This window comes from Haloferax prahovense (genome assembly GCF_000723845.1).
Taxonomy (GTDB): Archaea; Halobacteriota; Halobacteria; order Halobacteriales; family Haloferacaceae; genus Haloferax; species Haloferax prahovense.
In genome coordinates this window covers 222,852-277,744 of sequence record NZ_LK053000.1, presented here as the reverse complement: position 1 = coordinate 277,744, position 54,893 = coordinate 222,852, and the positions used below count along the sequence as shown (strand labels likewise).

Below are 54,893 nucleotides of genomic sequence, written 5' to 3'. Positions count from 1 at the left end.
GCATGAATCAGAATCTCTGGTACGCCGGCGTCCTCATCGTGGTGCTCGGCGTCACCCTCGCCGCGGTTCCGACGGGCAGTTTTAGTTCGGTCTCCGGACAGCGGCCGGTCGACGTCTCGGTCGTCGACGACGACCGAGCCCTCGTCGCGCTCGAACCGACCGGCGAGGTCGTGACGAGCCCCGGCCGCGGCAACGCCGTGGCGGTCGGGTCAATCGTGAACAACCTCGGCACCGACGTGACCGTCGACTACACCGCCAGATTCGACGTGAACGCGCTTTCGCTCGCGCAGTCGGGCGGCTCTCCGACGCTCAGCCGGAGCGGCGAGCACCAGGTGACGGCCTACTGCCGGCGACCGAACGCGGGGAGCGGCGTGGCGACACTCGTCGTCGAAGTCGATTCCGCGCAGGCGGACGGTGTCTCTATCTCCGGTGCGACGCTCGAAGCGCGAGTCGAGTACGATTGCACGAGCGGGAACAGCGGCGGGAACCCCGGGAACGGCGACGACGACCCCGGGAACGGCGGCGGCAACGACGACGGAGATAGCGGCGACGGGAGCGATGGCGGCGAAGGCACCCCACCGGGGCCGTCGAACGGCGTCGCCTACGTCGACAGTGACGAGGACATCGCCTACGACGACGGCGAACGCGTCCTGACCGAACAGGAGGTCGCGACGTTCAACGACGACGACGCGGTGCTCGTCGTCGGGACCGATAACGGCACCATCGACAACAGTTGGCGCTCCATCGACATCTCGGCCAAGCGCGTCGTCGTCACGCACACGACGTTCACGAGCGGTGATTCGGTCGACATCGAGGCGGAGACGAGCATCGAGTTCACCGACGTGACGGTCAACTCCGACTGGGGCCAGGTCACGCTCTCGGGCGAGTCGATAACGCTCCGTCGGTCGACGATAGACGCGAAAAATGGGAAGATAGAACTCGCGGCCGACAGCGGGACGCTCGACGTGCGCGAGAGCGCGGTCCGGGGGAAGAACGACAAGGTCGAACTGACTGGAGAGACGATTGAGGCCGGTGGCGCGACCATCCGGAACACGAACGACGAAATCGAACTGGCGGCCGACGACGGTCCCGTGAACGTCACGGGAGCGACGCTCGACAACCGGAACGGCAAGGTCACCGTCTCGGGCGAGTCGGTTCAGGCTCGCGGCGCGAGCATCAGCGCGCGAAACGGGAAAATCGACCTCGCGGCCGACGACGGTCCCGTGGACATCCGCGACGCGAGCCTCCAGAACCGGAACCGCGACATCGAGGTGGGCGGGGAGACGGTGTCGGCCCGGAACGCCTCGATTACGGTCGTCAACGGACAGATTTCGCTCGACGCCGACGACGGCCTCCTCGACATCGAGGACGCGACGGTCCACGGGGAAAAACAGATTGACCTCACCGGCGAACGCATCGGTGCCGCGGGCGCGTCTATCAAGACGAAAAACGCCCAGATCGACCTCCAGTCGGGGGTCGGCGACGTGACGCTCGACGGCGCGACGGTCAAGACGAAGAACGCGCAGATTACCGTCGAATCCGCGGGCGACCTCCGCGCGAACGAGAGCGTCTTCGAGACGACGAACGCGGACGTGTCGCTTTCGGCCGACGGCGACGCGTTCCTCCGCGACGCCGACCTGCGCACCACGAACGCCGAACTCGCCGTCGAACTCGGCGACGCGTCGGCGACGCTCTCGGTCGACGGCCTCGAAATCCGAGACCGAGACGACACCCTCGACTACGACCCCGGCGGCGCGGGAGTGACCGGAACGCCGAGCGCCGGACAGGTTCGCGGGTAGTCGAAGTCGGGCGCGCGCGTACGCTGCAGACCACCGGCGTCCAGCGCACTCACAGATACTTGCGTCTGAACTGCTCGACGAGCGAGACGTTCCGGCCGGTCGAGCGCAACCGAATCGGGCCGAGACCGAGCGCGAGGACGCTCACGAAGAGCGTCACGAACGCCAACACGGCGTCGATAGCCGCGATTGCGAGGAACGGATGAACCTCGTGTAAACCGAGGATAACCGTCTGCGGAAGCGCGGGGACGTACAGTTGTTCGCGTATCTCGCGGTCGTACGCGCCGGTTCGGTCCGGCGCTTCGATGGTGAGCGTCGTGTTTTTCGACCCCTTCCCGGGGACCACAAACACGGACTGGCCGAACGAGACGCCCGGGTCGCGCGATTCGACGACGGTGATGACCGGAACGTAGCCGTTGTTCGTCAGGCGGTAGTCGACCGTCGCCGTCTCGCCGACGCCGACGACGAGCGGGTTCTCGTTCGGCGACTCGGAGCTCACGATGGTCAGTTCCGTCGGCCCCGACCCGAGAACCATACTCAACGTCGCGGGCGTGACGACGATGACGACGAGCAGGAAGAGGACGACGCCGCTCGTGTAGTAGTCCGGGCGGCGACGGCTGTGCGAGCTCTGTTTTCGGCCGCCGCCGGAGCCGTCGAACACGAGGCTCAGCGCGATGAGAATCCCACCGATAGCGACGAGGAACATCGGGGAGGGCTCCCCGTCGGCGGCGCTCTCGAACCCCGGGAGGCTCCCGAGGAGGTCGAACGCGCCAGTTGCGAGCCCGTTCACCGCCCCCACGACGGCACCGAGTTGCGGAATGACGACGACGTTCCCGTTCACCTGGAGCGCCTCGGCGACGATTTGGGACCGCTTGACCGGCGGCTCGACGCTCTCTTGGTCGGTGAAGGGGTTGGCGTCGCCGCGCGTGATGTACCCCTCTTCGGTCCACCTGACCACCCGGTGGGTCGTCAGCCCGCCGCCGTGGAGCTCTCGCGCGTTGAACACGACCACGTCGCCGGATTCGGGGTCTTCGAGGAACACCGACGGAACCGCGATGAAGCCGTCGCCGGACTCCATCGTCGGCGACATGCTCCCCGTCTCGACGTAGCCGAGGAGCACCGGCTGGCCGAGCGCCTGCCCGAACAGCAGCGCGACGACGGCGAGGACGAGGAAGCCGAGCACCGCGTATTCGAGGACGTCGCTGAGTTTCACGGCGTGTATTGAGACACTACGCGTGAATCCGTAATTACCTATCGCCGTCTCGCCCACCCGACAGCCCCCGCGAACGCTGCGCGCGCAGGCGTCGGCGGGGTCGCGACGCGTCACGAGTCGGGGACCATCGATTTCGATGTGCTAGTATATCATGTTCAATGGCACCATGAGTAGAGGGCCGAGTTACCAAGACCCATGAAAATCGGAACCACGAATGCCGAGTCAGAACAGAAATCGACAGACCTCGCGTCGGTTCTGCGGTGTTAAATCCTCGCTTGAACGTCGAAAATGCGCCCCGAAAGGTGGGCTTGAACCCGACTCGACGGGGAGAAAGCCGGGCTTGTCGAACGGAACGACGACCGAGAAATCGTTCAAGCACCGGAATACAAAGTGGGTAGGCTCTGTTGGGAGAGACAACGACGCAGTCACCTGTGTCAGGGAGAACACAACCATGGCAATCAACAGACGCAACATCTTGATCGGACTCGGAGCACTCGTCGGCGGCGGCGGCGCACTCGTCGGAACGGGCGCGTTTACGACTGTGAGCGCGGCGCGTGAAGTGAGTGTGAGTACGGCTGGCGACGGGAGTGCGTTCCTTCAGCTGACCTCTGACAGCCCGTACGTGGACAACACCGGAGATACGTTGACGCTGACGCTGGACGCGGACGGAAACGACGGAAACGACTCCGGCTTCAACGAGAACGCGGTGACGACGCTCACGGGCGTCTTCACGATTGCGAACAACTCCGCGGAGGGTAACTCCGTTCAGGTCGGTCTCGGGTCCGGGTCGGGCCCCGACGTCCCCAGCGCAAGTGATCTCAATACGGAAGTCACATTGACCGTCGGTAGTGACGGCGGCGAAGACGTGGAAATCACCTTCACGCTCAGCGAGACGGGCAGCAACGGTTCTGCACCGTCTCTCTCCGCAGGGTCCTCGGTTACCGTCGATGTCGAAATCGACACGACTCTGACCTCGAGTGATGCTGATGCCACCGGCGAACTGAGCATCTTCGCCGTCGACGACAGCGCCTAAACTGAGAGCATGAAACGACGCAACGTCATCACTGCGATTGGAACGCTCGCAATCGGGACCGGAACGGTCCTCGGGACGGGCGCGACCGAAGTCCTCTCGTCGAACGGGGACGGGAGCTTCCGCGTTGTCTCGCCGGGGGCGAACATCTCGATTACGGTTCCGGACAACCCGGGAGCGAACGTCTCCGTGTTCCAAGACGACAACGATGACGCCGACGGCGACGCGGCCGCCGGTGGTATCGACTTCGGGAGCCTCGAACAGATGGACCTCCCGGCGGTCCACGTCATCGATAACTCGAACAGCAGCGGTGGCATGATAGAGATTCAGGTCGCCATCGAGAAGGGAAGCGGCGCACAGGACCTTGGGAAGATATTCGATATCGTCAACAACAATCCCGACACCGCGTACGACGTCGGCTTCGAGTTCACCACGTTCGGGAACGCAGTCACCACGAACGGCGGAACCGTCACTCCGGCGACCGCCAAGGAGGCGTTCCAGTTCGTCAACTCGGACGGCAACGTCATCTCGTCGGACCCGAACGAGTCCACTCACAATCCTCAGAACTTCGTCACCGTGGCAGCGTCGGCGGACTCGGGTAGCAGAGTTCCGGTGTCGCTGGAGACAGACGCGACGCTCGGAAACATCTCCAGCGAGTTCGACACGAGCGGGACGTTCGGAGACGTAAGCGAGAACATCACCCTCATCGAGGAAGTCACGGCAGTCGCAGAACCGACGCAGTAACGACGCGCTCACGCGACTGAACCAAATACGTCGCTCCCATCCATGCCCACACGCCGCCAGACCCTCTTCGTTCTCAGCAATTTCTTCATCGTCGGCGGCGTCCTCGGCGTGAGCGCCACGACGACGACCCAGTCAACGTCGGGGGCGAGTTTTCGCATCGTCGCACCCGACTACCTCTCTCTCACGGCGGCGAACGACCCCCCGATTCACGTCGAAACGAACGCGTCCGGCTACGTGACGCGACTCACGCCCGGCGGCGACGAGAATGGCGTCAACAAGCGCGCTATCACGCGCTTCGAGGATATCGTCCGCCTCACCAACGTCAGCGAGGCCGACATCGACGGCGTCTACTTCGAGTTCGACGTGGCGAGCGACTCGCTTTCGGACTCGACGCTCGAAGACGTCGAGGCGGCGCTCCAAATCACCGCCGGCGACGAGGCGCTCGCCCCGGGCACGGACGGAGACGACCTGCTCGACGTGAGCACGGCGGTGTCGGGGCCGGAGGGGGTCCTCGGGCCGGGTGAGTCGGTCCCGTTCGGCCTCCAGATTAACCTCATCCCGTGGACCGGGCCGAGCACGCTGGAGGACCTTCCGGACCCCGAGGCGTACAGCGCCACGCTACGGATTCACGTCGAGCGGGAGTCGTCGTCGGCCGGTGACTGACGGGCGGGCCGTCGGCACGCCGCGCGAGGCGGTATCTGTGCAGCCGCTGACAGCAGAGGAACTATGTGCGGTGGGGCAGTATCGACGGTCGATAGATGAGTCCCAGCGGTGCCGGTGGGTTGCTCGGCCGCGCGTCACCCTCGGAGCGCGACGACGGCGGCGAGGCCGACGACGCGCTGACGCGCGACGAAATTTTCGACCTGATGAGCAACCACCGCCGGCGGTACACCCTCCACTACTGCAAGCGGGCCGACGGCGCGGTCGAACTCGGAGACCTCGCAGAGCAGGTCGCGGCGTGGGAACAGGACAAGGAGATTTCGGAGCTGACCTCCGCCGAGCGAAAAACCGTCTACACGTCGCTCCAGCAGACGCACCTACCGCGGCTCGAACAGGCCGGCGTCCTCCGCTACGACCGGGGCGAAGTCGAACTCACGGAGCGCATGGAGCGCCTCGACATCTACATGGACATCGTCCCCGAGAACTCGGTTCCGTGGGGGGTGTACTACCTCGGCCTCTCGGTCCTGTCGAGTCTCATCGTGGCGGCCCTGTGGGCCGACGTGCTCCCGACGGGGACGGTCCCGCTTCTCGCCTACCCGACCGTCATCGTCGCGGCGTTCGGCCTCTCGGCGGCGTACCACACCGTGACGAATCGCCGCTATCAGTTCGAGAACCTCGAACGGCCGCCGTAGCGCCGTAGGAGGGTTCACGCCCGAAGGTCGGCTCAGAGGTTGAGCCACGCGTGCGTGTTCGTCTCGTCGAGCGAGTAGTAGTATATCTCGCTGCTGTCGATGACGGCGTACGTCTCGATTTCGGGGTCGAAGATGACGCGCCGGTTCGTATCGATGGCCACGTCGACGAGGTCTTCGAGGGTGAGAATCGAGATGTACGGCTTGTTCGCGTCGGTCGGGAACTCGCCGCGGGAAATCCACTCCTCGTGGCGGCTGTGCGAGATTCTCGTGCGGAGTTCCTCGGGGTCGCTTCGGTACTCGGTGCGGATGACGAGGCCCGCGAGTCCGAACAGCACCAACGCGGCCGCGGCGAGTCCGCCGTACTCGACGGGGTTCGGCGGTCGCGTCACGGTCCGCGCGACGGTCGTCGAGTGCCGCCGGTCGTCGGCCAGCGACCGTTCGAGGTAGTAGGCCCGCCCGGAGAACGCGAGCGGCGTGCTCGCTTCGAGCGTGCCGCTGTACGAGCCCGTCTGGTACGTGACCGTGAGGTTGAGACTCGTCCTGAACTGACCGACGCCGCCGGTCTCGGTCCGCTTTTGCTGGAGGTCGCGGTCGAGCGTGGAGACGTTGAGCGAGGGCGCGTCGACGACGGTCCCGTCGGTGACGAGCGTCTGTTCGTCGAGGAGAACGGTCTCGTTCTCGTAGAACGGCGTGCCGTCCCGAACGCCGACGGTGCGAAGGACTAACTGCTGTGTGACGTTGACCGACTGGTTCGCGGGGACGTCGGTGTGGACGCGGAACGACACGTCGGGTGAAATCGTCATGAAGTAGACAGAGCGGTTCTCCAGCGTCGACCCGCGCTCGTAGAGCGTCGTATTCTGGGTGACGACCGCCCGCGTGTCGACGCCGGTCTCGACCGACTGCACGTTCGTCTCTTCGGTCACCGTCTGCGTCGTCGGCGTGAGAAAGACGTAGCCGGCGGCGACCAGACACGCGACGCCCGCGATGGCGAGGACGGCGACCAGCACCCGAGCCTGCTGCGTGACGAAGAGTTCGAGGCGGTCGTCAAATCCCATTATCGAGAGGGGAGCGCGGCACTCGCGGGATGTACATACGGGCAGATAGTTCGAGGCGCAAGAAAACTTTTGTCCTAGCGAGCGATAGATTCTGCGAGGCAGTACAGTACATGGTCTCCGACCCCGTCGACAACGACCGAGCGAACGAGACTCCGTCGTCGTTCGAAGCCTGGCTGGACCAGCGAATGAGCGAGACCGGTAAGTCGCGCGACCAGTTGTGCCAGGAGTTGCTCGCGTCGCACTGGCAGCTCAACGAGATCACGGAACTTCTGGGTCGCGACAGCCACGCCTCGGACGAGAGACCCAGCGAGGCGAAGAGCGCGACGCGCTCGCCGTCGAGAGATGATACGGAACCGAACAAGCCCGTGAGCGACGACGAACTAGCCGAGGTCCTCGAACTCATCGAGGGACTTCAATCGGAGGTCGATACGGAAGCACAGCGGCGCGCGCGCCTCGAACAGTCGGTTCAGACGCTTACGACGCGACTGGACGAGGTCGAAGACGCACTCGACGAGGTCGAAGACCTATCGGCCGAACTCGACGAGGTCGAATCGGCGCTCCGTGAGCGACATCAGACGCTCGACGCGCGGTTCGACGACGAGTTCGACAACCTCCAGACGATTCTCGAACACCTCGTCGAGACCGACGACCGCGTCGAGACGAAACTCAAGGAAATCGAGACGCAGTACGGGGCCGAGATACGCGAGATACGGGCCGAACGCGAGCAGTTGCGTCGGGTGAAACAGGCCGCAAAGGAGGCCGATACCCACGAGGGAGACTGCGAACACTGCGGGGAGAGCATCGACCTCGCGCTTCTCACCAGCCCGGAGTGTCCGAACTGTCAGCGCCCGCTGCACGGCGTCGAAAAAGAGACCAAGTGGCTCGTGCTCACCGACTACACCGTGACGGTCGCGAGTAGCGACGGGGGCACGCGGCGCGCGTCGGAGACGACCGCTCGACCCGACCGCGACGGCGCGCGGGACCCCGCGGACTCCGCGGACTCCGGCGGCCAAACGTCCGAACCGAAGCGCGACGCGCCCGGAACGTCCGACCACACGGTGAGCCAGAGTCGGGCGGCGGTCAACGAGATAATCGACTCGTTCGAGTCGGTATCGACCGGCGACGACGGGACGACCGGGACCGACGAGACGTCGGACGCGACGGGGGCTATCGACCCGGACGCGGCGATAGACGCCGACGAGAGCACGTTCGAGTGGAACGAAGACGACTTCCGGTGAGGCGCGACGCCCGCCTCAGCCGAGCGATAGCGACCCGTCGGCCTCGAACTCTATCGCCGCGTCGAACAGGGATTTGAAGGTCCGGAGCGTCTGGTCGTCGTGTCGCGCCGGGTCGACGTGGTAATGGGCGCGTGCGCCCGCCGAGGAGATGCGATTCGTGAGGATGTGGAGGAACCGGAAGAGGCGCTGGTTGTTGTTCACCGCGGTGATGAGGTTCGAAAGCGAGTGCACACAGAGCGTCGATTGGACCGACGACTCGCCCCACTCGTTCAGCGATTTCGTGATGAGGAGTCCGATGCGACGGAGGTCCGTCGCCTTCGTGACGGTCTTGATAGTTATCGGCAGGTCGGCGGCGTCGATTGTCCCGGAGGCGTCGTACGACTGGACGCTGATGAGCGTCTGGTTTTCGACGCTCCCAACGCGATAGTTGTTGAGGATGTTGAGCTGCTCTTCGGGCGTCGTCTCGATGGACACGAGAAGCTGGTTTGCGGCCCCCGAATCACCGGTCATGAGCTGCGTACAGAGGCTGTACTCCGCTGCGGTCTCCGCCGGGCCGACGATGAGGATGTTGGACTGCTCGGACACGAGGTCGAACACCGCCTCCGCCTTCTCGTCGAAGTTCGCCTCGTCGAACGGCGTGTCCGAGCGGTCGTCGATGAGGTCCCACTCGGACGCCTCGTCGTCCGGTAGCGACGCCGACGAACCCTGCTTCCGCCGAATCGATTCCGCCAGTTCGGAGAGCGCCGATGGCGTCCGGTCGGTCGTCGGCCCGTCCTCTCCCGCCGGCGAAACGGTGTCACCCGATTTATCCGAGGTCGGCGTCCCGTCTTCCACGCGGTCCGCAAGGTCAGATAACGACGGCGAGTCCTGTATCTCGGTGTCGGAGTCTCCCGACTCCGCATCGTCACGGTCTGCCATAGTGGCCGATGGGTGTGAGCATGGGTTGCGAGGGAGTTCGTGAAGCGGTGGCGACTGAGCGGGAACGAGAGCGAGAACGTGCTCTGTTCCCAACGTGTTTCACTGTTTTGAACTCGTAGGGGGTTCACTTAATGTATGGGGCTTTGCCGGCGAAAGACAGCATCGCATTATATCCCGTCTCGGGGGAAAACAGGTGAACTAACAAATTTCGTATGGTAAGGAGAATTGATATCGAAGTGGATGTTTCGTCTGTTCGAATTTATGGTAGAACCCGAGGCATTAGTATTGCTACATTTAAACAATATTGGGGGCTTCTGGAATCGGTTCACAGAATCGGTGGACAAGGATACAGAATACGCGATAATCCAAATGAGTACAGATGCGTGGGTTTCTTCTCGATAGATTCGAATGAGAACCTGATTGGACAGTTTTTGTCTAGTTCGTAGGGGTTGTCACGCCGTAGATTCTGTTCTGGGCGCGACGTGGGGTCGCACAACTGCGTAGTAGATGTGTCTATATTTAGCAACACTATTGTTAGGTAAAACGCGACTCGGGCGGGAGAGTCGACCAATCTAGTCAGAAAATGTACTGTATTAGCTATTTGCCAAATCTGATGCCGTCTTCGACCAGTCGGAGGTTTCGTTCCCGGTCGATATGCGGCTTCAGCCAGTCGTACTCCTCGATTTGGAGGATGAGGTCCGCTTGGAGGTTCCGCCACGCGATGGCGTAGATGGGCGATTGCCCCCACGCGCGGAGTTCGGGGATGAACTCGTCGTAGCGTTCATAGTGGCCTTCGAGGCGTTCGAGAGCGTCGACCACGTAGCCGGCGGCCTCCGCTTCCGTCTCCGCGCCGTCGATGGCCCGGTTCAGTCGGGTTTCGAGTCCCTCGACGGCGCGTTGCATGTCCTGTGCCGCCGTGCCGTCGGCCTCCGGAAGCGAGTCGATGATGGGCTTCGGAACGCCGAGCGAGAGTGGTTCGATATCCATACCTCGAACTGGGCGGCAAGGCGGCAAAAAGGCGGCGACGGTCGCAGCACGGCGCGGACGTACTCCGACACTACGACGCCGTCGGGATGGCGGTGTCGAACAGCGTCGCCACTCGTCACCGAGAACAGCGCGCCGGGGTGCCTCCGAAGGCCGTCCCGACCTCCGGTTGCGGCGCGTTGCTCTGTTACGCGTTCGTCTCGTCGGTCCGCGCCCTGAGTTCGGACTCGACGAGGGCGTCGAAGTCGACGCCGTCTGTCCGGTACTGGTCGCGGTTGTCGATGACGACCAGCCCCTTGTCTGTGATTTCGTACAACCCGGAGTTCGGCGCGGGCCCGACTCGCGCCAACAGGTCGTAGTCCGCTAAAATCGGCAGTCGCGTGTTGATGTACGAACGGTTCTTATCGAGGATATACGAGAGATTCACGGCGGTGTTCCGCCTCCTGTCCGAGAGTGCCTCGAGGATATCGAAGTCAGTTGGGACGGCCAACTTCATACATGGTTGTTCGCAGCCGCTGTTAAATAAACAGCTTATCGGGAGGTCGTGCGGTCGGGTTCGCGCGGCGAGGGGCGACAGGGCGGCGATTTCGGGTCTTACCGATGGTCGAGCGCGTCGCGTGCGAGGCGCAAGTCCTCGATAATCCGCGTGTGGCGGTCGATTGCGTCGTCGATATGCCGCGCCGTCGCCGCCGTGTCGGCTCCGGCGTCATCGTGGTACTGCGCCTGCAACAAGTGTGATTCCAAGGCCCGCGACGTGGAGTCACTCGCCGCCAACAGCGCCTGGGTAATTGTCCAGTCTACCGTCCCGTCGTCGGGGAGTTCGTCGAACTCCAACCGCTCCCCCTCGTATCGTTCTGCCATCATGGCCCACGTTGGGACGTGATACTATTTAAAGTTATAGCGACGTGATAATTCCGACGTTTCGGATTCGATAGGAAACCCACTATACGTACCATTTACTGGCGTTTCGGAGCCGATTAACGACGTCGATAAGTATATCAAAGTTAAGTAACTTCGGTCGGTGGCGACGAGATGTCCTGCGATTTCCGAGGCGAGTCGGGGACGCGTCACCCGCCCCGCGTTCGCGTCACCGCTCTTCGACGTGTCGAATCTCGACGCCGATACCGCGCGTGGACTCGACCAGTTCGCGGCCGCCCATCTCGGCGCGGCCGATGGCGAACGCCTTCGGTCCCTCGACGATAACCTCGTCGCCCGGCCGGATGTCCTCGTCGGCGTCGACGACGCCCGGCGCGAGGACCGACCCGTGCGGGACGAACCCGTCGATTTCGACCGTCTTCGTCGGCGCGTCGCTGTCGCGCCACACCTTCGCACCTTCGAGCGTAAAGGAGAGCACGCCGTACTGCGGGACCATCGTTGCCAGCTGCTCGCCCTCGTCGTTCCACACCTGCAGTTTGGGGTAGCGGCTCGTCATCTCCAACTCCACGTCGGAGAAGAGCGCGTCGCCCGCGCCCGGGCCGAGTTGGTAGTCTGCGAGAGCTTTCACGACGTTGTGCTCGCGCTCCTCGCGGGTGAACTTGGGCGCGCCGTCGAGCGTCCGCATGAGGTTCCCGATGGACTCCGTGGTCGTCGGGTGTTCCGAGACGGTGAACTCCACGTCGAGGTTCAGGTCGTCCGCGACGCGCTCGACGATTTCCGTGTACGCTCCCGGCGGGACGTGGGCGATGATTCGCGGGTAGTCGTTGCGCTCCAGATAGCGCCGGAGCACCTCGGCGACGAACGACTTCTCGTCTTCCGACCAGTCGCCCGTGACGACCGAGTCGTAGTGCTGGGCGGGGTAGGTGAGTTCGAGTTCTTGCGGGACGACGCCGATGGGCGAGGTCATCGACACCATGTGCGCGCGGTACTGGACGGCCTCCTGGAACTGCCGGTGGCTCTGGGACTCGCTATAGGGTTTCTTCGCCGAACACGGCAGGAGCACGAGCGGGTTGTCGAAGCGATTCCGATAGCGCTTCGTCACGCGGTCGGCGAACCGCTGAATCTCCACGCGGTCGATGGACTCCTCGGAGGCCGCGGTGAGCTCCGAGTCGCGGATGACGGGAACCCGCTGTTCCATGAAGTTGTACTGCTGGTCGAACCGTCGGAACAGGGCGGTCAGCCACTGGTCGTGGCGGGCCTGCCCCTCCACGTAGTCCCGGAGCCGACCGTCGCGCACGCGGCGGCGGACCCGCGCGAGTTCGGCGCGCAGGGCGTTGGCGTTGTGGTCGGCCGCGTCGGCGCGGGTGAACTCGGAGGCTGGTTTGCGGCAGGCCTCGCAGGCACAGGGGAATTCGTCGAGGTCTTCGAGGAAGTACTCGCCGTCGCTCGTGAGGTAGAACCCTTCGAGACCGCGGGCGCGGGCGAGTTTCTCGTCGACGAGGTCGACGCCCGCGTAGACGAGAAGCGAGACGTTCCGGGGCGTGGCGACGCCCGAGAGCATGAGCGCCGTGTCGGCTGGCAGGTTCTCCTTCGCCTCGATGACGTTGTCGCGGAAGGCGCGCGCGTGGCCGACGAAGCCCTGCGCGTCGGAGAGAATGTAGGCGTCAGCGCCGTAGTCGGCGGCCGTGTCGGCGGTGACGACGGCGGCCGAGGGGAAGTCCACGTCGGGGTAGTCCACCGAAAAGGACTCGCGGACCTCGTCGGCGCTCCCCGCGGGAAGCGAGCGGTGGGGGAGCACGGTCAGCACGTCGTCGGAGCCGTCGGGGAACTCGCGCTCGGCCGCCCAGAGGCTGCCAGCGTCCGCGAGCGCGTCGTCCACGACCGCCGGCGTCGTCACCGAGTCGGAGAGCCGCAACTCCCCGATTCGGGCGGCGCCGTCGCGGGCGTGAACCTCGAAGTAGTCGGTCATACCCGCTTTCGGCCCCCGATAGGCAATTAACTTGTCTTCTGCGGGCGCGCCGAGACAGGGGGTGACTGCGGGCTCTCGCCGGAGGCACACCGCGCGAAGAACGCGGCAACGAACCGGAACCGGGTTACTCGCTCGACCGACCGTCTTCGACTTCGATGCTCTGGGGTTCTTCCGTTCGCGCGTCGGCGTCGGCGTCGTCAGTACCGCCCAGTAGCGACGACTGCAGGTTCTTCGCGAACGACTCGACCTGGTTTCGGAGCGTCTTGACCTCCGTTTCGAACTCCTCGACGGAGCGCTCGACGTAGTGGACTCGCTGAATCGGAATCCGGCGGACGACGTCGTTGCCGCCGGCGTCCTCGTCGAGTTTGACGATCCAGTGGTCCTGAAAGTAGGCGATGTTCTCGTTTTCGACGCGTTTCTCGACGGTTCCCTCGTCGGGGTCGTCGTAGACGATTACCGCCGTACCGAGGTCTGTGTCCGTCATCACGTGTACTTGTGTCCAGACACTCGTATGTCTGGTGGCACGGCGAACGCGCCGGCAACCGAGTCGCACCGCTTCGGCCGCTCTACTTCCACCGAGCCTACCGAATTTAGCCTGCCCCGCCCGAACGACCACTATGAACGCCTCCGACCCCACCGGTCCGTGGTCGCGCGACCGCGTCGACGACTTCCTCGCCGACGCGACCGTCCCGATTCGGCTCTCGTGTCGCACCCCGACGGACGACCTCTGGATGCTCTCGCTGTGGTACGAGTGGGACGCCGAGGCGACCGAACTCCGGTGTGCCACCGCGGCCGACGCCGACGTGGTGCGGTTCCTCCACGCCCACGACGACGTGGCGTTCGAAATCTCGACGAACGACCCGCCGTACCGGGGCGTCCGCGGCCGGGGAACCGCGACCGTCGAGCCCGACGCGGAGAAGACGGTCCTGCGGCGACTCATCGTCCGGTATCTCGGCGGCACCGACTCGGAACTGGCAGAGCGGTTGCTCTCGCCCGAGCGCGACGAGGTGATGATTCGGATCCGACCCGAGCGGGTGCACACGTGGGACTACGCGGCGCGAATGCGTTCGTCGGAATAGTCGGTGCTCACGCTCGACAGCGCGAAATAACCCCAAAGCGGGGCGCGTGCCGCGCGGGGGTGGCTTGTGGCCCGCGCGGCGTACGAAAAAGGGTGCCTCTGTGTAGTTGGGGGCCGGTGCGTCGTCAGCGGGATTACCGACGCCGGGCGGCGACGAGCGCCGCCGCGACGAGCGCGACGAGGGCCACGACGAGGCCGAAGCCGGGCGCGTCGGTGGAGGACTCGCTCGTCGTCTCCATCGACTCGTCGGTCATCTCGGTCGTGGGTTCGTCGGTCATCGTCTCGGTCGGCGTCTCGGTCATCGTGCCTTCGACCGTGTAGTCGGCGGTCGTGACGACCGCGCCGCCGGCGGCCACGTAGGGCCCGTCGTTTTCGCCCTCACCGGTCACGAAGTCGTAGGCCTCGTTGCCGTTGGTGTCCATGTGCGCCATCGGGACGACGGTGCCGGACTCCTCGAGCGGCGTGTCGAGGGTGATTTCGACGTTCTCGTGGGTGCCGGGTTCGAGGTACGCGGAGGTGCCGCGGACGCTCTCGAAGACCTGGCCCTCGGTGACCGTCGCGTCGTGGACCGTCACGAAGCCGCCGTCGTGGAGCGTGACGGACTCGACGGTGACGGTCGTGCCGTCGCCGGACTGGTCCATCGCGGTCACGACCGCGTTGACCGAGGTGTGGGCGCTGGCGACGACCGCGCCGCCGTCAGCCGTGAAGGGGCCGTCGGACTCGCCCTCGCTGGTCACGAAGTCGTAGGCCTCGTTGTCGTTGGTGTCCATGTGTGCCATGGGGGTGAGCACCTGCGAGGAGCGAATCGGCTCGTCGAGGGTGACTTCGACGTCCTCGTGGACGCCGGCGGGCAGGTACATCGAGGTGCCGACAACGCTATCGAACACCGCGCCGCCCGACAGCGACGGGTCGTGAATCGTCACGAAGCCGCCCTGCGAGAGTTCGACGCGGTCGACCACGACGGTCGCACCGTCCGAGGACTTCATCGTGTAGTCGACGCTGGCGGAGACGGTCGCGTTGCCGCTGTCGACGACGGCGCTCCCGTCAGCCGTGTACGGACCGTCCGCCTCGCCTTCCGACTCGGGGAAGGTGTAGGTCTCGTCGCCGTCAGTGTCCATGTGGGCCATCGGGACGACGGTGGTCGTCTCGTTCAGCGGCGAGTCGAGGGTGACCCGCACGTCGTGGTGCAGGCCGGGTTCGAGGTACATCGAGGTGCCGCGGATGCTCTCGAAGACCTGTCCGTCGGTGACGGTGCCGTCGTGAATCGTCACGAAGCCGCCGTCGGGCAGGTACGCCGAATCGACGACGACGGAGTAGCCGCCGGTGGCCTTCGCGGTGTAGTTCACGCTCGCGGTGTCGGAGGGCATGGCCATCGCGGTGTCGACGACGGCGCTCCCGTCAGCCGTGTACGGGCCGTCAGTCTCGCCTTCCGACTCGGGGAACGTGTACATCTCGTCGCCGTCGGTGTCCATGTGCGCCATCGGGACGAGCGTCGTGTTCTCGGTCACGGGCGCGTCCAGCTCGACGCGGACGTTCTCGTGGACGCCGGCGGGCAGGTACGCGGAGGTGCCGCGGATGCTCTCGAACACCGCACCCTCGGTGACGGACGCGTCGTGAATCGTCACGAAGCCGCCCTGCGAGAGTTCGACGCGGTCGACCACGACCGAGTCGCCGGTCGTGGGCTGGTCGGACATCGAGACGGTCGCGCTCGCGTTGACCATCGCGGTGTCGACGACGGCGCTCCCGTCAGCCGTGTACGGGCCGTCGGCCTCGCCGTTAGCCGCGACGAACGAGTAGACGCGGTCGCCGTCGGAGTCCATGTGGGGCATGGCGACGAACGTGCCGGACTCGCCGACCGGTTCGTCGAGGTGGACGGTCACGTTCTCGTGGGTGCCGGCGTCGAGGTACATCGACGAGCCGACGACGCTCCCGAGGACGTTGCCGTCCGTGACGGAGGCGTCGTGAATCGTCACGAAGCCGCCGTCGGGGAGCGTGACGGAGTCGACCGTCACGGTCGTGCCGCCCGTTGCTTGGTTCTCGAAGGAGACGGACGCGGTCTCCTGTTGTGCCGCTGCGGCCGCCGGGATGCCCCCGACGACCACGACGAGTGTCATCAACACTGCGAGTGTGCGTCGCATGTCTCAGAGGGGGACGAATATTTAAAAGAAGATTTTCCGAACTGTCACCCAAATCTCTCCCCGATGTGCCCCCAGTCGCCCGATTTCGCCGGCCAGAAGCCTTATCGGGCGGTTGGCTCACGCCGGTTCGACAGAGCGAACACGCCGGCTGCCGAGCGCCAGTTCGAACACACAATCCGCGACTCGAAGGCGGCGAATCGGGCCCGATGAGACGGGGTTAAATACCGCTCGTCCACCAACTATCGCTATCGGATGTCCTACACCTACTCGGGCGACGCGCACCTCGGGCTCGCGGCGTCCTACCACGCCGACGACGACCCCTTCCCCACGGACACGTCGCTTTCGTTCCCGCGGCGGAATCACCTGCGAGAGGACGTTGACCTCATCAAGCGACTCCTGTTCCCGCGCTGTTGGAACGCGGGGCCGTGGGTCGGCGACGAGGAACTCCTCCGCGACGCGGTCGCCAACTTCGCCGCGCTCTGTCACTCCGGTATCGACCCCTACGCCGACGAGGACCCCGCACCCGTCGTGGACGAGGTGGTCAGGCGGCTCCCCGACATCCGCGAGACGCTGAAGAAAGACGTCGAGGCGGCCTACAAAGGCGACCCGGCCGCGCGCAGCTACATCGAAATCATCCGGTCGTACCCCGGCGTGCAGGCGATTATCGTCCACCGCGTCGCCAACGCTTTCTACGAGGCCGGCGCGCCCGAATACGCCCGCGAACTCGCCGAGTACGCGAAAATGGAGTCGGGAATCGACATCCACCCCGGCGCGACCATCGGCGACTACTTCTTCATCGACCACGGCACCGGCGTCGTCATCGGCGAGACGACGACCATCGGCGAGTGGGCGCGCATCTATCAGGACGTGACCCTCGGCGCGCTCCACTTCGAGGAGGACGAAGACGACGAGCACTCGCTCAAGAAGGGATACAAGCGCCACCCGGACATCGGCGATAGCGTCGTCATCGGCGCGGGGACCAAGGTGCTCGGCGCGGTCTCCGTCGGCGACCACGTGAGCATCGGCGCGAACTCGTGGGTCACGGAGGACGTGCCGGACCACACGAGCGTCTTCATCTCCGAACACCCGACCCACGAGCGGAAACACCGCGACTGAGCGGGCGAAGGTGCGTCAAAACCGGACGGGAGCGGGGAAAATCGTGTTTTCAGTCGAACGTGATCCACGCGAGGAACACGAGGCCGAACGTCTCGAAGACGTGCAACAGCATCATCAGCCGCCAGGCGATGACGGGCACGTCGGTGCTGAACCACCCCGAGAGCGTCGGGTCGAGGATGTACATGTAGAACGCCAGCGCGTTCTCGGCGAGGAGGAACACCCCGAACACGAGGAGTCCGACGGCGTGTTTGGACCTGAAGGTCAGGTAGTTTCGGGCCCACACCGCCGATAGTGCGAGAAGCACGACGACGTTGACGCCCGAGGAGACCGTCGCGACGTCCACCCAGATACTCATTCGTTCTCTCCTTTCCCCGTCATCCTGATATACGCTTTCCCAAATCTTTCCATAATCACCGCGTCTGTGACTCGCATGCTCAGTCCATCCGCTCGACGATTGTCTCGACGGTCTCCCAGTTGGCGCGACACCGCGGCGACGGGAGGTAGACCGCGCCGTAGTCGTCGCCGCTTCGCTGGACCACGTCGTTGTCCATGAGCACGTCGAGGTGGTGCCGGACGGTCTTGTAGTCGAGGTCGAGCGTCTCGGCCAGTTGGTTGGCGTTTCGCGGCTGCTCCTCTACGGTCTTGAGAATACGCACACGGTTTTCGCCGCCGCGGGTTCCCGTGAGCACGTACCAGAGGACAGCCTCCATCGTATTCGTTGATACGTCGGGTGAACCTAAGAGCATCGACCGACAGACGCCGACGCGACCGACCGGATCGGCGCTACTCGTCTGACAGTCCGTCCGAGTCGCCCTCGTCGCGCTCGTCGCCGGCGTCACCCTCGTCGTCTCCCTCGGACGACGCCTCGTCGCCCAACCGCTCGGAGACCGTCGAAAGCGACTCCAGCTCGACCGACTCGGGGACGCGGGCGAGCGCCGACTCGGGCCAGTCGTCGTGCGCCAGCGTGAACGTCGCGTCGGGGTTCTCCTCGACCAGCCGCGAGACGCCGCGGGCGGCCTGCTCGTAGGCGTCGCGGTCGAGTCGCTCGGGGACCTCGGCGGTGAGCGGGTACGTCTCGGAGAGCGACCGCGGGAACGGGCCGAACGGCGGAACGACCCGCCACGTCGCGTCGAAGTCGTCGCCGGAGGGGGTGCCGCCCTCGGTGAGGAGGACGTGGCCCTCGGCGGTCAGGCGGTCCATCCGGGCGTGGTGGCGTGCGACCTCGGGCCGGTGGGCGCTCTCGTTGGAGGCGTAGAAGAACGCGCCCTTCGAAGCGGGGTCCTCGCGTTCGAGTTGGTCGACGTGGTCGAGGAGGGCGCGGTAGCCGTCGAGCATCGCCGGGTGCGAGCGGGCGCGCTCCTCGACGAGTTCCATCAGGTCGCCGTCGCGGATGGCCTGCTTGATGCGGCGGAGTTCGGCGAACGTGACGTGGAGGTTGTGTTCGGCGAGCAGTTGCTCCTGTTCTTTCGACCCCGCGGCGCGCAGGTCGTCGGGCGAGTACTCGGTACAGATGGGGCAGGTACACGGGAGATATTCGAGGTCTTCGAGGTGTTCGGTCCCGCGGACCGTGAGATACCGGCCGTCGCGGGCGTAGAGTGCGTAGGCGGCGGAGTCGAAGAGGTCGCAACCGAGCGCGACGGCGAGCGCGAGCATCATCGGGTGGCCCGCGCCGAACAGGTGGACCGGGGCGTCGACGCCGAGGCCGCGCTTGGCGGCCGCGACGGCGTCGACCATGTCGTCGTAGCGGTAGGCGTTCATCATCGGTACGACCGCGCCCACGGGGAACACGTCGAGGTCGGTCGCGTCGGCGTGACGGCCGGCTTCCTCGCGGAGGTCCGGATAGGTCGACCCCTGAACGGGGGCGTTGACGAGCATCTCACCCGTGTCGGCCGCCTCGGCGTCGGCGAGGGCTCGCTTCGTGATTTCGAGGTCGGCTTCGGCCTGCTCGCGGTCGGCATCCGGCGGCGTCGGGATGTCGACCGGCGTGGCGATGTCGGTCCCGATGTCGCGTTGGAACTGGAGAATCTCCTCGGTCGTCGTGTCGATTTCGCCGTACTCGGCGAGCTGGAACGACCCCGAATCGGTCATGATGGCCCCGTCGAAATCGAGCATCTCGTGGAGGCCCACGTCGAGCGCCTCCTCGCGGAGGTGCTCGTTCGTCTTGATGATGTAGGAGTTGGTGATGAGGATGTCCGCGCCGAACTCGGACTCCAACCGCGCGGGCGAAATCGTGTCGATGTTCGGGTTGACGACCGGCAGGAGGGCCGGCGTCTCGACGGTGACCCCCGCACGCGGGACCGACAGACGGCCGATTCGGCCGGCGAGGTCCCCGTCGCGGAGTTCGAAGTGGTCGCGCATGGAGTGGCGTTTCCCGAGCGCGGCGGTAAGGGTTGCGTTCGCGGGTCGGCCGTGCGCGCAAAAACAGACGCACGACCGGAAATCGGTGCATGCGTTGAAATGTTCTAGAAAATATACAGCAAGGGTATCAAACGTGATTTTTTGGGCGAACAGTTTACAAAGAGATTAGCAGAACTGGGAAACCAGATGTTAGCCAACCTATCGCCACTCGAAGTAACCGCGCTCGCCGTCGCGCTCGTCGGGCTGATACCGGTTATCACGCAGTACAGAGACGAGACGAAGCTGTTCGCCGCGGGGTACGTCATGCTCGTAATCGGCATCGTGGCCACGAACGTCGAGGCGCTCTTCCTCGGGTCGGTGCTCAACTTCGTCGAGCACGCGGTCGGCATCGGTCTCGCGGGCGTGACGTTCTTCGCGGCCGCGTACATCCGCCGGAAAAACGTCATCAAAGGCGGTGAGGGCTCGTGATAATCGACGCGTTCTTCGACGCTATCGGAACCCTCGGGTTCATCGGCGCGGCGGTACTGGCGTGGCTCAACTACCGCGACACCGACGCGGAAGCGTCGTTCTGGCTGACGTACGCGTTCGCTTCCGTGCTGGCGATTCTGTGGATGGCCAGCCTCACGCTGGAAAAGGTCGGCATCTATCCCGAGGTGTTCGACCTCGCGAGTTCGCCGCTCATGACCGCCACGGTCGCCGTCTTCGCCATCGGCGGCACGGCGACGCTCGCCATCGTCGCGGACATGAAGGAGCTCGTCGACAGCGCCGAAGAACGGCGGCGCGAACTCGACGCGCTCACGACGGACCTCGAACGGCAGGCAGAGAACTACGGTGACGCGATGCAGACGGCCGCCGACGGCGACCTCACCGTCCGCGTCGACGCCGAGAGCCAGAACGACGCGATGCGTCGCATCGGCCGCGGGTTCAACGAAATGCTGGAGGCCATCGACTCTGTCATCGTCCAGATACAGACGTTCGCCGAGCAGGTCGACGACGAGAGCTCCGAAGTCACCGCGAGCGCAGACGCCGTGAAGACGACGAGCACGGACGTGGCGAACAGTATCGAGGAGATTTCGGCGGGCAACGAGACGCAGCATCGGAACCTCAACGCCGCGGAGTCCGAACTGAGCAACCTCTCTGCGACCATCGAGGAAATCGCCTCCTCCTCCGAGGAAATCGCGCGGCAGTCCCAACAGACCGTCGGGCGCGCTAAAGAGAGCCAGGAGGCCGCCAGTTCGACCATCGAGAAGATGGAGCAACTGGAGTCGCGGTCGACCGAGACCGTCAGCGAGGTCGAGGACCTCCAGCAGTCGGTCACGCAGATCAGCGAAGTCGTCGACCTCATCGACGACATCGCGGAGAAGACGAGCATCCTCGCGCTCAACGCCTCCATCGAGGCGGCGGGCGCGGGCGACGCCGGTGAGGGGTTCGCCGTCGTCGCCAGCGAGGTGAAGACGCTCGCGGAGGAGACCGCCGAGGCGACCCAGGAGGTCGATTCGCTCATCCGCGACATCGAGAAATCGACCGAGAACGTCGCCGAAGACACCTTCGAGACCCAAGACGAGGTCGAAGCGAGCCGCGAGACCGTCGGTGAGACGGTCGAGGTGCTCGAAGAAATCGTCCACAAAATCGAAGACAGCAACGACTCCATCCAGTCCATCAGCAGCGCCACCGACGAGCAGGCGCAGTCGACCCAAGAGGTCGTCACGATGATGGACGAGATAACGAATCTCAGCGACCGGACGGCCTCCGAGGCCCAGAACGTCTCCGCCGCGGCCGAAGAACAGACGGCCGCGACCCAGCAGATTGCGGCGTCGTCCTCGTCGCTCTCGGAGCGCGCACAACAGCTCAAGTCGCTCGTCTCGCAGTTCGAGTCCGGACGCGCGGCGGGCGGCGCACCGGGCCGCGAGACGGCGACGCCCGCGGCCTCGACCCCCAACCGAGCGATGCGGGCCGACGGGCGCGGCGACGACCGCCCGAACTGACCGACGCCCGGCGACCGCGCGGCGAGCGACCCCAACGAACGTGTTTCCGCCGACTCACCGAACGCCCGATATGGAACCGGTCAACGAGTCCGACCTCGACTGGACGGTCCGCGACGGCGTCGAAGGCACGTTCAAACAGAAGCGGCTGGGTGCGGCCGCCGGAAGCGACGACCTCGGCTGTAGCCTCTACGAACTCCCGCCCGGCACACAGCCGTGGTCGTACCACTACCACGCCGCGAACGAGGAGGCGCTGTACGTCCTCTCCGGGCGCGGGCAGGTCCGCCTCGGCGGTGAGGTCCACGCCCTCTGCGAGGGCGACTACGTCCCCTGTCCGACCGACGAGTCAGGGGCGCACTGCGTCGTCAACGACGGCGACGAGCCCCTCCGGTATCTGGCGATTTCGACCATGAACGACCCCGACGTGACGATACACCCGGACATCGACAAAGTCGGCGTCTACGTGGGCGCGCCGCCGGGGGATTCGGGGGAGCGAACGGTCTCGGCGTTCTACGACCGCGAGTTCGACGGCGACGACTGAGTCGGCGGCGACCGACTCGCGTGTGGGGTGGCGCGCCTACGCGCCGACGCCCCAGAAGAAGGCGATGCCGGCCACGGTGACGACCGACAGGAGCAACTGCAGCGGCGCGCCGACGCGGAGGAAGTCGGAGAACCTGTAGCCGCCGGGACCGTAGACGAACAGGTTCGTCTGGTAGCCGACGGGAGTCATGAACGCCGTCGACGCCGCGAAGGTCACGGCGAGGACGAACGAGAACGCGTTCGCGCCGATTGATTGGGCGGCGCTGGCGGCGACCGGAATCATGAGCACGACGCTCGCGTTGTTCGAGATGACGCTCGTGAGCAACCCGGTCGCCAGGTAGAACACCCACAGGACGCCGATTGCGGGGAGGAACGCCGAAGTCGAGGCGACGGCGTCACCGAGGAGCGCCGCGGCCCCCGTCTGTTGGAGCGCGATACCGAGCGGGATGACGCCCGCGAGCAGGAAGATGACGTTCCACTCGACCGACTTGTACAGTTCGTTCGGTTTGAGCACGCCGGTGAGAATCATCGCGACGACGCCGCCGAGCGCCGAGACGACGATTGGGAGGACGTTGAACGCCGGGAGCGCGACGACGCCGGCGATGATGGCGACGGCGAACGGCGTCTTTTCGGTTCGGTAGTCGGTGTCGTCGAACTCGTGGGCGACGATGAAGTCCTCGTTTTGGACGAGTCGCGTGAGGCTGTCGGGCGGTGCCTGCACGAGCAGCGTGTCGCCGACGCGGATGTCGATGTCCTCGAACCGGTCGCGGACGACCTTCCCGCGGGTCCGGAAGGCGAGGACGTTCGCGTCGTAGCGCTGTCGAAACGTCGAACTGGCGAGGCTCTCGCCGACGAGAAACGAACCAGAAGGGATGACGACTTCGACCATGACCGGCTCTTCTTCGCCCGGGTGGAGCTCGCTCTCCGAGCGGGGCCCGCCGACGAACGTGAGCCCTTCCGAGCGCATGATTCGTTCGAGCGTCTCCCGGTTCGTGCGGAGTCGGAGCGTGTCGTTCTCGTGAATCTCCTTGCGGGCCAGCGGCTCCAAGAACTGCTCGCCGTAGCGGATGAGCTGTAACACGTCGATGTCGAGGTCGTCGTTCCCGAGGGCCTCCTGAACGGTCTGACCGATGAGCGACGAGTCCGCGGGGACGACCACGTCGGCGAGGTACTCCTGGAGCGCGTACTCCTCGAGGAGGTCGTCCTCGGCGGGCACCCGCTTCGGGAGCAGGCGGACGCCGACCGTCATGAGGTAGACCGCGCCGACCACGAAGACGATGACGCCGAGCTTGGTGAACTCGAACATGCCGAAGGCGTGGAGCCCGAGGCCGGGCGACTCCCGTCCGAGTTGGGCTGCGATGTCGCTGGCGAGGATGTTCGTCGAAGTCCCGATGACCGTCAGGGTGCCGCCGAGCATCGAGGCGAACGAAAGCGGCATGAGGAGCTTCGACGGGGAGGTCTTGCCCTTGTGCGCGAGGTCTGCGACGACCGGGACGAGGATGGCCACGACCGGCGTGTTGTTGATGAATCCCGACACCGGGCCGGTGACGCCAATCGTCGCGGCGAGTTGCTTCGTTTGGCTGTTGCCGGCGTACTCGGCCATCTTCCGGCCGATGAGTTGGACGATACCGGTTCGGTTGACGCCAGTGCTCAAGATGAGCATCGCCAACACGGTGATAGTCGCAGGGCTGGCGAATCCCGAGAGCCCCTCCTGCGGGGTGATTTGCGTCCACGGCTCCAACACCATCAGGAGGACCATCACGATGATGGCGGTCACGTCGATGGGGAGCCACTCGGTGGCGAACAAGACGAGAGAGAGGAGGATGAGCGCGAAGACGACGAGCATGTCCACCGTGACGGCCGCCGGAACGAGCCCCTGGACGGCCGACACGAGTGTGGAGAAGAACACGTCTGTTCGAGGAGACAGCGAAGGAAAAAGGCTGGTATCGCCGGCCGCTCAGAACAGCAGTCCGGTCGGAACCTCGCCGGGGTTCATCTCGGCGAACTTGAACACGAGGTACGCCAGCGAGAACAGCGTCGCGTTGTACGCGCCGTGGATGAGCGCCGGCACGGCGATGTTGTCGGTCAGCTCGTACGCCGTACCGAAGACGACGCTCGGGAAGAACAGGATGCCGATGGTGACGAGTCGACCGCCCGCGCCGCCGGTGAGCGCGACGTAGTGAATCGCCGCGAAGATGGCGCTGGCGAGGGCGATGCCCGGAACCGGGCCGAACGACTCTCGGATGCGGTTCTGGACGACCCCGCGGAACAGCAGTTCCTCGCCGGGGCCGATGAGGAGGAACGACGCCGGGACGAGGAGCAACAGCACTTCCGGGTCCTGCGCGGCGATTTCGGTCACTTGGTTCGACCCCGCTTGGACGCCGAACGTCGAGACGAGGAACGCGCCGACGAACGCCGCGACGAGCGCCGTCACGTAGCCGAGGACGACCGCGACGATGTCGCGGAGCGACGGGACGGAGACGCCGAAGTACGAGCGTCCGAGACCGCGGTACCGACTGTAGGCGACGGCGACGCCGCCGAAGGCGATGCCCTGCAGGAGAACCAGCGACATGACGACGAGCGCGAGCGGTGTCAGTTCGATGCCCGCGCTCAACGCCGCGAACTGCGTGATGACAACGAGTATGGTCCCCACCGCGAGACCGCCGCCGCCGAGGGCGATGGCCGCGAGGAAGGACCGAACGGGGTCAGGGAGGCGCGTCGTAGTAGCCACAATCGACCCCTTGGGGCGCCGGCGTCAAAATCCTTCTCGCCTCGGAAGGGGGTTCGAGACGCGAACGCGGGGTGCGCGGAACCGACCGGGCTACTCGCCGGCGAGTTCGTAGTAGAGCACGCCGAGAACCGTCCGCGCGTCGCGGACCTCGCCCGCGAGGACGGCCCGCTCGAGGTCGTCGTAGCCGACCGTCGTCGGGCGGATACTCTCGTTGAAGTCGAGGTTCTGGTCGGCGCTCGGCTCGCACCCGCGCGCGACGAAGTAGTGGTGGACCGAGTTGGCGATACCGTTGGCCGGCTCGACGGTCACGAGCGGTTCGACCGCCTCGGCCTCGTGGCCGGTCTCTTCCGCGAGTTCGCGCCGGGCGGCCGCGGCGTAGTCGTCGTCGTCCGGTTCCGTGCCGCCGGCGGGGAGTCCGCGGTTCGTCCGGCCGACGGCCTGTCGCCACTCGTCGATGACGACCACGTCGCCGTCGGGCGTAAACGGCAGGACGACGACCGCCGCCGGCTCGTCGACGTAGTGGAAGTCGGTCTCGGTCCCGTCGGGGAGCCGAACGTCGTCCATGCGGATGTCGAAGCCGGGGCACGAGTAGTCGATGCGCGTGTCGGTGGTCTCCCACGCGAGGTCGTCGGCGGGGGCGGCGGGCTCGGACCCGCCGTCACCCGTCTCGGGGTCGTCGCTCATGACATCACGTGACGGCGGTGATTCCAAAAGCGTCGCGATACCCTGCTACCCCGCGTCGTCGAACGAGACGGTCGCGAGGTCGGCTTCGAGGTCGTCGACGTAGTCGTTGTACGCCTCCACGAACGCGGCGAAGTCGCCGGCGAGTTCGCGCACGTCGGGCGCGGCGGGGGGTTCGTACTGCGACAGCAGGTAGATGCCGCCCTCGCCGCCGACGCGGAGGTACGACGCCCGCGGGCCGTCCCACTTCAGCTCCCAGCGCGTGCCGCCGACCCGCTGGGTGAAGGTGCCGTACTCGCCGTCGAAGCGGTTGAGTTCGCCCGCCATGGTGTCGGCCACCTCGCGGATGGTCGAGACGAGTTGGTCCCGCTGGGCGACGATTTCCTCGGTCGTCGTCACCGCGGGGAACGCCGTCGGCACGTCGTCGAGGACGCCGTCGAGCGACTCGACGTGCTCGTTGTACGCCTCCACGAACGCCGGGTAGTCCTGCATCGCCGTTCCGAGCGCCTTCGGCTCCGGGGGCTGTTTGGTCGAGACGACGTACGTCTCGCCGCCCGACTTTCCCTTGAACCGGAGGTACTGCAGCGCGCCCGCCTCGTACTTGAGCGTCCACGTCCCGCGGCGCGTCTTGAACGTCTCCTGTCCGTAGTCGCCACCCTGGAGGATGGCGAGTTCGCGCGCGATGGGACCCGCGTGGGCTTCGACCGCGGCGACGACCTCGTCGCGGTTGGCCGCGACGTCGTCGACGCTCGTGATATCGAACGAGAGGGCGTCAGTCATTGTCGGAGGGTGGGCGCTGGAGGGGATAAGTTCGTTCGTCGCCGGTTTTATCACCGATAATACACGTCTCGAATGTGATGAGCCAACACAGGGCAACGATTGGTGGGACAATCGGGGGCATGGCACGACGGGCGAACCCGGCGTTCGCGGGCGGTATCGTCACCGTCTCGGTGGTCGCGCTCGCGTACGCGGTCACGGTTGGGTCGCTCCAGCAACACACGTTCGTCCACGTCATGGCGGGGGTGCTCTGGACGGGCACCGACCTGTTCATGGGGGCGATTCTCGGGCCGGTCATCGGCGGGTTGACCGACGAACAGAGCGCCGCGGTGTTCGAGCGCCTCACGCCGAAGACCTCGTTTTTCCTCCCGTCGATGGCGCTCGTCACCATCGCGGGCGGCATCACGCTCGCCCAGCGACTCGGTGTGTTTCCCCACGCCGAGCCGTGGCTCGCGCTGTTCACCGCCGCGAACCTGATTCCGGTTCTCCTCCTGCTCGGACGCCGGCTGAACGCGTGGCGCGACCGACGCTGGCAGGTCGTCTTCGCCGTCGCCACCATCGGGTCGCTCGCGTGGGTCGCGACCACCGTCGGCGACTTCCAGATGACGACCCCGGCCATCGTCGTCGCACTCGTCATCGTCACTCTCCTCTCGGTGCAGGGCTTCGGCTTCCTGATGCCCGGCGAGATACGGATGTACTTCGAGATGACCTCCGAGGACCCGGACCCCGGCGTCATCTCGGCCATCGGAAAACAGAACGCCATGCTCGGCGGCGTGCAGGGGCTGTTCCAACTCGTCCTCATCGCCGACATGGTGTACCTCCGCTACGGCGGGTTCTGAGCCGAAACGAGGTCAGTCGGTCCGGCGGAACACGCGGAGGGTGTCGCGGTCGCCGCGCTCGCAGGCGACCTGTTCGAAGTCGAACGGCGCGAACACGGCCTCCCAATCGCGGTAGTAGAGAGGGAAGTCGTACTCGTCGTCGTTGACGCCGCGGTCCTCGGGCGGGACCGACTGGTCGCCCTCGTTTTCGACGGTGACGAAGTAGTCGCTCGCACTCCGGGCGAGCGCCTCGAACACCCACGCGTCGTCGGGGTGGATGTGCTGGAGCGTCTCGATGGAGTAGACGGCGTCGAACTGGCCCGGGGAGAACTCCTCGGCGACCTCCTCGATGGCGGCGGCGTGGAACGTCCCGCAGTCGGCGAGGTCGGGATAGGCGTCGGCCATCACCTCGAAGCAGTCGGGATTGATGTCGACGCCGTGGAGGTTCTCGAAGCCGTGTTCGCGGAGGTGCGAGAGGTGCCGACCGGGACCGCAACCGAGTTCGAGAATCGACGCCGAGGGGTCGAGACGCTCCTCGAAGACGCGCCGAATCGACTCGCTCGTCTCGTTCGGTCCGTAGTACGCGTAGTACTCCGGCGAGAACTCTCCCGACCGATTCGCCCACTTCCGACGAACGTCGTTAGCATCCACGGTGTCGGAGACCGTCCGGCCACGCGTAAAGCCTCGTCGGCCGCGACCGACCGGGGCCGACGGGGAGAACTGCCGATACCACAGATTGTCGAGGAATCACCGCCGAACCACTAGGCGAGCGCGGGTAGAACCGACACACCAGAACATTCGTCTACAAATATCGATGATTCAGAAACATATTCAATAAAATAACCCCCGTGACAACACGACCCTCACAAGTCTTATCCGTAAAGGGCGTGTGTGTTCAAAAGCAATGGCGAAAGGAAACGTTGATTTCTTCAACGACACTGGCGGCTACGGTTTCATTTCGACGGACGATGCTGACGACGACGTGTTCTTCCACATGGAAGACATCGGCGGCCCGGACCTCGAAGAAGGCACGGATGTTGAGTTCGACATCGAGCAGGCCCCCAAGGGCCCGCGCGCGACGAACCTCACGCGCCTTTAAACTAATTTAGTACGCCGCGTTTCGCGGCAGAACGATAACTCACATTTTGCGTATATTCGACCGGCGAGCGACGCGTTCGCGGCCGGTCGTCCACGCGAGCTACGACACGAACGACTGACTCAGAGCGTGTCGGCCGCACGGGCCTGCTCCGAGCGACGGCGCGCCTGTTCGAGTCGCCGGTCGGTCGCCCGAGAGAGCGACCCCGGAAGCTCCCCGCGCGCCTCGGCTAACCGCTCAGCCACGCGTTCGAGCCGCGACGCGACGGTGTCGAGGCTCTCGTCCGCCCGGCCGCGCTCGCCGGCTTCGGCGCGTTCTGCGGCCCGGTTCGCGGCCTCGGCGACCGATTCGAGCGCCTGCGCCAGCCCGCGGACCGCGTTCGCCTGTCCGTCGCTCGTCGCCGTTTGGGTCGCGCCGTTCGAGGTGGCCGTGCTCGACGAGTCGCCCGAAGTACCCGAGTCGTCCGAGTCGTCCGAGTTGTCGTTGTCGCCGCCGTCTCTCTCGTCGACCGCCGCGACCGCCGCGGCCGTCTCGGCGGCGATGTCGGCGAGGAAGGTCGCGAGCGACGCCTTCCCCGTTCGCGGCTCGTCGATTCGGACGCTCGGAATCGACGCCGACGCGGACCCGGAGTCAGACTCGGAGTCGTCGCCCGCGGCGCTCGCGCTCGGGTCGGGGTTCACACGGAACGCACCGATTTCGTCGTCGCTGTCGCGGACTTCGACGGTGTACGCGCCGCCGCGGTGGACGTAGACGGCGTCCGGCCCGGACAGCGGCGCGTCGTACAGTCGCCCGGCGAAGTCGTCTTCGAGCGCGAGCGCCGTCAGGTCGCGGTCCGTCCCATCGGCGTCCACCTCGACCTTCGTCGCGGACTCCCGCGCGACGAGCGGGATTTCGCCGTCCACGCCGGCCGTGGTGAGCGTCTCGGCGTCGCCGGACGACGAGTCCGTCTCCGACGCGGACTCCGACCCGGACCCCGCGTCGCCGACCCGGACCGTCTCGCTGTGGGGTGCCGAGCCTGCGCCGTTCACCGTGAGCCGATGCTCGCCCGCGGGGACATCCCGGAGGACGCCGAGACCGCCGAACGTCGGCGCGGCCTCCGGGTCGCTCTCCAAGAGAAGGACGGACTCGACGCCCGATTCGCGGGTCGTCACGCCCTCGCCGTCCGGCGCGTCTGCGTCGGTGACGGCCTCCGTCACCCGGACGAAAAGCGTGTTGAGCGCCGAGGGCTCGTCGACGACGTCGTACCGCTCGGCGAGGGCGCTCCGGTGGGTCGGGTCGGTGATGTCCGCCGCGGGGTCGGCGTAGCGCGGCTGGCTCCACGGCGTGCTCGTCGTCGTGAGGTGGCTCGCAATCGCGTCCTCGACGAAGCCGGGGACCGCGAACTCGAAGCTCAGTTGCGGCCCGGTGAACTCGGTGATGTGCTCGACCTCGCCCGCCGGGACGAGCGCGTACTCGATGTCGGCGTCCGTGTCCGCGTCGGCGTCCGTGTCCGCGTCGCGGTCGTCGTCTGCCGTCTCGGGCCCGAACACCAGTCCCGTCGACCGCGCCGGGAGGTCCGTCGGCGGCGACGACAGCGCGTCGAACGACCGCACCGTGAGCGCCTCGCTGACGAGAGAGTCGCGGGTGACCGACGGGAGTCGCTCGTCTTCGTACACCGGCGCGCCGTCGAGTTCCGGAACGACGTAGGGGAGGCGCGCGCCCTCATCCCGCGGGAGGCCGTAGGCGATAGGTATCTCCGCGGCGTCCTCGATGCGGTCGAACGCCCGGTTGGTGATGTCCGCGAACGTCCCGCCCGCCGGGAGCCGCTGGAACCGGTCGGCGCGGTCGTTGAGCGACAGCGCGCTGGAGTGCGACCCGAGTTCGGAGAGCACCCGCGGCGGACGCGCGGGGTCCGGGTCGAGGAACTCGTTGTTCGGGACCGACCGCGAGTGCGAACTCGCGACGTACAGTTGGGGGACCGGCTCGTCGTCCGCCGTGTCGACGAAGACGTGCAGCACCTCCCAGTCGTGCCAGTGGAAGTTCGTCGTGAACTGGTCGAACACCGAGTAGAACCAGTACTGCACGGCCGTCAGCGACGAGTCATCGTATCGGACCACGTTGTAGAACACCGTCGGCTCCGGCGCTCGCTCGTCCGTTTCCCCCTGTGTCGCGTGGTAGCCGTCGAAGGCGTCGAAGCCGTCGACGACCGTCTCGCCGTCCCGGTCGCTCGCGTACGACCGCGGGTCCGTCGGGAACCACGTCTCGTCGGCGTCGAAGTAGAGCGTCGGCGCGAACCGCGCGGCGAGGTCGCGGGCGACCTCGGCGTCGACGCTGGCGGTCGGGGCGGCGGTGCTGGCGGTCTCGGTCGAGTCGCCGCCGAGGGCCGAACACCCGGCGAGCGACCCGAGACCGGCGCTCCCGAGCGCGGCGAGGAACGCCCGTCGGTCGAACGCGGGTCGGTCCGTCATCTGTCTATGTGGTGGAGTCGAGGACGGAACAAATCTCTTGTGTCGTCCGGTGACGGCGGGTGCGGGGCCGGTCGGCGGGGCCGTCGGTGTGGCGTGGCTGACCGCTCAGAACTCGCCGTTGATGATGTCGGCGACGTGCTGGCGGTCGAACAGCTGTTCTTCCTCGGGAATTTCGGGGTATGGGCCGCCGTCCGAGGTCGGCCACGCGCCGAACTCCTCGGGATGGAACTGCTTGGCGCTCATCTCCAGTTGGAAGAGGTTGAGAATCGGACCCTGATACCGCGCGCCCTGCGGGTAGACGCGGCCGTTCTGGACCGCCGAAATCTCCGCGGCGACGGGGTCGTCTTCGAGCGTCGCCCGGAGGTCGTTCATGCTGACGTTCGGCTGCATCCCGCTCAGGAAGAGGATGACGTCGGGGTCGGCCTCCAACAGCGCCTCGAAGTCGACGTTCGAGCCGGACTCGATAGCGCCTTCGAACGCGTCGCGGGGCGCGAGCGGCCGGATGTGGGAGGTCATAAAGCCGGGGTTGCCGACCGTGTACGCCCAGATCTGCTTTTCGATGTCGGCCGCGGTGAGAAGCACCACGCTCGGCCGCTCGTCTTCCGGCGGCAGACCCGCCTCGATGGTGGCGAGCACGTCGTCGTGAACGGCCGCGAGCGCCTCGTATCGCTCCTCTTCGTTGAGCACCTGCGCGACCTTCTCGAACTGCTCCCACAGCGTGTAGTACTCGTAGTCGCCGGTCCACTCGTCGGTCGGCGACGCGTGACGACCGCTCAGCGAGTTCCCGAACCACGGCGAGATGTTGTCGTCGACCTCCTCGATGTCGTCCATGTCCCACTGTTCGAGCTGGACGACCCACGCGGGGTCGGCCAGATGCACGTCGCTGTCGAGTTCGTAGAGCTTCTCCTTGCTCGTCTCCCACGAGGGATACAGGTCCGCCCAGTCGACCTCGACGCCCGGGAGCCGCGCCGTGAACTGCTTCCACGTCGTGTCGTAGTACGCCGGCCCGTTGACCGCGTTCACGTCGTCGCCGCGGCCGAGCGCGAACGCCATCCCCGCGTGGTGGGTCAGCCGCGTGAAGATGCTCTGCGGCGGCTCGTCGAACTCGACGGTGCCGACCGGCGACATCGTCACCGAGTACGAACTGTCCTCGGGCGTCTCGGTCTCCGTTTCCGTTGCCGTCTCGGTCGCGGTCTCGGTCGTCGATTCGGTCTCGGCGTCCGTCGTCGACTCCGAACCGCCCTCTCCGGTACAGCCGGCGAGCAGCCCGCCGCCGACGGCCGCGCCGCCGTACTTCACGTAGTCGCGCCGCGTCAGTCCCTTCCGTGGCGTCTCGTCGCGCTCCATAGTTTTTTAGGCCAGCCTAAAATAGATAATTGCTTCGGTTCTCGGACGACAGCGGGGCCGTCACGAGCGCGAGCAGCGCCTCGCCGGCTCGGCCGTGCGTCGGCTCTGACAGGAAACTGCGGGCGCCGGCCTCGCGTCGCCGCTTGGTGCGATTGGACTGCCTCCGGCCGTTCGGCCGATTCCGTGCTCACCTTGGGTCTGTCGGCGACGAGGCGGCGGCCGAGCCGTCGGTACCGCTCGCCCTCATTTGTTTTAGGTTGGCCTAAACTATTGAAGGTTTTCGGTTTGGTGGCGGGGGTGTGTCGCGTTCGACGTATTGATGAGCGAATTGCGGGCGGGACTGTGATTCTCCTAACAGAACCTCCTGTTTCATCTAGGAAGAGAGGACGTGCGGAGTGGCGGCTCAGATTCGAACTTCCCTCGCTGTCGCTCGGGCGTTCGAATCTTCAGGCGCCCAGACAACCGTTTCGGGGGGACTCGCACACGCTACGCGGTGCTCGTTGGCGTTGAAAGGGGTAGAAATGGGCCGCTGTGACTCGCTGGCGCTCGTCACAAGCACCCGCTCACTTCGTTCGCGAGTACGGCTCAGATTCGAACCACGGTCACTCACTTCGTTCGTTCCCTGATTCGAATCTTCGCCGGGTGAAACCTCCCACACCTTTCAGACCACTCGCTGTCGCTCGTGGGTCGTGAAAGGTGGGGAGAATATGGGCCGGCTCAGATTCGAACTGAGGTTACGGCCACCCGAAGGCCGAAGGATACCAAGCTACCCCACCGGCCCGCATTTTGAGGCAAGCCACCGTCGCGTTTAACAGTTGTGATTGCGGGCCACCGTCAGACGGCGTGACACACCGTCGACCCCGCCTCAGTACCGCGAATAGCCCGCGGTGTCGAGGTAGTTGTGCGCGACCGTAATCGAGTGGTCGGCGTGAAGAATCTCGGGACCGAGTCGGACCCGCTCGTCGGCGGCGGCCGCCAGCAACTCGGCTTCCTCGTCGGTGAAGTCGTGGTGGTCCGAGAGGACGAAAAGCGGGTTCTCGGGGGGTTCGACCTGAACCACGGGGTCGCCGTCCTCGTGGAGTTCGACCACCGTCGCGTCGCGGGCGGCCTCCTCCAGCGTCGTCTCGAAACCCACCCGGCGGATGGAGACCCCCGGCGACGACTCGGCGGGCATGTGGCCGATTGCCTCCTCGCGTTTCTCCAGCGCCTTGCGAATCAGGGCGGCGGTGGAGCGCTCGTCGGGGTTGAGCCGACGGAGTTCCGAGCCTTCGAAGCGGACGGTGTACTCGTCGCCGAGGACGAGATGAACCCGAACGTCCTCGCGGATGTCGTGCGAGAGGAAGAACGCGGAGTTGACACAGCGACAGAGCACGTCGAGTCGGCCGGCCCCGCCGGCGATGTCGTCGAGCGAGAAGTCGGGCGTCGTCGGCGCGTCGTGGCCGATGACGATGAATTGGCGCATGACTCCGATTCGGCGCGTGGGAACCTTATCGCTGTTCACTCGGGCGGGCGAGCGGACGGGTCGGAGCGACGCCAGCAGTGGGCGCGAATCTCCCCGACCGCGCACGTCATATCCGCCGGACGCTTACCGCAGGTAAGTGAGCCACAAGTCCGGGCGCGACCCGATGGTCCGCCTGTTCGCCGAATACGGTCGCGAGAACCTCGCGTGGTTCGTCGTCGGGCTACTGGCGAGCGTCCTCGGGCGACTCGTCGCCATCGTCCCGGCGCTCGTCCTCGGGGTCGCCATCGACGCGGTGTTCTTCCGGAACACGGCGTACGCCCTCCCGCTGGTCCCGCCGTCGTGGCTGCCGACGACCGTCTCCGGGCAGTTCTGGCTGAGTTTCTGGCTCGTCATCGGGGCGTTCGTCGGCGGGGTCGCGCTCTCGTGGGTGCAGGGCCTCGGCCTCGCGGTCTACTCGAATCGCGTCCAACACGCCGTCCGCGTGGACACCTACGACGCGCTCCAGCGCCTCGATATGGCCTTCTTCGACGACAAGCAGACCGGGCAGGTGCTCTCGATTCTCGACGGCGACGTGCGAAATCTTCGGACGTTCCTCGACAGCACGCTCTCGGGCGGCCTCCAGTTGGTCGTCGCCGTCGTCGGCATCGCGGGCGTGCTGTTCTACTTGAACGCCCAGCTCGCGGTCGTCACGCTCGTGGCCGTCCCGCTTCTGGCCGTCTTCACCGTCTGGTTCATGCGGACGATTCGGCCGCTGTACCGCGCGCTCCGCGAGAGCGTCGGCGCGCTCAACACCCGCATCGAGAACAACGTCTCGGGGATGGAGGTCATCAAGGCCTCCGCGACCGAGGACTACGAGACCGACCGCGTCGCCGACGCCTCCATGGACTACTACCGTCGCGCCCTCGCGGTGGTCAGGCTCGACTACCTCTACCAGCCGTCGATGGAACTCCTCGCCGGCGTCGCGTTCGCCGCCACGTTCGCCATCGGCGGCGTCTGGCTCATCTTCGGCCCGCCCGCCCCCTTCACCGGAGACCTGCTGGTCGGCGAGTTCGTCACGTTCCTGTTCATGACCCAGCGGTTCATCGACCCGCTGTCCGGCGCGGGCCGCATCGTCAACTCCTACGAGAACGCCCGCGCCTCGGGCGAGCGCATCTTCGGGCTGGCCGACCGCGAGGCCGTCGTCCGCGACGCGCCCGACGCCGAATCCCTCGACACCGTCGCCGGTCGAATCGAGTTCGACGAGGTCTCGTTCGCCTACGCGACCGGCCGCGACGTGCTCCACGACGTCTCGTTTGCGGCCGAGTCGGGCGAAACCGTCGCCCTCGTCGGCCCCACGGGCGCGGGGAAATCCACCGTCGCGAAGCTCCTCCTCAGGCTCTACGAACCCACGGACGGGGCGGTCCGCGTGGACGGCCACGACGTGCGCGACGTCGAAATCAGGAGCCTTCGCGAGGCCATCGGCTACGTGAGTCAGGACGTGTACCTCTTCGACGGGACGGTCAGGGAGAACCTCCTGTACGGGACGTTCGACGCGACCGAGGCGGAGATGGTCGCGGCCGCGAAAGCCGCCGAGGCCCACGAGTTCGTCTCGCGGCTCCCGGAGGGCTACGACACCCGCATCGGCGAGCGCGGCGTGAAGCTCTCGGGCGGCCAGCGCCAGCGGCTCTCCATCGCCCGCGCGATGCTCCAAGACCCGCGAATGCTCGTCCTCGACGAGGCGACGAGCGCCGTCGACACCGAGACGGAACTGCTCATCCAGCGCGCCCTCGACCGACTCTCGGCGGGCCGGACGACGCTCGTCATCGCCCACCGGCTCTCGACGGTCCGCCGGGCCGACACCATCGTCGTCCTCGACGAGGGCGAAGTCGTCGAGTCGGGCACCCACGACGAACTCGTCGAACTCGGCGGCCTCTACGCGACGCTCTGGGGCGTCCAAGCCGGCGACGTGTCGGGCGTCTCGGCGGACATCCTCGCGCGACTGGTCGAGCGAAGCCGCGCGGCCGACGAGGCCGACACGGACCGCATCGCCGCCGACGTCAGCGCCGACGGCGGCGAAGACGCCTGAGGAAGTCGTCGAGCGACGCTAGGCGAAGAAGACGAAAGAAAACGGGGCGGGGCAACGAAGCCGGGAGTCCGGCTTCGGTCGCGTGAGTGATGGCTGGTCGTCGGTGTCGGGCAACCGGCCGCCCGCGATGGCTGAGACGGGTGGGCCGGTCGCGTCGATACGTGTCGGTTCGGGTTGGTTACGCCGGAGTTGGGGCGGTTCCCTGTCCGGGTGCCGAACCGGCCTCGCCGCCGGATTCGGGCGTGGCCGGGGCGGGCGCGCCGGATTCCTTGTCGCCGGAGACGAGGAAGTCCGCGAGGTTGCCGACGAGCACTTCGTTGTCGGCCTCGTAGGCCGATTCGGGCGCGAGGAAGTCGGCGTCGCCGATGGCGACGACCGTCTCGCTCTGGGCGGCGACCGTGTACGGGCCGGTCTTGCGAATCGACTCGACGTGGGTCTCGCCGCCGGAGACGAGCGCCGGCGAGACGCTGTCGGCCGAGACCGAAAGCGGCGCGGCGTCGCGGAACACGACCTCGTCGACGCCCTCGGTCAGGGCGGTTTCGCCCTCGGGCGTGGCGTAGACGTTCTCGTAGTTGAGGTAGTAGTCGTGCATGTTGTACAGCGACGAGGAACCGAACGAGACCCCGTAGTCGGAGGTCAGTCCGGCGTCGCCGCCGGTGGTCCCGGACGACACCGAGACGGTGATGAGACCGAGGATGCTCGTCGTGCCCGCGGACTGCGGATCCCCGAGGAGGGCGACGCGGCCGCCGGCGTCCTCGAACGACCGCAGGCCGGCGAGCTGGTCGCCGGTGTACGGCTGTTCGGGGTTGACGACGACGAAGGCGTCGGCCTTCCGGAGCGAGCCGTTGAAGTTCCGCTGGGCGTCCTCGCGGGTGAGGTACTTCACCTGATGGCCGTTGGCGACGAGCGCGTCGACGAGCGGTTGCATGTCGGACTCGCTCACGCCGTTCTCGTGGGCCACGTCGATGAGGACGGTCTTCGGCTCCGCGTTCGAGTCCATCGTCACGTCGCCCGATTCGGGGCCGGGTGTGGCGACGAGTTCGTCCGCGTCGAACGCCTGTTTCGCGGCGTTTTCCGTGTCTGCCGGGGCGCTACCGCCGAGTTGGAAGGCGTAGGGTGCCACCGCGGCTCCGACCAAGATGAGGCCGAGCGCGACCGCGAAGACGACCGTCCCGCCGAGTAAGTTACGCTGAGACATTGCCGATCACCTCATCTTCGTACTGCACTTGCCCGTACACCATCAGGAACTGCGGCGAGCGGACGCCGTCGTAGCCGATGGGACTCTCTTGGATGACGACCGTCGAATTGCCGTTCTGCGAGCTGAGAAGGATGATTCCCGAGCGGGTCGGGGGCTCCTTCTCGACGACCTCGTAGTTTTCGAGGCCGGCCTCGGAGGCGGCGCGGTCGATGGCCGTCTGAAGCGTACCGATGTCGTCGGCGTAGCCGTTCTGCGTGGCGCGAGCGCCGGTGTAGACCTTCGCGTAGGCGACTTCCTCGCGCGACAGCGAGAGTTCGTCGCCGCGGTGGTCCATGACGCTGCCGACGAAGGCGTGCTTCAGCGTCTCAATCTGTGCTTCGCGGTGGTCGAGGGTCATCGACGCCTTGTCGGGACCGGTGCGAATCTCGCTGGACGTACCGCCGATGGGGGCCGACCCGCGGACGCCGACGCTCCCGATGACCGACGAGGGCGTCACGTAGATGTTCTCCGAGGGAAGCATCGTGTAGTACGCGCCCGACGCGCCCGTTCCTTGGACGCTCGAAACGACGGGCATCTCTTGGGCGGTCCGATTGACCGCCAAGTACATGCGCTCGGAGGCGGCGGCAGAGCCGCCGGGGCTGTCGACCTGCAGGACGACGGCCTTTATCGATTCGTTCTCTCGCGCTTCGTGGAGGTCCTCTTCCAGCTGGTCAGCTGTGTAGGAGGTGATGGTCCCGTCGACCGAGATGACCGCGACCCTGTCGGGGGTGGGCGCGGCCGCGTCGTAGACGACGGGGGCGAGGAATGCTCCAACCAGGACGGCCGCGACGAGGGCGAGGACCGAGACGGTCCGCGCCGACGCCGCGGAGGAGGGTTTTGATACCATACTTCGGACGTGACTTCTAGAGCGGCTGTGAAAATACTTGTCATCGTAAAAGACAGTTGTTCAGACAAGAACGCGAGGCGGCGGGGCGAGATGAGCCGACTACGGCGGGCTGTCACCGGAGACGGTCGATGACGGTCGCCCGGCCTCAGTCGGTCAGTCCGTAGCCGCGCCGGAACAGCACGACGTTGAGACCGACGACCCCGAGCGTGAGCGCCGTCAGCACGCCGAGCGAGAGGTTCGGGTCCACCTCGGTGACGCCGAGGAAGCCGTAGCGGACGCCGTTGACCATGTATATCATCGGGTTGAGCAGCGACGCCTGCTGGAAGGTCGCGGGAATCTCGTTGAGCGAGTAGAAGACGCCGCCGAAGAACACCAGCGGCCGGAGGATGAACTGGTTCATCATCGTCAGGTCGTCGAAGTCGTCGGCCCAGAGGCCGCCGACCACGCCGAGGCCCGCGAACAGCAGGGTGATGACGAGCATGAACGCGACGAGGTAGAACGGTTGGGCGACGCCGACGGACGTGAAGAACGCCCCGATGAGGGCGACGAGCGCGCCGACGAGCACCCCGCGGGTCGCACTGGAGAGAACGTACGCGCCGACCATCGAGGTGTACGACAGCGGCGAGGTCAGCGCCTCCTCGATGTAGCGGTTCCAACGGCCGTGGAAGATGGAGAAGGACGCGTTCTCGAAAGCGTTCGAGACGGCTCCGAGGACGATGAGACCGGGGAGGATAAACAGGATGTACGGGACGCCCGCGATTTCGTTGATGCGCTCGCCGAGGATGACGCCGAAGACGGAGAAGTACAGCACGTTCGTGATAAACGGCGGGACGAACGTGTTGCGCGGGCGGCGGACGAACCGGAGGACTTCGCGGCGGAGCAGGGCGTAAAAACCAGTCACGTCGAGGCTCGTGAGACTCATTGCTCGACCTCCGCGGTGGCGCGGCCTTCACCCTGTCTCGTCATCTCGACGAACACCTCTTCGAGCGACGTGCGAGAGATTTCGAGGTCGACGAGTTCGTGGCCCTGCCTGTCGAGCGCCTGCACCACGTCGGGGGCGACGAGACCGCCCTGCTGGGCCGTCACGACGAGGCGGGTGCCGTCGAGTTCGACGGCCTCGACGCGGTCGTCGTCGGCCGCGAAGTCGGGGACCGCGGTCGGCGAGTCGCGGAGTTGGACGACGATGTCGTCGGTGCCGCGGTCCATCAGTTCCTCGGGGCTTGCGACCTCGATGACGGAACCGGAGTCGAGGATGGCGACCTCGTCGCAGAGGCGTTCTGCCTCCTCGATGTAGTGGGTCGTGAGCAGGATGGTCGTCCCGCTGTCGTTGAGGTCGACGATGGTCTCCCAGAGTTCGTGGCGCAGTTGCACGTCGACCCCGGCGGTCGGTTCGTCGAGGATGAGCAGGTCGGGGTCGGTGATGAGCGCCCGCGCGAGCATGAAGCGGCGTTTCATCCCGCCGGAGAGCCAGTCGAAGCGGGTGTCGCGCTTGTCGTAGATGCCGACGCGCTTGAGCACCTCGTCGGCGCGCTCGCGGGCCTCGTCGTGCGGAATCCCGTGGTAGCCAGCCTTGTGTTCGAGCACTTCGCGGATGGGGAAGAATCGGTCGACGTTGAACTCCTGCGGCGCGAGGCCGATTCGGTCGCGGGCCTCGCGGTAGTCGTCTTCCACGTCGTAGCCGAAGACGCTCGCCTCACCGCCGGTCTTGCGAACGAGACCGACGAGGATGTTGATGAACGTCGTCTTCCCCGCCCCGTTCGGCCCCAACAGCCCGAAGAACGACCCCTCGGGAACGTCGAGATCGACGCCGTCGAGGGCGCGGACGTCGCCGTAGGACTTCGTCAAGTCGCGTATCTCTATCGCGGATGCCATTCGCTGGTGCGTCGTCGGGCGTGGACGCGATTAAGCGTAGTGTCCGCGGAACGCCCCGTCACGGCGTGGCACGCCCGGTCACCGGGTGGAGTCGACGACGCTCGAACCCTGCCCACGGAGTAGATATGTTACCATGTGTCAAATTAGGGCCTAATATCCGTTCGTACAGAACTAAGTCATTAACTAATATTATCATTATCAATCATTAACTATTAGTACCACTCGGCAGTCGAACCGGGTGAGGAGACATCCGATGGTAGTATCCGCAGCACACCACGCAACCGACCGCTCGACGACCGCGACCCGAACCGACCGCTACCGACCGCCGACCCCACCGACGTAACCGATGACAAACCGCGACAACACGACCCGAACCGACACGACGACCCGCACGCAGACCACCGCTCGCTCGACGACGACTCGTCCTCGCGCCGCGCGGCGCTACCCCAACAACGAGGAGAACATGGACGCGCCGCTCGTCCCCTTCATCCGACAACCGGGTGAGGACGACGAGATGACGACGATTCGGCGCGAACTCGCCGCGCTCCGCGCCCAACTGAACCGCATCGAGCGAACGATGCAGCCCACCGACACCCAATGAACCCGACCGAACTCGACAGCGACGTCTTCGCACAGGATGTTGACAACCAGAAGGCCCGCGAACTGCGGGAGATGCTGAACACGCAGGACTTCGTGTTCGCCCCCGGCATGTACCACGCCCTCGACGCCCGCCTCGCCGAGATGACGGGCCACGACGCCGCCTACATGTCCGGCTACTCGACGGTCCTCGGGCAGTTCGGCTTCCCGGACCTGGAGATGGTCACGATGACCGAGATGGTCGAGAACGCAAAGCGCATGGTCGAGGCGACGAACCTCCCGGTCATCGCCGACTGCGACACGGGCTACGGCGGCATCCACAACGTCCGCCGCGCCGTCCGCGAGTACGAGAAGGCCGGCGTCGCCGCCGTCCACATCGAAGACCAGACGACGCCCAAGCGCTGCGGCCACATCGCGGGCAAGCAGATCGTCTCCCGCGAGAAGGCCAAGGCTCGCTTCGAGGCCGCCGTCGACGCCAAGCAGTCGGAGGACACGGTCGTCATCGCCCGCACCGACGCCTACGGTTCCTCGAACGGCGACTGGGACGAACACGTCGAACGCGGCCGCATCTACGCCGACGCCGGCGTCGACATCGTCTGGCCCGAGATGCCGAACCCCTCGCGTGAGGACGCCGTCGCCTACGCCGAGGAGATTCACGAGACGCACCCGGACCTGAAGCTCGCGTTCAACTACTCGTCGTCGTTCGCGTGGTCCGAAGAGGAGGACCCGCTGACGTTCCAGGAGCTGGGCGACCTCGGCTACAAGTACATCTTCATCACGCTGTTCGGCCTCCACTCGGGCGCGCACGCCGTCTACGAGGACTTCAAGAAGCTCGCCGAACAGGACGAGGAAGGCCAGTTCGACCTCGAACAGCGCTACCTCGACCACCCGACCGAGAGCCACCACGAGCTGTCGTTCGTCTCGCGGTACCAGGACATCGAGACGGAGTTCGACCCCGAGGCGCGCCGCCGCATCGAGGAGTCCGAAGGGTTCAGCGAGGAGCAGGCCGACCCCATCACGAGCAACGACGATGACTGAGCGCAGACACGACCGGGAGTTCGTGCGGACGTTCTTCACCTCGCCGACGGCCGTCGAGGGCGAAGCCGACTCCGCGAAGATGCTCCGCCGGGCGGCCGGCCTCCGCGGGATGCAAGCGCCCGACGTGTGGGTCCCCGACAACGAGGACGCCACCGCGCCGTCGATGCGCGACGAGGGAGCCGAGAACATCGTCGAAGTCATCGGCGAACACGGCGCGGAGTTCCCCGGCGAGATTCACCCGCGGATGGTCTGGCACCGCGACAGCCCCGAGACCCGGTATCAGGGCTTCCAGCACATGCTCGACATCACCGACCCCGAGCAGGGCGCGGTCGAGCACATCGACGGCTTCGTCATCCCCGAGGTCGGCGGCATCGACGACTGGAAGAAGGCCGACGAGTGCTTCACCATCGTCGAGAACGAACACGGCCTCGACGAGGGGAGCCTCGCCATGTCGGTCATCATCGAGAGCGGCGAGGCCGAACTCGCCATGGGCGACCTCCGCGACGAGATGGGCAAGCCGACGAACAACCTCGAACGGCTGTTCCTCCTCGTCGACGGCGAGGTCGACTACACGAAGGACATGCGCGCCATGACGCCGACCGGCGAGCTTCCGGCGTGGCCGGAGCTTCGACACAACACCTCTCGCGGGGCCAGCGCCGCCGGCTGTGTCGCTGTCGACGGCCCCTACGACGACATCCGCGACGTGGAGGGCTACCGCGAGCGCATGACTGAGAACCAGGCGAAGGGGATGCTCGGCATCTGGTCGCTCACGCCCGGCCAAGTCGTCGAGGCGAACACCTCGCCGCTCCCGCCGAAGACCGGCAGTTGGCTCCTCGACGCGGACGGCGAGGAGGTCGAACTCGCGTCCGAAGACGGGGCCGAGGTGTACGACGGCGACCGCCTCTCGCTCGAAGCCACCGACGACGGCTACGAACTCCGGGTCGGCGGCGACACGCGGGAACTCACCGCGGACGAACTCCGCGAGGAGCTGCTCGGCCTGACCTCGTACGTCCCGAGCATGGACGACATCGTCGACTCCATGGAGGAGTTCGAGGCGGCCAAGGAGGCGGGCCGCGGGGCTATCGCCATGACGCAGTCGGCGACGCTCCGAATCGGCGGCACCGAAATCGACATCGCCAAGGACCGCATGTGGGACGAGGCGACGTATCAGGCCGCGATGACGCCCATCAGCCTGTTCCAAGACGTGTACGAACACCGCCCCGACCAACACGAGGAGTTAGCGGAACGCTACGGCGCGGACGTCGTCGAGCGCGCGATGGAGGTGGGGCTCTAAGTTCGGGAACCGACTCCACCGCAGGGGTTCCGCCGTCGACCCCGATTCCGGCTTGGTCACGCGACGGCGTCCGGCTTCGTAGCTCCGACGACGCGCCCGCCCGAACCGTGGGGGCGGCGCGTCGCGCTCTTTTTTCCACTCGACGCGCAGCTTCCGACTCAACACGACGCCGACCGACGCTATTCTCAAGTTCCACCCGCGCGAGTTGACACGTGTGAACGATTCGACGAACACCCCGGCGACGCCCGTTGGGACGAGCGACGGCGACGCAGACGAGTCGCTGGAACCCGACGCAGTCGTCGATTTCGAGTCGGCGGGCGTCGCGGACGAGGAGACGCTCGCGCGACTCCGCACGGTGAGCTTCTACCTCGACGAGGCGTTCGAGATTCCGGGGACGAACTACCGCATCGGTCTCGACCCGATTCTAGGGCTCGTGCCCGGCGTCGGCGACGCGACGGCCTCGGCGCTCTCGGCGTACATCCTCGTCGAGGCCGCGATGCTCGGCGTGCCGCGGGCGACGCTCGCGCGGATGCTCGGCAACGTCGTCCTCGACGCGACCGTCGGGTCGCTCCCGGTCGTCGGCGACGTGTTCGACGCGGCGTGGAAGGCGAACGCCCGGAACGTCCGACTGTTGGAAGCCCGGTACGACGACGCCTCCCCCGCGGCCGCGGAGGCCGACCGGCGCTTCCTCTTGGCCGCGGTCGCCGCGATTACCGTCCTGCTCGTCGCGCTCGGCGCGACCACGGCGCTCGTCGCCCTGTGGGTGCTCGGACAGGTTGGACTGTTGTAAGTTACCATTTCTCGAAACGAAGAAATCCGCCGTGTGAGTCGTTATCTACTCCCAAACTGTAAACTACAAGACATATATACGGGCTTGCAAATCATGGCGTATGGAACGACGAACCTTCCTGAAGAGCGCCGCCGCGACAGGAGCCCTCCTCACCACCGCCGGATGTATGGGCGGTGGCTCCGGGTCGCAGCCGACTGCGGGCAACGAGACAGGTAACGAGACCGGCAACGGCACGGCGGGCGAGACGACGACCGACGTCGAGCCGGCCGAGGTCCCGGACCCCGAACTCGCCTTCCGAACCAACAGCGGCGTCCTCCGCGTGGTTCACATGGACGGCGAGAAGATTACCGACGAGGCGACGAGCGAGGTCTACGTCACCGTCGACGACGAGCGCACCGCGACGTGGGTCGCCGACGGCGAGGAGGGGCAGGATTACCCCGTCTCGGTGGGTAACTTCCTCAAAATCGAGTCCGCCGAGAACGGCTCGACGGTCGAGGTCGTCTGGGTCGGCCGCGCGGGTGCCGAAGAAGTCCTCGCGACCCACGAGGTCGCCGCAGAGGAGACCACGACGACGACCACGACGACGAACGAGACGACCACGAACGGGACCGCCACCAACGAGACGGTCACGGAGACGACGACCGCCAACGAGACGGTCACGACGACGAACGAGACGACCACGTCGTCGGACAACGAGACCAGCAACTGAGAACGACGGCCGACGCCGACGCGGACACCGGCGTCGGACGCGACGAGGCTTTTTTCGACTCGAAAGCGGTTCGACGTTCGCGCTGTCGCGGAGCAACGGGACCCCGATAGCGCTGCGATACTCCCGGATGGTCGGCGACGGAACGCCGCTCAGTCGTCGGCCGGAAGGCCGTCCGGGTCGGTCGCCGGTTCGGGCGCGACGAGACCGACGTGGACGCCGAGACGACGACCCAGCGGGCCGAGCGCGTCGCGCTTCATGAACGCGAAGCCGAGGAGGATGAGCGCGAAGCCGACGACGGTGACGGGGCCGATGCGCTCGCCGAGGAACGCCCAGCCGGTGACGGCGGCGACGACCGGCGTGACGTAGTTGACGAGGCTGATTTCGACCGCGCCGATGCGGTCGAGCAGGACGAAGTAGGCGATGAAGCCGACGGCGCTGCACAGCACGGCCAAGAACAGCAACGCGGCGACGACGACCGGCGACCACGCCACGCTCGCGAGGCCGGGCTCGCCGAGGACGGGACTCGTGACGTGGAGCATGCCCGCGCCGAGGAGCATCATCCACGCCTGCATCGGAACGACGGGCGGGTTCCCGGGGAGGCGCTTGACGAGCACCGAGCCGAACGCCCACGCCGCGGCCGCGAGAAGGAGCAGGACGACGCCGAGGAGTTGGCCGCCGACCGACCCGGACGCGAGGGCGATGACCACCGTGCCGGCCAACCCCAGAAACACTCCGAGGAAGCCGAATCCGTCGAGGCGCTCTTCGGGCAGCATCGGCCACGCGAAAACGGGCGTGAGGACGGGCGCGAGGCTGATGACGATGGCCGAGACGCCGCTCGTCACGTACCGCTGGCCGGAGAACAGGAGCGAGAAGTGCGCGCCGATAAGGAGCGCCCCGCCGACGAGGACGACGAGCCACTCGTCGCGGCCGCGGGGCCGCCAGTCCTCGGCCGCGAGCAGGCCGTAGGCGAACAGCACCACGCCGGCCACGTCGTATCGGAGGGCGGCGAACAGTACGGGCGGGAGGACGTCGAGACCGACCTCGATGGCGATAAACGAGGTTCCCCAGAGGACCGCGATGGTCGCGAACAGTGCGAGCGTCCGATTCGTTTGCGTATTGATAGACACGAGATATCGACCGTAGACCCAGGTGTTGAAGCGGCTACCACGCCGCCGTACATCAAATTTCTCGGAGCCGAGATAGCACTCCACTCGGGTCGTGTTGACAAACATCGCTGGTCTGATGTACGTCGACAAGCCGTGCCGCGGCGACGCGACGAACAAAGTAAGCTAGTTACGCGCGCCCCGATAGAGACCGAACATGAGCATCCTTGAGGACGCGCGAGCGCTCGCCGAGAGCGGGCCGGTCTGCGACGCCTGTCTGGGCCGGGCCTTCGCCGAGCGCAGTTTCGGGCTGACGAACGCCGAGCGGGGCAAGTCGCTCCGGGTCGCCGCCGCCCTCGACGCGGACGAGCCCTACGAGGCCGTCGAAACCGAGGACTGCTGGGTCTGCGAGGGGGCCTGCGCCGAGTTCGACGCGTGGGCCGAACGCTGCGCCGAGGCCATCGAGGACGTGGAAGTCGAGACGTATCAAGTCGGAACCCGTGCGCCGCCGCTCGTCGAGGAAAACGAGCTACTGCTCCGCGAGGGGGCGGGCCTCCCCGAGGACGCCGGCGAACTGTTCAAATCCGAGTTCAACCGCGAGGTCGGAAAGCGCGTGGGCCGACTCACCGGCACCGAGGTCGACTTCACCCGACCGGACGTGCAGTTCCTCCTCGACATCGAAGCCGACGCCGTCGAGGCGCAGCTCAACTCCGCGTTCGTCTACGGGCGCTACCGGAAGCTCGCGCGCGATATCCCGCAGACCGAGTGGCCCTGCCGCGAGTGCGACGGCTCGGGCTACAAGGGCAAAGAGCCCTGCGACTACTGCGGCGGCTCCGGCTACCTCTACGAGGACAGCGTCGAGGGCTTCGTCGCCCCCGTCGTGATGGACGTGATGGACGGCGTCGACGCGAAGTTCCACGGCGCGGGCCGCGAGGACGTGGACGCGCTCATGCTCGGCACGGGCCGGCCGTTCGTCGTCGAAATCATGGAGCCCCGCCGCCGCTCCATCGACGTGGAACAGCTCGAAGGCGATATCAACGCGATGGCCGAGGGCGAAATCGAGGTCGAGGGGCTCCGCCTCGCCACCTACGACATGGTCGAACGCGTGAAGAAACTCGACGCGAGCAAGGAGTACCGCGCCGCCGTCGAATTCGACGACGACGTGACCGACGAGGACCTGCAGGCCGCGCTGGACGAACTCACCGGCGCGACCATCGAGCAGTACACCCCGCACCGCGTCGACCACCGCCGCGCGAGCATCACCCGCACCCGCCACGTCTACGACGCCACCGGCGACCTCGAAGACGCGCGCCACGCGACCGTCGAAGTCCACGGCGAGGGCGGTCTCTACATCAAGGAACTCGTCTCGGGCGACGAGGGCCGAACCAACCCGAGTCTCGCCGGTATCCTCGACACGGGCGCGGTCGTCACCGCGCTCGACGTCATCGCAGTCGAAGGCGAGGACGAACCGTTCGAGGACGACGAGTTCTTCAAAGACTGAGGGGAAGGCACTTGTCGGCAGGGTGATTCTTCCGAGGCGATGCCCTCCATCCTCGGTGTGGCTCGTCTGGTGTTCGCGGTCGCCCTCGTCGCTGCCGCGTTTGTCGTCGTTCCCGCGCCCGGAGCCCCGGAGGACGACCACTACGTGACTGTCGAAGACTCGATTCCCGAAAAGGCCGAGAGCGTTGACGGTGCGGTTTTTCGCGGCGGTGATTCGCTCTCCCCACCCGCCCGGCAGGTGGTGACGACTGCGCACGAACGAATCGGCGAGGCTGCCGAGTCCACGACCGTTGTCCTTCGTGGAACGGGCGCACCCGAGTTCTTCTACAGCGACACCATCGCACTCGGACAGGGTGAGTACTACGTGGAATACGAGGAGACAGTGTATCAGGTCTGGTCCTCTGGCGGCGGCTCGCAGATTCTCGATTACGTCGTTCTCGGCGGACTGTTCTCGCTTGCGAGCGCGTTAGCCACGCCGGTTCTCTCCCGAGCGGTTGGCGAATCGAAGCAGGCGCTCTCCCTCACGACCGCGTCCCTCGCCGCGGTCCTCGTCTTCGGAATCCACGTGAACACACACTCCCTCGCGTCCGTGCTGAGCGTCACGGCTCTCACTGTGGGCAGCCCGGCACTCGCTGGCTGGGCCGGCGTCGTCGCGGACCGCAATCTCTAATTCTCGCCCGCGACACCCGACGAGGTATGCACATCGGCGTCGACGAAGCCGGAAAGGGACCCGTGTTGGGTCCGATGGTCGCTGCGGCGGTCCGAGGGGACCCCGACGCCCTCCCGGACGGAATCGCCGACTCGAAACGACTCGCTCCCGAGCGCCGCGAGGAACTCGCCGCGAAACTCCGTGACCGAGACGACGTGGAAGTCGGGGTCGCGTTCGTCGAACCCGAGACCATCGACGACCCCGAGACGAACATGAACCTGCTGACCGTCCGGGCGCAGGTCGAGGCCGCCGCCGAGGTCGCCGTCGACGCCGACGAACTCGTCTGCGACGCGGGCGACGTGAGCGAGTCCAGATTCGGCCGCCGCGTCCGCGAGGGGGTGGCCGAGGCGGGCGTCGAAGTCGAGGTCCACGCCCAGCACCGCGCGGACGACGAACACGCCATCGTCGGCGCGGCGAGCATCGTGGCGAAGGTCGAACGCGACCGCCGGGTCGAGGAGATTGCCGCGGCGTACGGCGAGGTCGGAAGCGGTTACCCGAGCGACGGGACGACCCGCAAGTTCCTGCGAGAGTACGTCCGCGAACACGGCATTCTCCCGGACTGCGCGCGGAAGTCGTGGTCGACCTGCGCCGACCTCATGGCCGCACACGAACAGTCGTCGCTGGGCGATTTCTGAGGCGTCGCGGGACCGGCGGTCGAAAAAGTGGAGGGTCGGTGGTTCGAGGGCGAGTCGCGGGGACGGCTCACCGCATCTCGGCGAGCGCGACGTACGAGCCTTCCTGCGCGGAGAGCCACGTCGTCAGCAACTCGTCTTCTGCGAGTCCTGCGGGGAAGATGGTGCACTCGTCTGGTGCGTCCTCGTACGGGGCGACGATGGCGACGAACTCCTCGTCGTCCGCGGAGGCGGAGCGTCGCGGAGCGTCCGGCCGGGTCGTCGCGTCCGTGTCGTCGCGTCGAAGTGGCGTGTCTTCCATGAGTGGAGTGCGTGCACCGTGAGTACCGACGGGCGGCGGTTGGTCGGTTGCCGGTTCGGTCAGTATTTTATAGACAGTCTATATCATTCTGTCGGCGAGTACGTCCCGATGAGGACGACCGAAACCGTCGCCGCCACCCGATTCTGACATGGGGAACGATTGAGCGGTCGGAGAGGTATCAACTGCGAGAATTTCGACGGTGGCCTGCGGGCGGGGTCGTCCGCTCGCGGCGCTGGACGCGTGACGGGCGAGTGAAAGAGAGCGTCGGTCGAAAACGGGTCGACCTCAGCGGTCCTCGGTCAGGAGGATTCGGAGGATATCACCGTACGCCGGGCGGGTGACGAGGACGCCGATGATGACGCCGAGGATGGTGAAGATGGCGAAGCCCTGCAGGTCGCCAAGCGAGAGCACGGCGAGCGGGCTCATAGCGATGATAGTCGTCGCGGCGGCCGCGCCGATGACCCAGAAGGCCCGGCGGAACCGCGACTGGAAGACCTTCCGCGACTTCACCGTGCCCTCAGCCATCACCTCGTCGGCGATGATGATGAGGTCGTCCACACCCGTCCCGATGACGGCGATGAAGCCGGCGATGACAGAGAGGTCGAGCGGGTAGCCGATGGCCGCGGCGAACCCGAGGAGGATGTACACCTCGGAGAGGCCGGTGACGATCATCGGCAGGGCGACCTGCGGTTTGCCGTAGCGGACGAAGACGACGCCAGCGACCGCGAGGACCGCGATGATACCCGTGATGAGCGAGTTGAACTTGAAGCTCTCACCCTGGCTCGGAGAGATGTACGACGAGGTGCCGCTGTCCTCGCCCGAGAGGTCGAGCTTGGCCGGCAGCGCGCCAGCGCGGAGGTTGATTGCGATTTCCTGGGCCTCGGACGTGTTGCGGGTCTGGAGCTGGAAGCTCGGCGCGCCGGCCCACTCGCCGGACCGCATGGTGTCGGCGAGCCCGCCGCTCATTCCGAAGGCGTTGACGACCTCGCCGTTGACGACGAGGAGGAGACAGCCTTCGGTCGTGTTCTGTCCGCCGTCTTCCATGTAGGTACACCGGGTCCCGCCGTTCTGGGCGAGGCCGGTCTCGACGACCGCCGACTGGAACTCCTGTGCGGGTTCGTCCCGGACGGAGACGGGGACGAACGCCCCGCTCCCGGCCTGGGACTCCTGTGCGGTCCCGATGGAGGTGAAGTCAGCCTGCGTCAGAACGGCCTCGCGCGTCTCGTAGGTTCGCGTGCCGTTCTGCGAGACCGGGTAATAGATGTCGATTTGGACCGTCCCGCGCTCGCCGACGAGGTCGACGACGTCCGACTGGTCGCGGTTGGGGACCTCGACGAGGATGAAGTGTTCGCCCGTCGCCGTGGTCACCTGTTGGACCGTCCCGCCGGAGAGCCCGGCCTCGTTGATCTTCGACTGGAGGACGCGGACCGTCTCGGCGCGGGTCGTCTCGGTGACGCCGTCTCTGACTTCCCCGTGGGCGTAGCCCGCGGCGTCGAGCGCGGCGGCCAAGTCGTCGGTCGTGGCGTTCTCGATGGTCACTTCGACCGTGTTGGACTCCGCGCCCACACGGGCGATGACGTCTGCGGCGTCGGCACCATCCAACTGGGCGGCGACCTGTCGCTCGACGACGCGGTCGGAATCGCCCTCGAACTCGACGTCCTCGGCCGTGACGCCGACGAGCGGCGCGCGGATGCGCGTCCCGCCGTCGAGTTGGAGGCCGAACTTGAGGTTCGTCGCGCCGTCGTCATCGGCGATGGGGCCCTGGGTCTGCCCCCCAATGGTCGGCGAGAAGAGGGCGAACGTCGAGAGCAGGACGGCGACGACGAGGAAGATGACCCGCCAGTTGTCGCGGAGCGTGCTCATCGGGCCACCCCCTCGAACTTGTACCAGCGAAGGAGGGTCACGTTCAGCATGTAGGTGTTCATCAGGTCGGCGGTGAGGCCGAAGACGAGGACCGTTCCGATGGCGGCGAGCAGCTGAATGCCGAACAGCGTCGCCGTGATGGTCATGACGATCATCGCCGCGATGGACGTGAGCGTCATGGTCACACCGGTGCGCATGGCGCGCGCGGTGGACTCGTAGAAGTCACCGGACCGTCGGAGGACGTGGTTGTTCAGGAGGATGTCCGAGTCCACCGAGTACCCGATAAGCATCAGGAGGGCGGCGACGGTCCCCAGCGATAGCTCGATGCCGAGGAGGTTCATCAGCGCCACCGGGATGACGATGTCGGAGAACGCCGAGATGACGACCGCGATGGAGGGGACGAACGAGCGGAACATGGCGAACACGAGGATACTCATGCCCGCGAAGGCGACCGCGAGGCCACCGAGGGCGAGCAGTTGCGTCTCGGAGCCGAAGTTAGCCGACACCGCGTCGATAGACCGGACTTCGAAGCCGGCGTCTTCGGCCTGCGTCTGGAGTTCGCTCGACGTCGCGCTCCCGGACTGGAAGGTCACGACGTACGTTCCGTCGGCCGCGACGGAACGAATCGATTCGGGCTGACTGTCGAAGGCCGCGGCGACCTCGCTTTGCGGGGCATCCGTTGCGATACGGAGTTCGGTCCCGCCGGTGAAATCAACGCCCGGGTTCACCGGCGCGCCAGTCGCGACGTACCACCCTCCGATGACCAGTAAGGCCACCGCGAGGACCGCGAGGGGGACGGCCACGAGTTGGCGATTCGTGTACCGGGTGTAGTCTACCTCCGGTACCGTAAACTCAACCATGGGTTGCGGTCCTGAGCGGTGCCGAATAAGGTTTCTTATCCGCGGACGGCCTCGGCCGTAAAACGGTCTGACGGGCGCGCGGCGAACCCGCGACAGGCCCATAATCGTTGGCCGACAATCGTGAGGTATGGCGACCGACCAGACGGCGACCCGCGTGGTCGTCTCCGTTCCCGACGAACTCAGCGCGTGGGGCCGCGACCAGCTGACCACCGACCACTTCGTGACCTACCTGCAGCGGGTCCACGAGGACGCCGCGGCGGGCGACGAGTGGGAGGAGTTCCTCGACGTGGGCTGTTGCGGCGACGCGTTGACGCTGACGCTCCGAGTGGAGAGGCTCGACCCGGCGGACGCGGCCGGAATCGGCGAGGAGACGACCGTCGAGTTCGTCGAGCGCGAGGGGAGCGTCCACGGCGGGTGGTGCGTCCAGAGCGCGGACGGCCCCGTCTCCTCGACCGGAACACAGCGGTAGTGAGAGCGAGAGCGGGAGCGAAGCAGACGAGCGAGCGGAGGGCAGAAAAGACCCGACTCAGGGCATGTAGCGGACCGCGACGACGCCCGGCTGCGAGCGGACTTCGACGCGGTTCACGTCGAGTCTGGCGGCCCGCGAGAGCAGCCCCTCGCGGTCCGAGAGGATGTCGTCGACGGCCTGTTCGGTCATGTCGTCGGGAACCGAGAGGACGTGAATCTCGCCGGTGCCGGCGCGTTCCTCCCGGACGAGTTCGCCGTCGGGGTTGTCCGCGGCGATGTCGCGGGAGTTCGTCGTCGGCGACTCGGTGGAGCGCTCGACGGAGACGGTCCAGCGCGAGTCGACCTCGACGAGCTGCCACGAGACGTTCATCGGCGGGTCGGGCGCGACAGTCCCCCGGACGGCTTCGTCCTCGGAGACACCGGGGTTCGACGAGAGCGCGTGAACCTGCCCGGAGTGAACATCCTTCAGGACGGCCGACTCCCCGTCGGCGGCGGTGACGAGAAACGTTCCCGTTCGCTCGGACTCGGTCTCGGACTCGGACTCGGTCATCACCCGGTGTAAGCCACCGGGGCTTTTCCCCGTTTCGGGCGCGTTCGACCGCGTGTGCCACCTGTACCCACGGCGACGGTGGGCTTTTCTCGCGGCGCTTCGACGCGACTGACGATGCCCGCGCTCTGGCGGTTGACCCGGACCGAGATGGCCCACCGCGTCTACGACGCGCTCAAGGCTCGCGGACTCACGGCGACGCAGATGGACGAGTACGTCGCGGACGCCGACGCGGCGGACGTCGGCCGCGGCCCCCCGGCGGGCGTCGAGATTCGCGCGCTCGAACCCGAAGTGGCTCGGCGATTCGAAGCCCGCTACGACGCGTTTTCCGAGCTCAGAGGCGACGAGACGGCGGTGTGCGCGTTCGACGTCGGGAGAGGCGAGAGAGACGGCGAGGGTGGTGAGAACGGTGAAGTCGCGGACTCCGACCTCGTCGGCTACCTCTTCCTCGGTGACCCCGGCCTGACGTACCACGTCCACCCGCTGGAAACTGACGTGAGCTTTCCCGGCGGCTACGTCCGCCGGGTGTTCGTCGCGCCCGAGGCGCGGAACCGCGGCATCGCCACCGCGCTCGTCTCGCGGGCCGTCGCGGTCGCCGGCGAGCGGGGGGCCGAGACGGTTCACGCGCTCGTCGCCCGCGACAACCGACCGTCGCAGTGGACCTTCGAGAGCGTCGGCTTTCGAGTCGCCCGAACCCGGGCGTACTACCGGGCCGGACCGTTGCGACGGCGGCGCGTCAAACCCCGTTCATAGCGGTACAGAGCGCTCAGTTCCGTCCCGAGCGCTCCGTTCGGGAACGTTGATATATAGATATTTGATTTATATATACTATAGCGGTTAAATTTATACTCAATCGGTCGAGTGTGTCGGACAGACAGGCATGACGGACGAACTCAGGTCAGCACTTCGCGGGAGGCTGGACGCGGTCGACGCGCGGGCGAGCGAGGTCGTGCGCTCATCGACGGGGGAGAACATGATTTCGCGGCTCGGGGCCGCCGACTGGTTGAGTCTGGGCGCGCTCTTCTGGGCGTGGGTCGGCGCGATACTGTTCGTGTCGGGCGAGCCGAACTGGGCCATCGTGGCCGTCCTCGTCGGTTTCGCCTTCGACAAGGCCGACGGCTACTACGCCCGCAAGACCGGGACCGCCTCGGCGTTCGGCCGACAGATAGACTCCTTCATCGACATCTTCGCGTACCTCGTGTCGGCGGCGCTCCTGTACCACGTCGCGCTCGCGCCCAACCCGGTCGTGAGCGCCGTCGTCGGCTTCGTCGTCCTCACCTTCGGCGGCCTGCGACTCATCCGCCACAACAGCGAGGGCTTCGGCGACGACTCGGGGACCTCGTACTACCGCGGAACGACGGTCGTCCACACGCACCTCGTCGTGCTGGCGAACTACTTCCTCCTCCAGTTCGTCCCGCCGTGGAACGGCTGGGTCGCGGGCGCGACCATCGTGGCGGTCTGCCCGCTCATGACCTCCGACTACAAGGCGTACAAGACCGACGCGGGGCACCTCCTCGTCGGCGTCGCCGGCGTCCTGACGGTCGTCGGCTGTCTCGCGCTCGAGTTCGGCGTGGTATGAGCGGTCGGACGCAGAGCTCGCGGGAGGCGCGGACGCTCGCGGTCGACCTCCACGTCCACACCGACGCCTCCTACGACTGCGAGATGTCGGTCGAGGCGGTGTTGGCCCGCGCCGCAGCGGTCGGCCTGGACGCGGTCGCCATCACCGACCACGACTCGGTCGGGTCGCTCCCGCGGGCGTTCGACATCGCCCACGAATACGGCGTCCGGGTCGTCCCCGGCGTCGAGGTCTCGACGGCCGACGGTCACCTCCTCGCGCTCGGCGTCAACGACCCGCCGGCGACGGGACGACCGCTCTCCGAGACGGCGCGGGCGGTCCGCGAGTCCGGTGGGCTCGCGGTCGTACCGCACCCGTTTCAGACGTTCCGCCACGGCGCGTCCCGCCGGGCGATTCGGGACGTGGACGCCGTCGAGGTGTACAACGCGCACACGCTCACCGGGTTCAGAAACGGGCAGGCGCGGCGCTACGCCCGCCGCGAGGGCCTTCCGGGGACGGGTGGAAGCGACGCGCACCGACCCGCGTTAGTCGGACAGGCGTACACGGCCGTCTCGGTCGCGGCGGACGGCGGCGTCACGACCGACGCCATCCTAGCCGGGATTCGCGCCGGGCGGACCGTCGCCCGCGGGACGCGAACGACCGCCCGCCAGTACCTGCGGAAGTACGCGCTGAACGCCCGGCTCAAGACCGCCTCGTTCCTGTGACCCGCCGCCTGTTTGCCTCGCCCGCCGCGCGGAACGCGGCGCTCGCCAGAGTCGGCGTCGTCGCGGTCGCCTGCGCGGCCGTCGCGGTCGCCTGCGCGGCCGTCGCGGTCGGCGTCGCCGTGTTCGCCCCGCGGCTCGCCGACCCGGCGTGGGTCCGCTCGGCCGTCGAATCGACCGGTCCGTTCGCGCCGCTGGCGTTCGTCGGCGTCCAGACCCTGCAGGTGATTCTCGCGCCGATTCCCGGGCAAGCCCTCGCCGCCGTCGGCGGCTACCTGTTCGGGACGGTCGCCGGGACGGTCTACAGCATGGTCGGCGTCGTCGTCGGGAGCGCCGTCGTCTTCCTGCTCGCCCGGCACTTCGGCCGGCCCGCGGTCGAGCGTCTCGTTGCCGACGACACGCTCGCGCGGTTCGACGGCTTCGCCGACCGCCGGGGCG

Annotated in this window: 56 protein-coding genes and 1 tRNA gene (1 of these 57 only partly in view); 27 read left to right on the top strand and 30 right to left on the bottom strand. The window is 66.5% G+C overall.

Annotation, left to right across the window (positions count from 1 at the left end; genetic code table 11):
* Nucleotides 1–2: 2 nt before the first annotated feature.
* Nucleotides 3–1,799, top strand: a complete 1,797-nt coding sequence (locus BN984_RS01395) for a DUF4097 family beta strand repeat-containing protein (protein WP_049967467.1) — start codon at nt 3–5, stop codon at nt 1,797–1,799.
* Between the two features lie 49 nt (nt 1,800–1,848).
* Here the strand turns inward: BN984_RS01395 and BN984_RS01390 are convergent, their stop codons facing one another.
* A complete protein-coding gene (locus BN984_RS01390) occupies nt 1,849–3,009 on the bottom strand; it encodes a signal peptidase I (protein WP_049967466.1) in 1,161 nt (386 codons plus the stop codon).
* 214 nt (nt 3,010–3,223) lie between these two features.
* Here BN984_RS01390 and BN984_RS01385 point away from each other — a divergent pair, with 214 nt between their 5' ends.
* The 4 genes from BN984_RS01385 (at nt 3,224) to BN984_RS01370 (ending at nt 6,135) form a co-directional block, all read left to right on the top strand.
* Nucleotides 3,224–4,042, top strand: a complete 819-nt coding sequence (locus tag BN984_RS01385; protein WP_244877437.1) for a hypothetical protein — start codon at nt 3,224–3,226, stop codon at nt 4,040–4,042.
* Between the two features lie 9 nt (nt 4,043–4,051).
* Nucleotides 4,052–4,783: a hypothetical protein gene (locus BN984_RS01380; protein ID WP_008096283.1), complete on the top strand. Its 732-nt coding sequence runs from the start codon at nt 4,052–4,054 to the stop codon at nt 4,781–4,783.
* Between the two features lie 42 nt (nt 4,784–4,825).
* Nucleotides 4,826–5,446 carry a hypothetical protein gene (locus BN984_RS01375; RefSeq protein ID WP_008096285.1) on the top strand — a complete coding sequence of 207 codons (621 nt, stop codon included), beginning with the start codon at nt 4,826–4,828 and terminating at the stop codon, nt 5,444–5,446.
* A gap of 95 nt (nt 5,447–5,541) precedes the next feature.
* Nucleotides 5,542–6,135 (top strand): DUF7344 domain-containing protein, encoded by a 594-nt coding sequence (locus BN984_RS01370; RefSeq protein WP_049967465.1) that lies wholly within the window; start codon nt 5,542–5,544, stop codon nt 6,133–6,135.
* A 32-nt stretch (nt 6,136–6,167) separates the two neighbouring features.
* Here the strand turns inward: BN984_RS01370 and BN984_RS01365 are convergent, their stop codons facing one another.
* Complete coding sequence (locus BN984_RS01365) at nt 6,168–7,190, bottom strand: DUF5305 domain-containing protein (protein WP_008096289.1); 1,023 nt, start codon at nt 7,188–7,190, stop codon at nt 6,168–6,170.
* Between the two features lie 110 nt (nt 7,191–7,300).
* Between BN984_RS01365 and BN984_RS01360 the strand changes: the two genes are divergently transcribed.
* Nucleotides 7,301–8,428: a hypothetical protein gene (locus tag BN984_RS01360; RefSeq protein WP_049967464.1), complete on the top strand. Its 1,128-nt coding sequence runs from the start codon at nt 7,301–7,303 to the stop codon at nt 8,426–8,428.
* 15 nt (nt 8,429–8,443) lie between these two features.
* On the opposite strand, the gene BN984_RS01355 is transcribed toward BN984_RS01360, so the two are convergent.
* The 6 genes from BN984_RS01355 to BN984_RS01330 all read right to left on the bottom strand — a co-directional run bounded on the left by BN984_RS01355 (nt 8,444) and on the right by BN984_RS01330 (nt 13,659).
* Nucleotides 8,444–9,346 (bottom strand): DUF7504 family protein, encoded by a 903-nt coding sequence (locus BN984_RS01355; protein WP_008096293.1) that lies wholly within the window; start codon nt 9,344–9,346, stop codon nt 8,444–8,446.
* Between the two features lie 597 nt (nt 9,347–9,943).
* A complete protein-coding gene (locus BN984_RS01350) occupies nt 9,944–10,333 on the bottom strand; it encodes a hypothetical protein (RefSeq protein ID WP_049967463.1) in 390 nt (129 codons plus the stop codon).
* 184 nt (nt 10,334–10,517) lie between these two features.
* Complete coding sequence (locus BN984_RS01345) at nt 10,518–10,826, bottom strand: hypothetical protein (RefSeq protein ID WP_004976186.1); 309 nt, start codon at nt 10,824–10,826, stop codon at nt 10,518–10,520.
* A 98-nt stretch (nt 10,827–10,924) separates the two neighbouring features.
* Nucleotides 10,925–11,194, bottom strand: coding sequence for a hypothetical protein (locus tag BN984_RS01340; RefSeq protein ID WP_008096297.1), 270 nt, complete (start codon nt 11,192–11,194; stop codon nt 10,925–10,927).
* Nucleotides 11,195–11,417: 223 nt separating this feature from the next.
* Nucleotides 11,418–13,175, bottom strand: a complete 1,758-nt coding sequence (gene arcS / locus BN984_RS01335) for an archaeosine synthase (RefSeq protein WP_049967462.1) — start codon at nt 13,173–13,175, stop codon at nt 11,418–11,420.
* A gap of 124 nt (nt 13,176–13,299) precedes the next feature.
* Nucleotides 13,300–13,659 carry a hypothetical protein gene (locus BN984_RS01330; protein ID WP_049967461.1) on the bottom strand — a complete coding sequence of 120 codons (360 nt, stop codon included), beginning with the start codon at nt 13,657–13,659 and terminating at the stop codon, nt 13,300–13,302.
* Between the two features lie 133 nt (nt 13,660–13,792).
* On the opposite strand from BN984_RS01330, the gene BN984_RS01325 reads away from it, so the two are divergent.
* The gene (locus BN984_RS01325; protein WP_049967460.1) at nt 13,793–14,254 is read left to right on the top strand and encodes a pyridoxamine 5'-phosphate oxidase family protein; all 462 of its coding nucleotides are present in this window, start codon (nt 13,793–13,795) and stop codon (nt 14,252–14,254) included.
* A gap of 133 nt (nt 14,255–14,387) precedes the next feature.
* Here BN984_RS01325 and BN984_RS01320 read toward each other — a convergent pair whose 3' ends face one another.
* A complete protein-coding gene (locus BN984_RS01320; protein WP_008096307.1) occupies nt 14,388–16,367 on the bottom strand; it encodes a DUF7282 domain-containing protein in 1,980 nt (659 codons plus the stop codon).
* A 276-nt stretch (nt 16,368–16,643) separates the two neighbouring features.
* Here BN984_RS01320 and epsC point away from each other — a divergent pair, with 276 nt between their 5' ends.
* The gene (gene epsC / locus BN984_RS01315; RefSeq protein ID WP_008096310.1) at nt 16,644–17,507 is read left to right on the top strand and encodes a serine O-acetyltransferase EpsC; all 864 of its coding nucleotides are present in this window, start codon (nt 16,644–16,646) and stop codon (nt 17,505–17,507) included.
* 49 nt (nt 17,508–17,556) lie between these two features.
* Here the strand turns inward: epsC and BN984_RS01310 are convergent, their stop codons facing one another.
* From BN984_RS01310 to tgtA, 3 genes are all read right to left on the bottom strand, one after another.
* On the bottom strand, nt 17,557–17,862 hold the full coding sequence (locus tag BN984_RS01310) for a hypothetical protein (RefSeq protein ID WP_042662634.1): 306 nt from the start codon (nt 17,860–17,862) through the stop codon (nt 17,557–17,559).
* A gap of 79 nt (nt 17,863–17,941) precedes the next feature.
* Nucleotides 17,942–18,217 carry a winged helix-turn-helix domain-containing protein gene (locus tag BN984_RS01305; protein ID WP_004041883.1) on the bottom strand — a complete coding sequence of 92 codons (276 nt, stop codon included), beginning with the start codon at nt 18,215–18,217 and terminating at the stop codon, nt 17,942–17,944.
* Nucleotides 18,218–18,290: 73 nt separating this feature from the next.
* A complete protein-coding gene (tgtA, locus tag BN984_RS01300) occupies nt 18,291–19,865 on the bottom strand; it encodes a tRNA guanosine(15) transglycosylase TgtA (protein ID WP_008096312.1) in 1,575 nt (524 codons plus the stop codon).
* A gap of 186 nt (nt 19,866–20,051) precedes the next feature.
* Between tgtA and BN984_RS01295 the strand changes: the two genes are divergently transcribed.
* From BN984_RS01295 to BN984_RS01285, 3 genes are all read left to right on the top strand, one after another.
* Nucleotides 20,052–20,333, top strand: coding sequence for a hypothetical protein (locus tag BN984_RS01295; protein WP_008096314.1), 282 nt, complete (start codon nt 20,052–20,054; stop codon nt 20,331–20,333).
* A complete protein-coding gene (locus BN984_RS01290) occupies nt 20,330–21,850 on the top strand; it encodes a methyl-accepting chemotaxis protein (RefSeq protein ID WP_049967459.1) in 1,521 nt (506 codons plus the stop codon). Before BN984_RS01295 ends, BN984_RS01290 begins: the two co-directional genes overlap by 4 nt.
* A 70-nt stretch (nt 21,851–21,920) precedes the next feature.
* Nucleotides 21,921–22,388 (top strand): cupin domain-containing protein, encoded by a 468-nt coding sequence (locus BN984_RS01285; protein WP_049967458.1) that lies wholly within the window; start codon nt 21,921–21,923, stop codon nt 22,386–22,388.
* Between the two features lie 36 nt (nt 22,389–22,424).
* Here BN984_RS01285 and BN984_RS01280 read toward each other — a convergent pair whose 3' ends face one another.
* The 4 genes from BN984_RS01280 to BN984_RS01265 form a co-directional block, all read right to left on the bottom strand.
* A complete protein-coding gene (locus BN984_RS01280; protein WP_115827794.1) occupies nt 22,425–24,296 on the bottom strand; it encodes an SLC13 family permease in 1,872 nt (623 codons plus the stop codon).
* Between the two features lie 48 nt (nt 24,297–24,344).
* Nucleotides 24,345–25,118, bottom strand: coding sequence for a CPBP family intramembrane glutamic endopeptidase (locus BN984_RS01275; RefSeq protein ID WP_008096322.1), 774 nt, complete (start codon nt 25,116–25,118; stop codon nt 24,345–24,347).
* A gap of 90 nt (nt 25,119–25,208) precedes the next feature.
* A complete protein-coding gene (locus BN984_RS01270; protein ID WP_049967457.1) occupies nt 25,209–25,802 on the bottom strand; it encodes an NUDIX domain-containing protein in 594 nt (197 codons plus the stop codon).
* Nucleotides 25,803–25,847: 45 nt separating this feature from the next.
* Nucleotides 25,848–26,579: a hypothetical protein gene (locus BN984_RS01265; RefSeq protein WP_049967456.1), complete on the bottom strand. Its 732-nt coding sequence runs from the start codon at nt 26,577–26,579 to the stop codon at nt 25,848–25,850.
* A 119-nt stretch (nt 26,580–26,698) separates the two neighbouring features.
* Here BN984_RS01265 and BN984_RS01260 point away from each other — a divergent pair, with 119 nt between their 5' ends.
* Nucleotides 26,699–27,415 carry a hypothetical protein gene (locus BN984_RS01260; protein WP_049967455.1) on the top strand — a complete coding sequence of 239 codons (717 nt, stop codon included), beginning with the start codon at nt 26,699–26,701 and terminating at the stop codon, nt 27,413–27,415.
* Between the two features lie 12 nt (nt 27,416–27,427).
* Here BN984_RS01260 and BN984_RS01255 read toward each other — a convergent pair whose 3' ends face one another.
* Nucleotides 27,428–28,045, bottom strand: coding sequence for a class I SAM-dependent methyltransferase (locus BN984_RS01255; RefSeq protein ID WP_008096338.1), 618 nt, complete (start codon nt 28,043–28,045; stop codon nt 27,428–27,430).
* A 253-nt stretch (nt 28,046–28,298) separates the two neighbouring features.
* On the opposite strand from BN984_RS01255, the gene BN984_RS01250 reads away from it, so the two are divergent.
* The gene (locus tag BN984_RS01250; RefSeq protein WP_004041873.1) at nt 28,299–28,493 is read left to right on the top strand and encodes a cold-shock protein; all 195 of its coding nucleotides are present in this window, start codon (nt 28,299–28,301) and stop codon (nt 28,491–28,493) included.
* 119 nt (nt 28,494–28,612) lie between these two features.
* Here the strand turns inward: BN984_RS01250 and BN984_RS01245 are convergent, their stop codons facing one another.
* The 4 genes from BN984_RS01245 to trmY form a co-directional block, all read right to left on the bottom strand.
* Entirely contained in the window at nt 28,613–30,937 is a 2,325-nt protein-coding gene (locus BN984_RS01245) for a hypothetical protein (RefSeq protein WP_049967454.1), read from the bottom strand.
* A 105-nt stretch (nt 30,938–31,042) separates the two neighbouring features.
* Complete coding sequence (locus BN984_RS01240) at nt 31,043–32,284, bottom strand: ABC transporter substrate-binding protein (RefSeq protein WP_049967453.1); 1,242 nt, start codon at nt 32,282–32,284, stop codon at nt 31,043–31,045.
* Between the two features lie 708 nt (nt 32,285–32,992).
* Nucleotides 32,993–33,065 (bottom strand) — tRNA-Pro (locus BN984_RS01235).
* Nucleotides 33,066–33,149: 84 nt separating this feature from the next.
* Nucleotides 33,150–33,746 carry a tRNA (pseudouridine(54)-N(1))-methyltransferase TrmY gene (trmY, locus tag BN984_RS01230; RefSeq protein ID WP_049967452.1) on the bottom strand — a complete coding sequence of 199 codons (597 nt, stop codon included), beginning with the start codon at nt 33,744–33,746 and terminating at the stop codon, nt 33,150–33,152.
* Between the two features lie 163 nt (nt 33,747–33,909).
* Between trmY and BN984_RS01225 the strand changes: the two genes are divergently transcribed.
* Entirely contained in the window at nt 33,910–35,811 is a 1,902-nt protein-coding gene (locus BN984_RS01225; protein ID WP_049968562.1) for an ABC transporter ATP-binding protein, read from the top strand.
* A 178-nt stretch (nt 35,812–35,989) separates the two neighbouring features.
* Here the strand turns inward: BN984_RS01225 and BN984_RS01220 are convergent, their stop codons facing one another.
* From BN984_RS01220 to BN984_RS01205, 4 genes are all read right to left on the bottom strand, one after another.
* Nucleotides 35,990–37,009, bottom strand: a complete 1,020-nt coding sequence (locus BN984_RS01220) for a hypothetical protein (RefSeq protein WP_049967451.1) — start codon at nt 37,007–37,009, stop codon at nt 35,990–35,992.
* On the bottom strand, nt 36,996–37,895 hold the full coding sequence (locus tag BN984_RS01215; RefSeq protein WP_049967450.1) for a S49 family peptidase: 900 nt from the start codon (nt 37,893–37,895) through the stop codon (nt 36,996–36,998). The genes BN984_RS01220 and BN984_RS01215 overlap by 14 nt, the downstream gene beginning before the upstream one ends.
* Nucleotides 37,896–38,040: 145 nt before the next feature.
* The gene (locus tag BN984_RS01210) at nt 38,041–38,817 is read right to left on the bottom strand and encodes an ABC transporter permease (protein ID WP_008096350.1); all 777 of its coding nucleotides are present in this window, start codon (nt 38,815–38,817) and stop codon (nt 38,041–38,043) included.
* Nucleotides 38,814–39,767: an ABC transporter ATP-binding protein gene (locus BN984_RS01205; protein ID WP_008096352.1), complete on the bottom strand. Its 954-nt coding sequence runs from the start codon at nt 39,765–39,767 to the stop codon at nt 38,814–38,816. Before BN984_RS01205 ends, BN984_RS01210 begins: the two co-directional genes overlap by 4 nt.
* 346 nt (nt 39,768–40,113) lie before the next feature.
* Here BN984_RS01205 and BN984_RS01200 point away from each other — a divergent pair, with 346 nt between their 5' ends.
* From BN984_RS01200 to BN984_RS01180, 5 genes are all read left to right on the top strand, one after another.
* Nucleotides 40,114–40,368, top strand: coding sequence for a hypothetical protein (locus BN984_RS01200; RefSeq protein WP_008096354.1), 255 nt, complete (start codon nt 40,114–40,116; stop codon nt 40,366–40,368).
* Nucleotides 40,365–41,402, top strand: coding sequence for an isocitrate lyase (aceA, locus tag BN984_RS01195; protein WP_004041865.1), 1,038 nt, complete (start codon nt 40,365–40,367; stop codon nt 41,400–41,402). The genes BN984_RS01200 and aceA overlap by 4 nt, the downstream gene beginning before the upstream one ends.
* A complete protein-coding gene (aceB, locus tag BN984_RS01190) occupies nt 41,395–42,696 on the top strand; it encodes a malate synthase AceB (protein WP_008096357.1) in 1,302 nt (433 codons plus the stop codon). The genes aceA and aceB overlap by 8 nt, the downstream gene beginning before the upstream one ends.
* Nucleotides 42,697–42,910: 214 nt before the next feature.
* On the top strand, nt 42,911–43,486 hold the full coding sequence (locus tag BN984_RS01185; RefSeq protein WP_008096359.1) for a DUF4112 domain-containing protein: 576 nt from the start codon (nt 42,911–42,913) through the stop codon (nt 43,484–43,486).
* 100 nt (nt 43,487–43,586) lie between these two features.
* Entirely contained in the window at nt 43,587–44,195 is a 609-nt protein-coding gene (locus BN984_RS01180; RefSeq protein WP_008096361.1) for a twin-arginine translocation signal domain-containing protein, read from the top strand.
* A 149-nt stretch (nt 44,196–44,344) separates the two neighbouring features.
* On the opposite strand, the gene BN984_RS01175 is transcribed toward BN984_RS01180, so the two are convergent.
* Nucleotides 44,345–45,322, bottom strand: a complete 978-nt coding sequence (locus tag BN984_RS01175; protein ID WP_008096363.1) for a DMT family transporter — start codon at nt 45,320–45,322, stop codon at nt 44,345–44,347.
* A gap of 193 nt (nt 45,323–45,515) precedes the next feature.
* On the opposite strand from BN984_RS01175, the gene BN984_RS01170 reads away from it, so the two are divergent.
* The 3 genes from BN984_RS01170 to rnhB all read left to right on the top strand — a co-directional run bounded on the left by BN984_RS01170 (nt 45,516) and on the right by rnhB (nt 48,142).
* Nucleotides 45,516–46,799: a tRNA pseudouridine(54/55) synthase Pus10 gene (locus BN984_RS01170; RefSeq protein WP_008096365.1), complete on the top strand. Its 1,284-nt coding sequence runs from the start codon at nt 45,516–45,518 to the stop codon at nt 46,797–46,799.
* Nucleotides 46,800–46,868: 69 nt separating this feature from the next.
* A complete protein-coding gene (locus tag BN984_RS01165) occupies nt 46,869–47,468 on the top strand; it encodes a hypothetical protein (protein WP_008096367.1) in 600 nt (199 codons plus the stop codon).
* Nucleotides 47,469–47,494: 26 nt separating this feature from the next.
* Nucleotides 47,495–48,142: a ribonuclease HII gene (rnhB, locus tag BN984_RS01160; protein WP_008096369.1), complete on the top strand. Its 648-nt coding sequence runs from the start codon at nt 47,495–47,497 to the stop codon at nt 48,140–48,142.
* A gap of 67 nt (nt 48,143–48,209) precedes the next feature.
* On the opposite strand, the gene BN984_RS01155 is transcribed toward rnhB, so the two are convergent.
* The 3 genes from BN984_RS01155 to secF all read right to left on the bottom strand — a co-directional run bounded on the left by BN984_RS01155 (nt 48,210) and on the right by secF (nt 51,163).
* On the bottom strand, nt 48,210–48,440 hold the full coding sequence (locus tag BN984_RS01155) for a DUF7511 domain-containing protein (protein ID WP_008096372.1): 231 nt from the start codon (nt 48,438–48,440) through the stop codon (nt 48,210–48,212).
* A gap of 285 nt (nt 48,441–48,725) precedes the next feature.
* Nucleotides 48,726–50,303 carry a preprotein translocase subunit SecD gene (gene secD / locus BN984_RS01150; RefSeq protein WP_008096374.1) on the bottom strand — a complete coding sequence of 526 codons (1,578 nt, stop codon included), beginning with the start codon at nt 50,301–50,303 and terminating at the stop codon, nt 48,726–48,728.
* Complete coding sequence (secF, locus tag BN984_RS01145; protein WP_049913667.1) at nt 50,300–51,163, bottom strand: protein translocase subunit SecF; 864 nt, start codon at nt 51,161–51,163, stop codon at nt 50,300–50,302. Before secF ends, secD begins: the two co-directional genes overlap by 4 nt.
* Nucleotides 51,164–51,290: 127 nt before the next feature.
* Here secF and BN984_RS01140 point away from each other — a divergent pair, with 127 nt between their 5' ends.
* The gene (locus tag BN984_RS01140) at nt 51,291–51,632 is read left to right on the top strand and encodes a hypothetical protein (RefSeq protein ID WP_049967448.1); all 342 of its coding nucleotides are present in this window, start codon (nt 51,291–51,293) and stop codon (nt 51,630–51,632) included.
* Between the two features lie 57 nt (nt 51,633–51,689).
* On the opposite strand, the gene BN984_RS01135 is transcribed toward BN984_RS01140, so the two are convergent.
* Nucleotides 51,690–52,181, bottom strand: a complete 492-nt coding sequence (locus tag BN984_RS01135) for a DUF5812 family protein (protein WP_049967447.1) — start codon at nt 52,179–52,181, stop codon at nt 51,690–51,692.
* 114 nt (nt 52,182–52,295) lie between these two features.
* On the opposite strand from BN984_RS01135, the gene BN984_RS01130 reads away from it, so the two are divergent.
* The 4 genes from BN984_RS01130 to BN984_RS01115 all read left to right on the top strand — a co-directional run.
* Nucleotides 52,296–52,931, top strand: coding sequence for a GNAT family N-acetyltransferase (locus BN984_RS01130; RefSeq protein WP_049967446.1), 636 nt, complete (start codon nt 52,296–52,298; stop codon nt 52,929–52,931).
* A gap of 127 nt (nt 52,932–53,058) precedes the next feature.
* Entirely contained in the window at nt 53,059–53,757 is a 699-nt protein-coding gene (locus tag BN984_RS01125) for a CDP-alcohol phosphatidyltransferase family protein (RefSeq protein ID WP_049967445.1), read from the top strand.
* On the top strand, nt 53,754–54,458 hold the full coding sequence (locus BN984_RS01120) for a CehA/McbA family metallohydrolase (protein WP_049967444.1): 705 nt from the start codon (nt 53,754–53,756) through the stop codon (nt 54,456–54,458). Before BN984_RS01125 ends, BN984_RS01120 begins: the two co-directional genes overlap by 4 nt.
* On the top strand, nt 54,455–54,893 hold the 5' portion of the coding sequence (locus BN984_RS01115; RefSeq protein WP_049967443.1) for a TVP38/TMEM64 family protein. Its footprint extends 266 nt past the window's final position; only the first 439 of its 705 coding nucleotides appear in the window; its start codon is at nt 54,455–54,457; its stop codon lies off the right edge, out of view. Before BN984_RS01120 ends, BN984_RS01115 begins: the two co-directional genes overlap by 4 nt.

What these genes read in the sequence shown, in the direction of transcription:
- aceA (WP_004041865.1), top strand. Translation starts at nt 40,365, where the DNA reads ATGAACCCGACCGAACTCGACAGCGACGTCTTCGCACAGGATGTTGAC.
- BN984_RS01360 (WP_049967464.1), top strand. Translation starts at nt 7,301, where the DNA reads ATGGTCTCCGACCCCGTCGACAACGACCGAGCGAACGAGACTCCGTCG.
- secD (WP_008096374.1), bottom strand. Translation starts at nt 50,303, where the DNA reads ATGAGCACGCTCCGCGACAACTGGCGGGTCATCTTCCTCGTCGTCGCC.
- BN984_RS01135 (WP_049967447.1), bottom strand. Translation starts at nt 52,181, where the DNA reads ATGACCGAGTCCGAGTCCGAGACCGAGTCCGAGCGAACGGGAACGTTT.
- arcS (WP_049967462.1), bottom strand. Translation starts at nt 13,175, where the DNA reads ATGACCGACTACTTCGAGGTTCACGCCCGCGACGGCGCCGCCCGAATC.
- rnhB (WP_008096369.1), top strand. Translation starts at nt 47,495, where the DNA reads ATGCACATCGGCGTCGACGAAGCCGGAAAGGGACCCGTGTTGGGTCCG.
- BN984_RS01170 (WP_008096365.1), top strand. Translation starts at nt 45,516, where the DNA reads ATGAGCATCCTTGAGGACGCGCGAGCGCTCGCCGAGAGCGGGCCGGTC.
- BN984_RS01155 (WP_008096372.1), bottom strand. Translation starts at nt 48,440, where the DNA reads ATGGAAGACACGCCACTTCGACGCGACGACACGGACGCGACGACCCGG.
- BN984_RS01215 (WP_049967450.1), bottom strand. Translation starts at nt 37,895, where the DNA reads ATGGTATCAAAACCCTCCTCCGCGGCGTCGGCGCGGACCGTCTCGGTC.
- BN984_RS01375 (WP_008096285.1), top strand. Translation starts at nt 4,826, where the DNA reads ATGCCCACACGCCGCCAGACCCTCTTCGTTCTCAGCAATTTCTTCATC.
- BN984_RS01140 (WP_049967448.1), top strand. Translation starts at nt 51,291, where the DNA reads ATGGCGACCGACCAGACGGCGACCCGCGTGGTCGTCTCCGTTCCCGAC.
- BN984_RS01250 (WP_004041873.1), top strand. Translation starts at nt 28,299, where the DNA reads ATGGCGAAAGGAAACGTTGATTTCTTCAACGACACTGGCGGCTACGGT.
- aceB (WP_008096357.1), top strand. Translation starts at nt 41,395, where the DNA reads ATGACTGAGCGCAGACACGACCGGGAGTTCGTGCGGACGTTCTTCACC.
- BN984_RS01200 (WP_008096354.1), top strand. Translation starts at nt 40,114, where the DNA reads ATGACAAACCGCGACAACACGACCCGAACCGACACGACGACCCGCACG.
- tgtA (WP_008096312.1), bottom strand. Translation starts at nt 19,865, where the DNA reads ATGCGCGACCACTTCGAACTCCGCGACGGGGACCTCGCCGGCCGAATC.
- BN984_RS01340 (WP_008096297.1), bottom strand. Translation starts at nt 11,194, where the DNA reads ATGATGGCAGAACGATACGAGGGGGAGCGGTTGGAGTTCGACGAACTC.
- BN984_RS01130 (WP_049967446.1), top strand. Translation starts at nt 52,296, where the DNA reads ATGCCCGCGCTCTGGCGGTTGACCCGGACCGAGATGGCCCACCGCGTC.
- BN984_RS01210 (WP_008096350.1), bottom strand. Translation starts at nt 38,817, where the DNA reads ATGAGTCTCACGAGCCTCGACGTGACTGGTTTTTACGCCCTGCTCCGC.
- BN984_RS01205 (WP_008096352.1), bottom strand. Translation starts at nt 39,767, where the DNA reads ATGGCATCCGCGATAGAGATACGCGACTTGACGAAGTCCTACGGCGAC.
- BN984_RS01330 (WP_049967461.1), bottom strand. Translation starts at nt 13,659, where the DNA reads ATGACGGACACAGACCTCGGTACGGCGGTAATCGTCTACGACGACCCC.
- BN984_RS01395 (WP_049967467.1), top strand. Translation starts at nt 3, where the DNA reads ATGAATCAGAATCTCTGGTACGCCGGCGTCCTCATCGTGGTGCTCGGC.
- BN984_RS01310 (WP_042662634.1), bottom strand. Translation starts at nt 17,862, where the DNA reads ATGAGTATCTGGGTGGACGTCGCGACGGTCTCCTCGGGCGTCAACGTC.
- BN984_RS01350 (WP_049967463.1), bottom strand. Translation starts at nt 10,333, where the DNA reads ATGGATATCGAACCACTCTCGCTCGGCGTTCCGAAGCCCATCATCGAC.
- BN984_RS01355 (WP_008096293.1), bottom strand. Translation starts at nt 9,346, where the DNA reads ATGGCAGACCGTGACGATGCGGAGTCGGGAGACTCCGACACCGAGATA.
- BN984_RS01265 (WP_049967456.1), bottom strand. Translation starts at nt 26,579, where the DNA reads ATGACTGACGCCCTCTCGTTCGATATCACGAGCGTCGACGACGTCGCG.
- BN984_RS01270 (WP_049967457.1), bottom strand. Translation starts at nt 25,802, where the DNA reads ATGAGCGACGACCCCGAGACGGGTGACGGCGGGTCCGAGCCCGCCGCC.
- BN984_RS01370 (WP_049967465.1), top strand. Translation starts at nt 5,542, where the DNA reads ATGAGTCCCAGCGGTGCCGGTGGGTTGCTCGGCCGCGCGTCACCCTCG.
- BN984_RS01180 (WP_008096361.1), top strand. Translation starts at nt 43,587, where the DNA reads ATGGAACGACGAACCTTCCTGAAGAGCGCCGCCGCGACAGGAGCCCTC.
- secF (WP_049913667.1), bottom strand. Translation starts at nt 51,163, where the DNA reads ATGGTTGAGTTTACGGTACCGGAGGTAGACTACACCCGGTACACGAAT.
- BN984_RS01245 (WP_049967454.1), bottom strand. Translation starts at nt 30,937, where the DNA reads ATGACGGACCGACCCGCGTTCGACCGACGGGCGTTCCTCGCCGCGCTC.
- BN984_RS01365 (WP_008096289.1), bottom strand. Translation starts at nt 7,190, where the DNA reads ATGGGATTTGACGACCGCCTCGAACTCTTCGTCACGCAGCAGGCTCGG.
- BN984_RS01295 (WP_008096314.1), top strand. Translation starts at nt 20,052, where the DNA reads ATGTTAGCCAACCTATCGCCACTCGAAGTAACCGCGCTCGCCGTCGCG.
- BN984_RS01320 (WP_008096307.1), bottom strand. Translation starts at nt 16,367, where the DNA reads ATGACACTCGTCGTGGTCGTCGGGGGCATCCCGGCGGCCGCAGCGGCA.
- BN984_RS01380 (WP_008096283.1), top strand. Translation starts at nt 4,052, where the DNA reads ATGAAACGACGCAACGTCATCACTGCGATTGGAACGCTCGCAATCGGG.
- BN984_RS01225 (WP_049968562.1), top strand. Translation starts at nt 33,910, where the DNA reads ATGGTCCGCCTGTTCGCCGAATACGGTCGCGAGAACCTCGCGTGGTTC.
- epsC (WP_008096310.1), top strand. Translation starts at nt 16,644, where the DNA reads ATGTCCTACACCTACTCGGGCGACGCGCACCTCGGGCTCGCGGCGTCC.
- BN984_RS01345 (WP_004976186.1), bottom strand. Translation starts at nt 10,826, where the DNA reads ATGAAGTTGGCCGTCCCAACTGACTTCGATATCCTCGAGGCACTCTCG.
- BN984_RS01305 (WP_004041883.1), bottom strand. Translation starts at nt 18,217, where the DNA reads ATGGAGGCTGTCCTCTGGTACGTGCTCACGGGAACCCGCGGCGGCGAA.
- BN984_RS01385 (WP_244877437.1), top strand. Translation starts at nt 3,224, where the DNA reads ATGCCGAGTCAGAACAGAAATCGACAGACCTCGCGTCGGTTCTGCGGT.
- BN984_RS01120 (WP_049967444.1), top strand. Translation starts at nt 53,754, where the DNA reads ATGAGCGGTCGGACGCAGAGCTCGCGGGAGGCGCGGACGCTCGCGGTC.
- BN984_RS01285 (WP_049967458.1), top strand. Translation starts at nt 21,921, where the DNA reads ATGGAACCGGTCAACGAGTCCGACCTCGACTGGACGGTCCGCGACGGC.
- BN984_RS01220 (WP_049967451.1), bottom strand. Translation starts at nt 37,009, where the DNA reads ATGTCTCAGCGTAACTTACTCGGCGGGACGGTCGTCTTCGCGGTCGCG.
- BN984_RS01260 (WP_049967455.1), top strand. Translation starts at nt 26,699, where the DNA reads ATGGCACGACGGGCGAACCCGGCGTTCGCGGGCGGTATCGTCACCGTC.
- BN984_RS01325 (WP_049967460.1), top strand. Translation starts at nt 13,793, where the DNA reads ATGAACGCCTCCGACCCCACCGGTCCGTGGTCGCGCGACCGCGTCGAC.
- BN984_RS01240 (WP_049967453.1), bottom strand. Translation starts at nt 32,284, where the DNA reads ATGGAGCGCGACGAGACGCCACGGAAGGGACTGACGCGGCGCGACTAC.
- trmY (WP_049967452.1), bottom strand. Translation starts at nt 33,746, where the DNA reads ATGCGCCAATTCATCGTCATCGGCCACGACGCGCCGACGACGCCCGAC.
- BN984_RS01125 (WP_049967445.1), top strand. Translation starts at nt 53,059, where the DNA reads ATGACGGACGAACTCAGGTCAGCACTTCGCGGGAGGCTGGACGCGGTC.